This window comes from Mesorhizobium sp. M0663, assembly GCF_040320585.1.
GTDB lineage: Bacteria > Pseudomonadota > Alphaproteobacteria > Rhizobiales > Rhizobiaceae > Mesorhizobium.
Genome location: NZ_JAMYPX010000005.1, coordinates 162644 through 220314, shown reverse-complemented (window position 1 = coordinate 220314; position 57671 = coordinate 162644). Strand labels below are relative to the sequence as shown.

The following is a 57671-nucleotide window of genomic DNA, read 5'->3' as shown; positions in this document are numbered from 1 at the left end:
GCGGCTTGCCATCATGGACCAGGACGGCGCCAACGTCCGCTATCTCTCGAACGGCAAATCGATCGTGCTGACGCCGCGCTTCTCGCCGAACCGGCAGGAAATCACCTACATGTCCTATGAAAGCGGTCAGCCGCGGGTGTACCTGCTGCAGATCGAGACGGGGCAGCGCGAGCTGGTCGGCAATTTCCCCGGCATGACGTTTGCGCCGCGCTTTTCGCCCGACGGCCAGAAGGTGATCATGAGCCTGCTGCGCGATGACGGCAATTCCAACATCTTCGCCATGGATCTGAGAAGCCGCTCGACGACCAGGCTCACCAACTCGACCGCCATCGATACCTCACCGTCCTACTCGCCTGACGGCAGCAAGGTGGTGTTCACCTCGGATCGCGGCGGCCGCGCGCAGATCTATGTGATGGGCGCCGACGGCTCGGGCCAGACCCGCATCTCGTTCGGCGACGGCGTCTATTCGACGCCGGTGTGGTCGCCGCGCGGCGATCTCATCGCCTTCACCAAGCAGACCGGCGGCGAATTCCAGATCGGCGTCATGCGCACCGACGGTTCGGGTGAGCGCATCCTGTCCACCGGCTTTCAGCAGGAAGGGCCGACCTGGGCGCCCAACGGCCGGGTGCTAATGTTCTTCCGCGATTCCAATGGCGGACCAAAACTTGTTTCGGTCGATCTCACCGGCCGCAACGAACAGTCGATCCCGACGGCGAACTTCGCCTCGGATCCGGCCTGGTCGCCGCTGCTGGAGTGATGGAAGAAGAACTGAGGAATTGAAGAACTGACGAACTGACGAGTTGAAGAACTGAAGAGTTGAAGAACTGAAGAATGGAGAAGGCAGGGGTCTACATCGAGCACGCGAGGGATTTAGAAGTCTATAAGCGTGCCTATGCGGTTTCCCTTGGGGTACACAGAGCCACGCTTGCTTTTCCGAAAATGGAGCAATACGCGCTCGCCGATCAACTACGTCGTTCCAGCAAGGCGATCTGCGCCAATTTGGCCGAAGGCTTTGCCAAACAGACTCACTCCAAGCCCGAATTCGCACGCTTCATTTCGATGGCCATAGGATCATGCAGTGAGGTGGAGACCTGGATTTCGTATGCGTTCGACCTCGAGTACATCACACAGGCGCAACGCGACGATTGGTTGCAATCCTATGCCCGCATCTACGGAATGCTGGTCAATCTCAGAGAGAAGCTGAGGTGATCTCTTTCCTCAATTCCTCAGTTCTTCAGTTCCTCAATTCCCTCTTTTTCATGTTTTGGCCGCATTTCCGCCTACGGTCCGCGCTCATTGTCGCCCCTCGGCAGAACGGTTGCGGACGGCAGCCGAAACCAAATTTTAACCGTGTTTCTTGAGCGCCGGTTAACCCAAACGTGGTTACTGGACGATCAATGAAATCACTCGAATTGCGAAGGAGAGGCGGCATGGGCCGTATCGCAGCACTTACCACAAACCCGGTCATGATCGCGCTGGTCGCTATGCTCGCGATCACCGGTTGCGCCTCGAAGAAGACGCCGAACAGCGCCGCCGATCTCGGCCTCAACGGCGCCGGCGCGGCAACGCCCGGGTCGGCCCAGGACTTTACCGTCAACATCGGCGACCGCATCTTCTTCGATACCGATTCGTCCTCGATCCGCGCCGATGCGCAGACGACGCTGTCGCGCCAGGCGCAGTGGCTGAACCAGTACAAGCAGTATGCCATCGTCATCGAAGGCCATGCCGACGAGCGCGGCACGCGCGAATACAATCTGGCGCTCGGCGCCCGCCGTGCTGCCGCCACACGCGACTTCCTGGTCGCCAAGGGTGTTTCGGCGCAGCGCCTGAAGACCATTTCCTACGGCAAGGAGCGTCCGGTCGCGGTTTGCGACGACATCTCCTGCTGGTCGCAGAACCGCCGCGCCGTAACCACACTGGGCGGCGCCGGTTCTTGATCGGCATAAATGCAACACTTGGTGCGAAAGGCGGCCAAAAGGCCGCCTTTTTCATATCTGCTCGCTCCAAACAAAATTTGGCCGAAGTCTCACGTCCTGTTAAGAGCCGAGAGCGTCTGGCTAGTCCCCGGTTGACTGGTCTACTTCGAATGAGAGGCGCGCAACAATGGTTTCACGGCGAGAGGCACATGCATTTCAGATCGGTCTTGAGCGGCACGCTTGCGCTGCTGCTCGTATCAAGTATCGCGGCACTTGCTGACGGGGCAAACGGCACCGGGCAGTCATCGGAAAGCGGTTTTTCCTTCCACCTGCCGACGATCAAACTGCCCGGCATTTTCGGCGAAAAGAAAAAGCCGGATCAGGTTCAATTCGCGCAACAGGATGGCACCGGCACTCCGGCGCTGGAGGAACAGCTCCGGCAGATGAATGGCAAGATCGAGGAACTCAATTTCCAGGTCCTGCAGATGCAGGAGCAGATCCGCAAGCAGCAGGAAGACAACGAATTCCGCTTCCAGCAGTTGGAAGGCGGTCCGCAAGGCGCGCAGCAGCCGGCCGAGCAGAAGAAGTCCGAGGCGGCGCCTAGCAGCGACAGCCCCAGCGGCGACAGTAACGTGGCGGAGGCGCCGGGGACGCCGGCTCCGGCCGATGCGGGCAAGGCGGCAGACGGCGACAAGAGCGTCGAGGACGTCATCGTCGAATCGCCCAGCGGCGATCCCGGCAAGCTGATCCCCGGCGCGCCGCCCAAGACGTTCGGCACCATCACCGTCGACAAAAACGGCAATGTCGTCGAAGCCGACGGCAATGCGCAGGCGAATGCGCCGGAGCAGAATACGGCCCCAGCCAACGGCGCCAGCGCAGCCGGCAACAAGGCCGGTAAATCCGACGATACGGTGGTCGCGGCACTCCCGTCGACCAACGATCCGGAGGAGCTTTACCGCAACTCTTACCAGTTCATCCTGTCGGGCGACTACAGCACCGCCGAACAGGGTTTCCGCGACCATATCGCCCGTTTTCCCAGAGACGCCAAGGCGGCGGACGCGCATTACTGGCTCGGTGAATCGCTGCTCGGCCAGCAGAAATACCGCGATGCGGCCGAGACTTTCCTCGCTGCCAGCAAGGACTATCCCAAGGCCAAGAAAGCGCCGGACATGCTGCTGAAGCTCGGCGTTTCACTGGTCGGGCTGAAGCAGCGCGACGTGGCCTGTGCCACCTTCAGCGAGATCGGCAAGCGCTACCCCGATATTTCCGGCGCGCTCAAGGAGCGAGTCAAGCAGGAAAGGGCGCTCGCGGCGTGCTAGTATTTCTGTTGCATGTCGTTGCCCCAAAACCGGGTCCACTTTTGGACGACATGCATGACGCTCGACACCGAGCCTGACCTTTCGGATTTTTCGCAGATCGACTTTTCCAACGGCGCTGTTGCAGCCGTGTCCGGCGGCAGCGACTCGACCGCCCTCCTCCTCCTCCTCAAAGCCCATCTCGACCGTAACGCCACGGCAACGAAATTGCTGGCGGTGACGATCGATCACCAATTGCGGCCGCAAGCGGCAGCGGAAGCGCAAGCCGTGGCCAGGCTGTGCGCGGCGCGCGGCATTGCCCATCGCATCCTCGCCTGGTCGGGGCACAAACCATCGACCGGCCTGCCCGCCGCCGCGCGCGAGGCGCGCTACCGGCTGCTCGCCGAGGCCGCCGAAGCGGCAGGCATCGGCCTGATCCTGACCGGGCACACCGCCGACGACCAGGCCGAGACCGTGCTGATGCGGCAAGCGCGCGACGAGTGGGCGCGTGACGAGTGGGCACGTGACCAGCAGGCAAGTGATGGAGGGGCAAGTGATGAAGGGCAAAGCGACGACGGGCCGCGCGACGAAGGGCGGGGCCTTGCCGGCATGGCGCCGGCAACCCTCTACGAGTGGCGGCACTGGATCGTGCGGCCGCTGCTCGGCATAAGGCGTGCTGAGCTGCGCGAATTCCTGCGGCGTGAACAGGTTGCCTGGATCGAAGATCCGACCAATGCCGACACCGCTTTCGAGCGGCCGCGCGTCCGCGCAGCACTTGCCGAAGGCGATGGTACGCCTCGCGTGGCTGAAGCGATAGCGCTGGCCAGAAAGGCGGCGGCCGAGCGTGAGCAGTTAGGACATCGCGCGGCCATGCTGATCCGCAGCTTGGCCTCCAGGCCGGCCGCCGGCCTCGTCCGCCTCGATCGGGATTTTGCGACAGCCGCCGACAGCCGGGCGGCCATTTATGCGCTGCGCATCCTGCTGGCGGCGACCGGCGGCACCGCCTTCCTTCCCGACCAGGCCCGCAGCGAAGCCCTTTTCGGCCGGTTCCGCACTGGGCCGCTTTGTGCCACATTGTCGCGGACCGTGATCGATGCCCGGCGTACCGGCATCTTTCTGCACCGCGAATTGCGGGATCTGCCGCCCGCTGTTGCGCTTTCCGGCAATGCGCTTTGGGACTGCCGCAGACGGATCACATTGGGCGACAGTTCAGGTGCATTGTTGATCGCGCCGCTGTTGGTAGCACCGCTCGGGGCGGCTCTTGCCGCAAAGCGGGCAATTGAAGGGCGTGGCACGCCGGCAAGCCTTGTACGTGCCGCCTTGGCCGCCGAGCCGGCGCTATGGCAGGATGGCGAATGCCTTGGTTTGCTCGGGGAAGGCCCGGGTTTGCCCGGGGAAGGCCCGATGCCGGCGGCTGTCGCCGCATATCCGGCAGTCGCGCCCTTCGCCCGTTTCCTGCCGTCCTTCGATCTGGCGCCGGCCGATGCCGTCGCCGCCTTGCTTGGCGCGGCGCCGGTTCCAGCCTCGCCATTCGGTGGCCACAGTGCCGGCCTACCACGGGCGAATGCTTAACCGAGACCTGCTGTTATGCTTGGCAAGGGGGAACGCTCTCCCTATGTTAGGGCCAAGTTTCCTCTCACGACGCGTGTCCGCCCAGCGGCGCCAACGGGACAATTGATGAATCCGAATTATCGCAACCTCGCGCTCTGGGCGATCATAGCGGTCCTGCTCATCGCTCTCTTCAATCTTTTCCAGACGCCGCAGACGCGTGGAGCCTCGAGCGATGTTCCCTATTCGCAGTTCCTGCAGGAAGTCGCGGCGGGACGGATCAAGTCGGTGACCATTGCCGGCGCCCGTATCTCCGGCAATTATACGGACAGTTCCAACGGCTTCCAGACCTATTCGCCTGGGGACCCGTCGCTGGTTTCGCGGCTGCAGGACAAGAACGTCACCATCAATGCGCGTCCTGAGTCCGACGGCTCCAATTCGCTGTTCGGCACCCTGATCTCCTGGCTGCCGATGATCCTCATCCTCGGCGTCTGGATATTCTTCATGCGCCAGATGCAGTCCGGGTCCGGCCGCGCCATGGGCTTCGGCAAGTCGAAGGCCAAGCTTTTGACCGAAGCACATGGCCGCGTCACCTTCCAGGATGTCGCCGGCGTCGACGAAGCCAAGGAAGATCTGGAAGAGATCGTCGAGTTCCTTCGCGACCCGCAGAAATTCCAGCGGCTCGGCGGCAAGATCCCGCGCGGCGTGCTGCTCGTCGGTCCTCCCGGAACCGGCAAGACGCTGCTCGCCCGCTCGGTCGCGGGTGAAGCCAACGTGCCGTTCTTCACCATTTCGGGCTCGGACTTCGTCGAGATGTTCGTCGGCGTCGGCGCAAGCCGCGTCCGCGACATGTTCGACCAGGCCAAGAAGAACGCGCCTTGCATCATCTTCATCGACGAAATCGACGCGGTCGGCCGCCATCGCGGCGCCGGCCTCGGCGGCGGCAATGATGAACGCGAGCAGACGCTGAACCAGCTGCTGGTCGAGATGGATGGCTTCGAATCCAACGAAAGCATCATCCTGATCGCCGCCACCAATCGGCCAGACGTGCTCGATCCGGCGCTGCTGAGGCCGGGCCGCTTCGACCGCCAGGTGGTGGTGCCGAACCCCGACATCGTCGGCCGCGAGAAGATCCTGAAAGTGCATGTGCGCAACGTGCCGCTGGCGCCCAATGTCGACCTCAAGGTGATCGCGCGCGGCACGCCGGGCTTTTCCGGCGCCGATCTGATGAACCTGGTCAACGAATCCGCCCTGATGGCGGCGCGGCGCAACAAGCGCCTCGTCACCATGGCCGAATTCGAGGACGCCAAGGACAAGATCATGATGGGCGCCGAGCGCCGCTCGTCGGCGATGACGCAGGCGGAGAAGGAGCTGACCGCCTATCACGAGGCCGGCCATGCCATCCTGGCGCTCAACGTGCCGTCGGCCGATCCGCTGCACAAGGCGACCATCATCCCGCGCGGCCGGGCACTCGGCATGGTCATGCAGCTGCCGGAAGGCGACCGCTATTCGATGAGCTACAAATACATGATCTCGCGCCTCGCCATCATGATGGGCGGCCGTGTCGCCGAGGAGTTCAAGTTCGGCAAGGAGAACATCACCTCCGGCGCCTCCTCCGATATCGAGCAGGCGACCAAGCTGGCGCGTGCCATGGTGACGCGCTGGGGCTTCTCCGACAAGCTCGGCCATGTCGCCTATGGCGACAACCAGGAGGAGGTGTTCCTCGGCCATTCGGTGGCGCGCACGCAGAACATCTCGGAAGAGACGGCGCAGATCATCGACGCCGAAGTGCGCCGGCTGATCGACGAGGCCTATTCGACGGCAAGGTCCATCCTGACCAAGAAAAAGAAGGAATGGATCGCGCTGGCGCAGGGCCTGCTCGAATACGAGACGCTGTCCGGCGAGGAGATCAAGCAGCTGATCGCCGGCAATAAGCCCGCGCGCGACCTTGGCGACGACACGCCGCCGAGCCGCGGCTCGGCCGTGCCGAAGTCCGGCCGCCGCAAGAAGGGCCCCGAGCCCGAAGGCGGCATGGAACCCCAGCCATCAAGCTAGGCTCCGGCCCAGGAGAGATCGACTTCGAAACGCCGCGGCTCTAACGCGGCGTTTTCTCTTGGGGAATGCGACCCTTCCTGCATCGCTGGAAATTGGCGAAAGTGACGATGACGGCCAATCTCCCCCACGAGGGGCAGATTGGCAGCGGCGCCGCTTGCGCGCGGATGGCGCTCCTCGCACGTGTTCGGCAGCAAAAAAAGCCCGCGAACCTTGCGGCTCGCGGGCTCATGTCGTCGGATGGTGGCGCCGGTCAGCTCTTCAGCTTGGCGTTGCAGAGGCTGTAGAAGCCGCCGCCTTTCTGGATCCACCTGAGGCCGCCCAGCGTGTTGGCGTCCTTGTTGGCGTAGTAGAGGTCGAGGCAGGTGTGCATGCGGCCCTTGGCCGGGGTCTCGGTTGCATACTTCTTGGAGATCGCCGTCGGGAATTTCACGCCCTGGGGGGCGGTGATGGTCGGCGGTTGCGGATCGCCGGTGTACTTGGCATCGGGAGCCGGCAGGGTGTCGTCGTCGGCTGCGCCGGCGCCGCATTGGCTCTTGCGGAAGTCGTTCCACTTCATGCCATTCAGCGTGTTGCCGGCCTTGGCAGCCTGATATTTGGCGCTGCAATCCGCCATGCTGAGGCCTTTGCCGGTATCGGTCGCGGCGGCTGTCGTCGCCTTGGCAGGTGCCGCGGCAGGCTGTGCGGCTGCAGTTGCGCCGGCGGCGCATTCACTCTTGCGGAAGTCGTTCCATTTCATGCCGTTGAGCGTGCCGGCAGCCTTGGCGGCCTGGTATTTGGTGCTGCATTCCTTGGCCGTCAGCCCAGGCGCCGCGTCATCGCTGCTGGCCGCCGGTGCTTTGGTCGTGGCGGCGGGTTGTGCGGCTGCCGTCGCGCCGGCGGCGCACTGGGTCTTGCGGAAGTCGTTCCACTTCATGCCGTTGAGCGTGCCGGCAGCCTTGGCGGCCTGGTATTTGGTGCTGCACTCCTTCGCCGTCAGGCCCGGCGCCGCATCGTCGGCGGCGGCTGCCTTGGTCGTGTCGGCGGCCTTGGCAGTGGCTTTGGCTGGCGCGGGTTCGGTTGTAGCGGCGGTGGCATCGGTGCCGCATTGGGCCTTGCGGAACTGGTTCCAGTTCTGCCCGCCAAGCGTTCCCGCATCCTTGGCCGCGTTATACTTGGTGCTGCACTCGGCCATGGTCAGCGCATTGGCAGGCGCCGCCAGGAATAAGGTCGCGACGGCAAGACCCGTCAAAGTGGCAAGTCGGTGGATGAGCATGCTTGTTCTCCCTACGGCGGTTCATGATATGTCCCAGTGCAGCAATAGCGCTCAACGGCTGGTTGCGCCAGATGCTAAGTAGCGTAGAGACAAATTTAGAAGTGCATTCTTTTCTTTAAGGTGATGAATTCGTTGCCGGGACTGTCTCCCGGCCAAGTTCGTCCGGGTGCATTGCACGGAGAGCGCGCATATGGCTGGTTCCCAGCGAGGACACTGCGTCGCATGACAGCCAGTCAAATCGGCGCGTGCGGCGGACCTGAGCCTACCGCTGTCTGGAGCAGCACGATGCGGATTCGGGTTCAAGGCCACACTGCCACAGACCAAAGGATACAGATGAGGTTTGAGTTGACGTTTCTGATGCTGCTGCCGCAACAAGGGCTCGGAACTTGAAAATCAACACACTAGCGTGACGCAAAACACACAAAACAATAATTTTCTAAGGATTGGTCGTCCATAATCATACAATGTGATGACGGGGCTTGGGCCATTTTATGGCATGAGATGCTCGGAAAGAACCATCGGGAAGCTGGCGAACATGGCAGGACATTATTTCGGTACGGACGGCATTCGTGGGCGCGCCAACAAGTTTCCAATGACGGCGGAGGTCGCCATGCGGGTCGGCATGGCCGCCGGCCTCTCCTTCCAGCGCGGCAGCCACCGCCACCGCGTCGTGCTCGGCAAGGATACCAGGCTTTCCGGCTACATGATCGAGAACGCGATGGTATCCGGCCTGTGCGCCGCCGGCATGGATGTCTTCCTGCTCGGCCCGATTCCGACGCCGGCTGTTGCCATGCTGGTGCGCTCGCTGCGCGCCGATATCGGCGTGATGATCTCTGCCTCGCACAACCCCTATTACGACAACGGCATCAAGCTGTTCGGCCCCGATGGCTATAAGCTGTCCGATGAGATCGAGGAGCGTATCGAGGGGATGCTCGACAAGGATATCGAACTGGCGCTCGCCGATTCCGATGGGCTCGGCCGCGCCAAACGCGTCGACGGCGTGCATGACCGCTATATCGAATTCGCCAAGCGCACGCTGCCGCGCTCGATGTCGCTGTCGGGCCTGCGCATCGTCGTCGATTGCGCCAATGGCGCCGCCTACAAGGTGGCGCCCGACGCGCTGTGGGAACTCGGCGCCGAGGTCGTTGCCATCAATGTCGAGCCCAACGGCTTCAACATCAACAAGGAATGCGGCTCGACTCATCCGGCCGGCCTGCAAAAGAAGGTGCACGAGGTGCGCGCCGATATCGGCATTGCGCTCGACGGCGATGCCGACCGCGTCGTCATCGTCGATGAAAACGGCGCGATCGTCGATGGCGACCAGATCATGGCACTGATCGCCGAGTCCTGGCACCAGAGCGGACGGCTGGCCGGCGGCGGCGTCGTCTCGACGGTGATGTCCAATCTCGGCCTCGAACGCTTCCTCGGCGACATGAACCTGCAGTTGCATCGCACCAAGGTCGGTGACCGCTATGTCGTCGAGCACATGCGTGCCCATGGGCTCAATGTCGGCGGCGAACAGTCGGGCCACATCGTGCTGTCCGATTTCTCGACTACCGGCGACGGGCTCGTCTCGGCGCTCCAGGTGCTCGCCTGCATCAAGCGGCATAACCGGCCGGTCAGCGAACTGTCGAAGAAATTCGAGCCGGTGCCGCAGCTTTTGAAGAATGTGCATATTTCCGGCGGCAAGCCGCTGGAGGAGGCGCCGGTCAAGGCGGCGATCGAAGATGCGCGCAATCGCCTCGGCAAGGCCGGGCGCCTGGTCATCCGGCCATCCGGCACGGAGCCGCTCATCCGCGTCATGGCGGAGGGCGACGACCCGCAGCTTGTCGAGTCCGTGGTCAACGACATCGTCGAGGTCATTTCGGAAACGCGCAGCGCCGCCTGATCTCCCTCCAATATCGGCTCAAAAGCCCGCCTTGCCGGCGGGCTTTTTTATTGGGTCGCGGCCAGCTCCGCCTGCAGCAACGGCCGCCAGATTGCTCCACTTTTAGAGATTCGTGGTTAATCAATACGGTTAAACGCCTTTTAACCTTTCCGATTCATTATCCACAACTGAAGTCAATCACATTTCGGGCGCGTTCGCCGTTCGAGGGTTCTCAGGGGTGATAAGCATGTTCAACACAGCAAGAATGGCTCTCCTGGCCGCGCTGTTTGCCGGCGCCGGGCCGGCATTCGCCGCCGATTTCGTCGAGCCGCCCGTCGTCGAGGAGGCGCCGCCACCGGTTGCCTACGAGCAGCCGGCCGACTTTGGCGGCTGGTATATCCGTGGCGACATCGACTATCACTGGTCGAAGTTTCGTGGTGGCGACTACATCACCTACGGTGTGGCGCCCCAGAGTCCCGGCAAGTTCGATACAGGCAAGCTGGATGGCGCCTTCTCGGCCGGCGGCGGTGTTGGTTACCAGATCGACGAGCATTTCCGCACCGATCTCACCTTGGACTGGATGAGCAAGTCCAAATTCCGCGGCTCGACCAACGGCTTCTGCGGCGTATTACAAACCCCTTGCACATCCGTCGACACCTCGTCCTATTCGGCGCTGCTGCTCTTGGCCAACGCCTATGTCGACATCGGCACCTGGCATGGCGTCACGCCTTATGTCGGTGCCGGCATCGGCGGCGCCTGGGTTAAGTGGGATACACTCCACAACGTCGACGATGACGGCGAGTTCGAGCATCACGGCGGCAAAGGCTGGCGTTTTGCCTATGCTGCCATGGCGGGCGCCTCCTACTGCCTGACCGACCGCGTCAAACTCGACGTCGGCTACCGCTTCAGCCACATCAATGGCGGCAAGATGTTCGACTACGCTTCGGATAGCAATGTCGGCCCGGGCTATGACCGCGGCATCAACGTGCACGAAGTGCGCGGCGGCCTGCGCTACCAGTTCGGCAGGTCGGACTGCGCGCCGCCGGAGCCTTACGTCCCGGAACCCGAGCCGGTCTACACGAAGTAGTCGCTTCGAAATCGAGGAATTCGTCGACCGCCCGGCTGATGCCGGGCGGTTTCGTTTGGCTGCCTAAAGATGCTGCGTTGCCCTGTAACACCGTCCAGCTCGAGGAGCGAAAACGGATCAAATCAATTGCTAACGCCTTGTTATCCTTAACCCGCACTTAACCACTATGGTTAACAATGCTGTCTGAAACGGCGCGCGATCGCGAATGCGCCAAGTTCGGGAGCCGAGGACCATGACATTCAAATCGCCTGTAGCACTGGCGCTTGCAGCAGTCGTCCTGGTGCCGCTGACGCCGGCGCTTGGCGCCGATTACGAACCGCCGGTCTATGTCGACCAGGCGCCCGACTATGTACCGGTCGAGGTTGGCTCGGGATGGTATCTGCGCGGCGATGTCTCCTATCTGGTGCAGAAGAGCTTCAAGGATAAGGATTTCGCCTTCACGCCTGCGAGCTTCGACGAAAAGGAAGATCCCATCTTCGCCAGCATCGGCTTCGGCTACCATTTCAATGACTATCTGCGCGCCGATCTCAATGTCGGCTATCTTCCCGGCAACAAGATCGACGTCGGCTATAACGACGGAACGACCGTGGCATCGGCGACCCTGAAGAACTATGCCTTCTCAGGCATACTCAACGGCTATGTCGACCTTGGCACCTATGTCGGAATCACACCTTATCTCGGCGCCGGTGTCGGTGTCGTGCAGAGCAAGCGTCGCCTGTCGGCGAGCTACTTCACCGACAACGCCGACCCCACCGACGATTTCGTCCGGCATGACAACAAGACCCAGTACTCCTTCGCCTACACGCTGAATGCCGGGCTTGCGTACCAAGTGTCCAAGAACGTCTCAGTCGATCTGGGCTATCAGTATTTTTCCGCGCCAGACGCCGAATATGTGACTGCCGAGAGTCTGACTTCTTTTCCGATCCGCAAAGGGATCAACAATCATCAAGTCAAAGTCGGACTACGCTACGATCTCTGGTAGGCTCGATCGAAGCCGAGGCGTTGACAATGGCGGGTCGCAGGCCCGCCGTTTGCGTTTGGCCCCCGGCAATATCCTGACAGCGACAAAAACTTTCCCCTTGACGCCGAAAGCCTGAACGCATATCGCCATCCGTGGGCCACCCCTCCCCAACGAGGGGCCACTATCTGGAAGGATAGACCACGATGACCACGCATACGAAGCCCGGATTCCGTCCGGCAAATCCCAATTTTTCCTCAGGTCCCTGTGCAAAACGCCCCGGCTGGTCGGTCGAGGCGCTCAAAAATGCCGCGCTCGGGCGCTCGCACCGCGCCAAGATCGGCAAGACCAAGCTCGAACAAGCGATCGAACTGAGCCGGGAAATCCTCCAGGTTCCGGCGGATTACCGCATCGGCATCGTGCCGGCCTCGGATACCGGCGCGGTCGAAATGGCGCTGTGGTCGCTGCTCGGCGAACGCGGCGTCGACATGGTCGCTTGGGAGAGCTTCGGCTCCGGCTGGGTCACCGATGTGGTCAAGCAGCTGAGGCTCGCCGATGTTCGCAGGTTAGAGGCGGACTACGGCGCACTGCCGGACCTGACCAAAATCGACTTCGACCGCGACGTGGTCTTCACCTGGAATGGCACGACGTCGGGTGTGCGCGTGCCCAACGGCGATTTCATCCCGGCCACCCGCAAGGGCCTGACCATCTGCGACGCTACTTCGGCGGCCTTTGCGCAACAGCTCGATTTCAGGAAACTCGACGTTGTCACCTTCTCCTGGCAGAAGGTGCTGGGCGGTGAGGGCGCGCACGGAATGCTGATCCTCAGCCCGCGCGCCGTGGAACGCCTGGAAAGCTACAAACCGGCCTGGCCACTGCCGAAGATCTTCCGTCTCACCTCGGGCGGCAAGCTGATCGAAGGCATCTTCAAGGGCGAGACGATCAACACGCCGTCGATGCTGTGCGTCGAGGACTATCTCGACGCGCTGCGTTGGGCGAAGTCGATCGGCGGCCTCGACGCGCTGGTCACCAGAGCGGATGCCAATGCCGCCGTTCTCGATCGCTTTGTCGGAAAATCTTCCTGGCTCGGCCATCTTGCCGTAGACCCGGCGACGCGTTCGAACACATCGGTCTGCCTTTCCTTCACCGACCGGCAAGTCGCTGCACTCGACGCCGATGGACAGGCTGCGTTCGCCAAGGCGATTGTCTCGGTGCTCGACAAGGAAGGCGTCGCCTACGACATCGGCGCCTACCGCGATGCACCGCCCGGCCTGCGCATCTGGTGCGGCGCGACAGTCGAGACCTCCGATCTCGAAGCGCTGCTGCCCTGGCTCGACTGGGCCTTTGCCGCGCAAAAGGCGTCGCTCAAAGCGGCGGCCTGACTCCCTCCCCCTCGAGGGGAGGGTGGCCCGAAGGGCCGGGTGGGGTCGCCTCCACCCGCTCAACGATCCGCCATCCAGAAAGAAAAAGATTTGGCCGCATCCGGCCGCAACGACCCCACCCCGGCGCTCCGCGCCGACCCTCCCCTCAAGGGGGAGGGACGCCAATCGCAAAGGACCAAGCCAATGCCCCGCGTTCTCGTCTCAGACAAACTTTCCACCACCGCCGTGCAGATCTTCAGGGATCGCGGCATCGAGGTCGACTATTTGCCGGATCTCGGCAAGGACAAGGAAAAACTGCTAGAAGTGATCGGCCAGTACGATGGGCTGGCCATCCGCTCGGCGACCAAGGTCACGGAGAAGCTGATCAATGCTGCGACCAGGCTGAAGGTCGTGGGCCGCGCCGGCATCGGCGTCGACAATGTCGACATACCGGCGGCGAGCCGCAAGGGCATCATCGTGATGAACACGCCCTTCGGCAATTCGATCACCACCGCCGAGCATGCCGTTGCCATGATCTTCGCGCTGGCCCGCCAGATACCGGAGGCCAACGCCTCGACGCATGCCGGCAAATGGGAAAAGAACCGCTTCATGGGTGTCGAGATCACCGGCAAGACGCTGGGCATCATCGGCTGCGGCAATATCGGTTCGATCGTCGCTACGCGCGGCGTCGGCCTGAAGATGCATGTCATCGCCTTCGATCCATTCCTGTCGGACAGCCGCGCCGAGGAGCTCGGCGTCGAAAAGGTCGAGCTCGACGAGCTGTTCGCCCGCGCCGACTTCATCACGCTGCACACGCCGCTTACCGACAAGACGCGCAACATCATCGACGCCGCGGCGATCGCCAAGATGAAGACCGGCGTGCGTATCATCAACTGCGCCCGTGGCGGGCTGATCGTCGAGGCCGACCTGATCGCGGCGCTGAAGAGCGGCAAGGTGGCCGGCGCCGGCATCGACGTGTTCGAGGTCGAACCGGCGGACAACAACGCACTGTTCGGCATGGAGAATGTCGTGGCGACGCCGCATCTCGGCGCGTCGACCACCGAAGCGCAGGAGAATGTCGCCCTGCATGTCGCCGAGCAGATGTCCGACTATTTGATCAAGGGCGCCGTTTCCAACGCCATCAACATGCCGTCGATCACCGCCGAAGAGGCGCCGCGGCTGAAACCTTTCGTCAAGCTTGCCGAAGTGCTCGGCGCCTTTGTCGGACAGGTCACCGAGGATCCGATCAAGGAGGTCGAGATACTGTTCGACGGCTCGACCGCGACTATGAACACGCGCGCGCTGATCAGTGCCACCCTTGCCGGGCTGATCCGGCCGCAGGTCTCCGACGTCAACATGGTGTCGGCGCCGATCATGGTGAAGGAGCGCGGCATCATCGTCGCCGAGGTCAAGCGTGACAAGTCGGGCGTGTTCGACGGCTATATCAAGCTGACGGTCAAGACCGAGCACAGGACGCGCTCGATCGCCGGCACCTGTTTCTCGGACGGCAAGCCGCGCTTCATCCAGATCAAGGGCATCAATCTCGACGCCGAGGTCGGCCAGCACATGCTCTACACGACCAATGCCGACGCGCCCGGCATCATCGGCCTGCTCGGCACGGTGTGCGGCGAGAACGGCGTCAACATCGCCAACTTCCAGCTCGGCCGCAACCGGCCGGGCGGCGATGCCATCGCATTGCTCTATCTCGATGCGCCGTTCCCGGAAAACGTGTTGGCGCAGGTGCGCTCGCACAAGTCGATCGACTCCGCCAAGCGGCTGCATTTCGATGTGGGGATAGCCTGAAATTCGGTCGCCCCGTGAGCAGCAGCACGCGGGGCGGTGGAACGTCGCGGCAAGCGACTTCATTCAGCAGCGGATGCCGCCATCTTCCGTCCGCTGTATTCGGCGAGGCTGATGCCACCGAGCACCAGCGCGAGAGCCAGCGCCTGATAGAGCTGGAATGTCTCACCGACAATCAGCACCGATAGCAGCGTACCGAAGATCGGCACCAGATTGATGAACAGGCCGGCCCGGTTGGCGCCGATCAGCTCGTTGCCCCTGATATAGAAGATCTGCGAGATCACCGAAGCACCGATGGCGGTATAGAACGCGACCGCCCAGCCGCGGGCATCGGGGACGATGACCTTGCCGGCGGCAATCTCCCACAGGAAGAAAGGCAGCGATGTGACGAGTGCGGCAACCGACAGCGCCAGCATCAGGCTCTGCCAGCGGATGACCGGCTTCAGCCGCAACCCCACCGAATAGAAGGAGTAGCAAAGCACGGCGACCAGCATGATCGCGTCGCCAAAGTTGAGATCCAGCTTGAGAAGCTGGCGCAGGTCGCCATGGCTCGCCGTCACCGCGACGCCAATGATGGTCAGCACGACGCCAGCTATCTGCACCCGGTTCACCCGCAGGCGAAACAGCACGAAATTGGCGATGATGATCACGATCGGTATCGCCGCCTGCTCGATCGAGACGTTGATCGCCGTCGTGTAGTTGAGCGCCGTGTAGAAGATCGCATTGAAAAAGGCGAAGCCGCAAGCGCCGAGCCCGCCAAGCAGCAACCAGTGCCTGCGCACCACCGGCCAGTCTTGGCGTAGCGTTCCCCAGCCGATCGGCAGCAGGATCAGAACCGCCAGCAGCCAACGCAGGAAGACCAGCGTCATCGGCGAGATATGACCGACCGCCAGCTTTCCCGCCACGGAGTTGCCGCCCCACAGCAAGGTGGTGCACAGCAGGAACAGATAGGCGGCTCGATGCATCGTGAACTCCCGGCCAGGCAGAGGGAATTTGACGGTCGGTGTGGGCCTATTGCGACCGCCAGCCCAAGTAAATGATGTCAAAGGCGAAAATTGTTGTGCCTCGGAGCGTTTTGGGCGGCAAAGAGTGGTCGCGCTCGCCGGGTCTTGACGCTATAGAGCGACGTGCGTGCAATTGGACGCTACAAAGTACGCGTCGGAAGGCTTTAATCTCGCGTCGTGCTTTTCCGAAAATCGATTCCGATTTTGGGGGCCGATGCGATAGAGGCCTATCGTTTCGAATTGTTTCAAGCTGCTCGTGCGGCGTCTCAAGGGAAAAGAAATATGGCCAATGTGGTGGTCGTCGGCTCGCAATGGGGCGATGAGGGCAAAGGCAAGATCGTAGACTGGCTGTCGGAGCGCGCCGATGTTGTCGTGCGCTTCCAGGGCGGCCACAATGCCGGCCACACGCTGGTCGTCGACGGCAAGGTCTACAAGCTGTCGCTGCTGCCGTCCGGCGTGGTGCGGCAAGGCAAGCTTTCCATCATCGGCAATGGCGTCGTCTTCGATCCGCACGCTTTCGTCGCGGAGGTTGCGAAATTGAAGGCGCAGGGCGTCGAGGTGACGCCAGACCGCCTGAAAATAGCCGAAAACACCGCGCTTATCCTGTCCTTGCACCGGGAGCTGGACGGATTTCGCGAGGACGCCGCTTCCAATTCCGGAACGAAGATCGGCACGACCCGTCGCGGCATCGGTCCCGCCTATGAAGACAAGGTGGGCCGGCGCGCGGTCAGGGTGATGGATTTGGCGGATTTGGAAACGCTGCCCTTGAAGGTCGACAGGCTGCTGACGCACCACAATGCGCTGCGGCGCGGGCTCGGCCATGCCGAGGTCACGCATGAGGCGATCATGAGCGAGCTGATCTCGGTGGCCGACGAGATCCTGCCCTATATGGACCGCGTCTGGAAAATCCTCGACGACAAGCGCCGCGCCGGCGAGCGCATCCTGTTCGAGGGCGCGCAAGGCACGTTGCTCGACATCGACCACGGCACCTATCCGTTCGTCACCTCGTCCAATACGGTTGCCGGTCAGGCCGCCGCCGGGTCGGGTGTCGGGCCGGGCGCCATCGGCTATGTGCTCGGCATCACCAAGGCCTATACGACGCGCGTCGGCGAAGGCCCGTTTCCAACCGAACAGAAGAACGAGATCGGCGAGTTCCTGGGCACGCGCGGCCATGAATTCGGCGTCGTCACCGGCCGCAAGCGGCGCTGCGGCTGGTTCGATGCCGTGCTGGTCCGCCAGGCCGTTGCCGTCAACGGCATCAAGGGCATTGCGCTGACCAAGCTCGATGTGCTCGATGGGCTGGACGAGATCAAGGTCTGTACCGGCTACCGATTCGACGGCGAGGCGATCGATTACCTGCCGGCCAGCCAGGGTGCGCAGGCCCGCGTCGAACCGGTCTACGAGACGCTGGAGGGGTGGAAAGGCACCACTGCCGGCGCGCGCAGCTGGAACGACCTGCCGGCCCAGGCGGTGAAGTACGTCCGCTACATCGAAGAGCTGATCGGCGCGCCGGTCGCACTCCTTTCCACCAGCCCTGAACGGGACGACACGGTACTTGTGACCGATCCGTTTCAAGACTAGTTTCTCAGCCTTCCGGGCATTGCGGCTGATTTGCGGGGGCCGGCCCAGAAACAAATGCAGGTCGACTGACGTATGGTAGATTTTGTTCCTATTCTGAAAAAGGCGCTCGATAAACTCGGTGAGCCGTCGGCGGAAGTGCGCGCCAGGGTCTATGACAGGGCCCGTTCGTCAATCGCGAAACAACTCGAAGAGAAGGCCACGATGACGCCTTCCGATGTCGACCGGCAGATGCGTGCACTGGAAGACGCCATCGCCAAAGTCGAGCGGGACTATGCCAAGCCTGCGCCGCCACCCGACCCGCTGGCGGAACTGGAGGACATCTTCTCCTCCATCGACCGCAACAAGAACCAGTCCAGCCATATCCGACAGCCAGCAAAGACGGAGCCGGCATGGCAGCCGGCCAAGACCGAGCCGGCAAAGACCGGGCCGGCCTGGCAGCCCGCGCCCGCCAAGGCGGCGCCGAACTGGCAAAAGCCGCAGCCCGTCGCTCTTTCTCAGGAGCGCGCTGGTCCGCCGCCGTCCGATATGGATCTTCCGACGGCTGACGGCCAAGACGGCGTTTTTCGGGGCGACGACTTTTCCAACGGCGGCGGCCCCGCGGAGGACAGGTTCCAGCGGCTCCATCCTGCCGAGCGCAGGCGTAGCTATGGCGGTGTGATCGCCGCCGCCATTGCCTTGCTCGTCATTGCCGGTGGTGGCTATGGCATCTGGCTGAACAAGGATGCGTTCGGCAGCATGCTCGGCCTCGACTCGACCAAAGCCGTCGCCACCGAACCGCTGGTAAAACCAGCCCCGCCCAAGCCGGAGGCCGATGCGGCCGTACCGGCCGCCGCGCCTCCGACGGAGGCCGGCGAGGGCGCGAAGTTCACGCAGCGCCTGACGCCCGAGGGCCACGAAGTCGATCCCGGCCCCGCGGCCGGGCAGGCGGGCATCGGCGAAGGCGAATCCGTCGCTGCACTGACCACGCCGCCATCGGCCGCACAAGCGCCGACCACCCCGGCACCCGCCGCGCCGGCACCGGCCGCACCCGCCGACACGCAAGCCACGGCCAATGCTCCAGCAGTCGATGGGTCCGCTGCACCAACTCCCGCAACGCCGCCCGCCAACGGGGCAGCAGCGCCTGCAGCGGCCGCCCCGCCGCCCGCACCGGCAGCGGCACCAACGGCAGTTCCGCCGCAAGCCACGTTGGCCGTCGGCCAGAAGGCGATCTTCTACGAGGAGCGCACCAGCACCGCTCAAGGCTCGGCCGAGCCCGGCAACATCGTCTGGTCGCTGGTGCAGGAATCGCCCGGCGGCGACCTGCCACCCGAGCCGGCGATCCGCGCCGAGGCGACCATTCCAGGCAAGGATATCCAGTTGCGCATGACGATCCGTCGCAACACCGACCAGACGCTGCCGGCCAGCCATATTATCGAGATGATCTTCCTGACGCCTGACGGCTTCGAGGGCGGCGGCGTGGACAACATCCTGCGTGTCGCCATGAAGGGCTCCGAGCAGGATGCCGGAAGCCCGCTGATCGGCATCCCGGCCAAGATCGCCGACGGTTTCTTCCTGGTTGCGCTCAACGATACCAAGGCGGATGAAGACGCCAATCTGACCTTGCTCAGAGGCCAGGACTGGATCGACGTGCCGGTCGTCTACAAGACCGGGCGGCGGGCGCTGCTCACCATGGAAAAGGGCATTCCAGGCGAGAAGGTGTTCGACGAGGCGCTAAAGGCCTGGCAGACAAAGACGGCGGGGTGAGGCCGGCTCACCAGCCCAACGCCTCTCTGGCTCAGAAGCCTTGGAACAGCATGTCGAGCGCGCTCACGATGTCGTCGTGATGGCGAGAAAGATTTCCTTCGGCAACGGGCAATTCAGAGGTCATCAAGGCTGACAGGAATTGAGTGACCATGACATGGTCCTTACCGTTGATGGTGAAGATAGGGTTTAGCCGGCGGCCCGGCACTGGGGCCTTATTGGCTGGCATCAGCGGGACGATGACTTTCGTGTCGAGCCGTCCCAGAAGGTCGGATTGGACATCGAGAAGGTAACCGTCGCCTTCGGCACTCTGGTAGAAATCATAACGTGCCATCAAAACAGCCGGTGCTTGGCCAGAGGCAAGCCGTTGCGCCTGACATAGTCATTCGAACTGTCGATCGCTTCCTTGTTTTCCTCCTGCCACCGGCGGTTTTTTTCGGCCGAAATCGCCTTGGCGATGCCCTCTTCCGCAGCGCGGGATATATTGATGCCCAACGCCTTGGCATCCTCGATCAATCGGGAGTCGATCGATGTATTAACCGACTTTCTTTGGGTTTTTGGATTCGATTGCAGCATACAGCCGCTCCCATTTATGCGCATAATGTAGGCGCATATGAGCGTGCATGCAACCTCTCATCCCTCCATCTCTTCCCTTAGCATCTCGAGTTCCAGCCATTCCTCCTCGAGCGCTGCCAGTGTGACGCGCTCCTTGTCGAGCGCGGCAATCGTCTTCTGGAACGAGGCCGGGTCGCGCTCGTAATAGGCCGGATCGGCGATGTTGTTCTCCAGCCGCGAGATCGAGGCCGACACCGCCTCGATCTTCTTGGGTAAGGTTTCCAGCGCGAATTTCTGCTTGAACGACAGTTTCTTGGCCGGGCCCTTCGGTGCGGCCGCTTCGTTCCTGCTTGCCGCCGTCGCTTCACCGGCTTCTGCTTTTGGCCGCGCCCTGCGGTCGTCCAGCCTGGTGCCGCCGCGCTGCGCCAGCATGTCGGAATAGCCGCCGGCATATTCGATCCAGCGGCCGTCGCTATCCGGCGCGATGATGCTGGTCACGGTGCGGTCGAGGAAATCGCGATCGTGGCTGACCAGGATCACCGTGCCGGCAAAACCGGCGACCAGTTCCTGCAGCAGCTCCAGCGTCTCCATGTCGAGGTCGTTGGTCGGCTCGTCGAGCACAAGCAAGTTTGCCGGCCGCGCCAAAACGCGTGCGAGAATCAGCCGTGCCCGCTCGCCGCCCGAAAGCTCGCGCACCGGCGTGCGCGCCTGTTCCGGCTTGAACAGGAAGTCTTTCATGTAAGAGACGACGTGGCGCTGCTCGCCATTGATGACGAGGTTCTCGCCGCGCCCGTCGGTCAGATACTGCGCCAATGTCTCCTGCGGGTCGACGGCTTCGCGCTTCTGGTCGAGCGTGGCGATCTCCAGATTTGTGCCGAGCCGCACCGTGCCCGCGTCCGGCTTCAATTCGCCGGTCAGCATCTTCAACAGCGTCGTCTTGCCGGCGCCGTTCGGCCCGACCAGACCGACGCGATCGCCGCGCTGGATGCGGGTCGAGAATCCCTTGACCACGGTCAGATCGCCAAAGCTCTTCTCGATGTTCTTGGCTTCGATCACCAGTTTGCCGGATTCGGCGGCGTCGCTGGCTGTCATCGTCGCCGCACCCTCGGCGCCGCGGTGGCCGCGAAAGCGCTGGCGCATGATCTGCAACTCACCGAGCCGGCGCATGTTGCGCTTGCGCCTTGCCGTCACGCCATAGCGCAGCCAGTGCTCCTCACGCACGATCTGGCGGCCGAGCTTGTGCTGCTCGCGCTCTTCCTCCTCCAGCACCGTGTCGCGCCATTCCTCGAAATAGGCAAAGCCCTTGTCGAGACGGCGAGTCTGGCCGCGGTCGAGCCAGATTGTGGCGCGCGACACGCGTTCGAGAAAACGGCGGTCATGCGAGATGACGACCAGTGCCGAGGAGGTGCGGGCAAGCTCCTCCTCCAGCCATTCGATGACCGAAAGGTCAAGATGATTGGTCGGCTCATCGAGGAGGAGAATGTCGGGCTCCGGCGCCATGACGCGGGCGAGGGCGGCGCGCCGCGCCTCGCCGCCGGAGAGATCGTTCGGCCGTTCCTCGCCGGTCAGGCCGAGATGCTCCATCAGATAGGTGGCGCGGTAGGGATCGTCGGCCGGCCCGAGCCCCGCCTCGACATAGGCGCGGACAGTCGCAAAGCCGTCCATGTCGGGCATTTGCGGCAAGTAGCGCACGGTCGCCGAAGGCTGGCGGAAGACTTCGCCGTCCTGCGGTTCGATCAGCCCGGCGGCGATCTTGAGGAGCGTCGACTTGCCAGAGCCGTTGCGGCCGACCAGGGCGATCTTGTCGCCAGCAGAGGCCGTCAGGGCGGCACCGTCGAGCAGCGGCGTGCCGCCAAAGGTCAGCTTTATCCCGTCGAGATTGAGAATTGGCGGCGCCATGTCGGCTTTCTGGGCTCAGCTTTCCGGAAGAGGATAGGGATGTGCGAGCAGCAGCGCGCGGCCGCTGGCCAGCGCGATTTCCAACCGGCCCCTGACCTCGTTGGAAATGGTCAGCGAGGAGCCGAACGCAACCTCGACACGGTCGAGCGGCCATTTGGCACCGGTGACGCTCAGGCCGGCGAGATCGGAGAAGCCGAGCACCGAAAACAGCGTGCCGTCGGCATAGTCGAAGCCAGTCTTTCCCGGCAGCAAGGGAATGCCTTCCTGTGCGCCGCTGGTCAAAAGCACTTCCGTCCCGCCTTCCGCCAGCCGGACGCTTAGCGCCAGATGCAGGAAGATGTGGTCGGTGCGTTTGCCGCCGAAGGCGCCTGCGAGCACAAGGCTTGTCGCACCGCGTTCGAGCGCGGCGGCGATAGCGAGTTCACCGTCGGTCTTGTCCTTTTCAGCGGGAAACACCTGCCGTGGCACGGCGGCCAGATCTTCCGGCAAATCGGCAGGCACCGAATCGAAATCGCCGACCCAGAGTTCCGGCCTCAGGCCCAGCATACGGGCATGGCCGATGCCGGAGTCGGCAGCGATGACACGCGAGCCTTCGACCTGGCGGTCGAGCAGCGGCGTGCGGATGAGATCGCCGCCAAGCAGGATGGTGAATGTGCTCATATCTCGTGGCCCTTACCAGCCCTGCCCCGGAAACGGAAGATGAAACGGCAGACGAAACGGAAGGCTGGGCTTTGGATGCCCGGCAAACTTCCGCTTGCGCAGCACTTCGGCCGGGCCTATGTGTCGCAACGCTCTAACGGGGTGCCGGACGCGATTTTCGCGGACCGGCTGAGAGGCAAGACTGCCAACCCGCTGAACCTGATCCGGTTTGTACCGGCGGAGGGATTAGACGTTTCGGACAGCCCGACGCCTCAATTCCTTTCAACGCGAACGAAGGAGGCGCCGATGCGCAGTTTTTTCCACTCTCTTGTCTCAATTGTCCTGCTTGCGGCATCCGCGCTCGCCTTGCCAGGGCAGGCATCGGCACAGGATAGACTGATGGTCTATACCTATGAAAGCTTCACCGCCGATTGGGGTCCGGGACCGGCGGTGAAGAAGGCCTTCGAGGCCGAATGCAGTTGCGTCGTCGAATTCGTCTCGGTCGCCGACGGCGTGGCGCTGCTCAACCGTGTGAAGCTGGAAGGCGCCGCGACCAAGGCCGATATCGTACTTGGCCTCGATACCAATTTGACGGCGGATGCCAAGGCAACCGGCCTGTTTTCGCCGCATGGCGCAATATCGGGCGTCAGTGTGCCGGGCGGCTGGAGCGACGATATTTTCGTGCCGTTCGACTATGGCTATTTCGCCGTCGTCTACGATACCGAAAAACTGAAGAGCCCGCCGAAGAGCCTCAGGGAATTGGTCGAGGGCGATGCCGGAGAGAAGATCGTCATCCAGGATCCGCGCACCTCGACGCCGGGCCTTGGCCTGCTGCTGTGGGTCAAGTCGGTCTATGGCGACAAGGCGCCGGAAGCCTGGGCCAAACTCAAGGCGAAGGTGCTGACGGTAACGCCGGGCTGGAGCGAGGCCTACGGCCTGTTCACCAAGGGCGAGGCGCCGATGGTGCTGTCCTACACCACCTCGCCGGCCTACCACATGGTCGCCGAAAACACCGAGCGCTACCAGGCGGCGTCCTTCGAGGAGGGCGAATATCTGCAGATCGAGGTTGCGGGGATCACCACCAAGGGTGCGAAGAACCCGCTGGCAGAAAAGTTCATTGCCTTCATGACCGGACCGAAATTCCAGGATGTCATTCCCGAAACCAACTGGATGTTCCCGGCCGGCAAAACCGACAAGCCGCTCAACCCGGCGTTCGACAAGCTGGTCAAGCCGACCAAGACCTTGCTGTTCAGCCCGGAAGACGTCGCGGCCAACCGCAAGGCCTGGGTCGATGAGTGGCTTGCGGCGATGAGCAAGTAGGGCTCAAGCCTCGTCGGATGTTTACGCCAAGCCACCCCCCTCTGGCCTGCCGGCCATCTCCCCCTCAAGGGGGGAGATCGGCAGCTTTGTCGCCTCTCCTCGTCCTGCCACTTGTGAGATTGGCGAAGGCGGCTGAGTGCGCAATCTCCCCCCTTGAGGGGGAGATGGCCGGCAGGCCAGAGAGGGGTGGGCTCGGCCATTGTCAGGTATTTCCTTCGATCAACGCCTGTCTCGGGTAGCGCGACATGCGTACGCGTCATCCGGCCGATCCCCGCGTCACCGCCGGCATCGTCGCGCTCGCTGCCATCGCGCTGCTTATCGGCGGAGCATTCGCCGGGCTCCTCGTCGAAGCTACGCGCGACCTGTCCGGCGCCGCTTCCGCCTTCGATTCCTATCTCCTGCGTGTTGCCCGCTTCACGCTCTGGCAGGCTCTGTTGTCGACCCTGCTCTCCGTCGCACCGGCGCTGTTCGTCGCGCGCGCCCTGTCGCGGCATCCGCGTTTTTTCGGGCGAGGCTTCATCCTCCAGCTTTTCGCCGTGCCGCTGGCGCTGCCGGCCATTGTTGCCGCACTCGGTGTCTTGGCACTCTATGGCCGCGCCGGGTATTTCGCCGGCACGCTCGGCGCGATTGGCGGGCAGAGCTGGCCCGGCATCTATGGCCTGTCGGGCATTCTCGTCGCCCACGTCTTCTTCAACCTGCCGCTGGCGACGCGGCTGTTCCTGGAAGCGCTGCAGACCGTGCCGGCCGACCAATGGCGGCTGGCGAGCCAGCTTGGCATGGGGGCTGCGCCGGCCTTCCGGCTGATCGAATGGCCGCCGCTGCGTGCGGCCTTGCCGGGCGTTGCCGGGCTCGTTTTCATGCTGTGCATCACCTCCTTCACCATCGTGCTTACGCTCGGCGGCGGACCCAGAGCGACGACGCTGGAGGTTGCCATCTACCAGGCGCTGCGTTTCGACTTCGACCCGGCGCGGGCTGTGACGCTGACCCTGCTGCAGATTGCCCTGACCTTCGTCGTCGTGCTGGCCTTGACGCGGCTCGGCGCCAATATGGTCGGGGATGCCAATCTGCCGGTGGCGCCGCGCCGGTATTTTTCAGCCGGTGCGGCCGAGACCGTGCTGAACCCATTGGCGATCGGGCTCGCACTGCTGTTTGTCGCCGGGCCGATGGCGGCCACGTTGGCAGCCGGGCTTGGCGCCGATCTCGGCCGCCTGGCCGGCGAGAGCGCGGTGCGGCAAGCGACGGCGACCAGTGCCGTACTCTCCCTCCTATCGGCGCTGCTCTCTGTGGCGTTGTCGCTGTCGCTGGTCGTGGCGCGCCGGGCGCTGGCGCTCACCCGGCGGCAGGGCCGGCGGACACTGCTCGAACATCTGGCCGACACCGGTGCGGGGTTCGTCCTGGTGGTGCCGCCCATCGTCATCGGCGCCGGCTGGTTCCTGCTCTTGCGCACCGTCGGCGATGTCTTTGCGATCGCCCCTGTCATGGTCGTTACGGTCAATGCGGTGATGGCGATGCCGTTCGCCATCCGCGCCATTCGCCCTGCCTATGACGCGGCGAGCGAACGCCACGAACGGCTCTGCGCACAGCTTGGTATCTTGGGCTGGAACCGGTTGCGGCTGGTCGACTGGCCGTCGCTGCGGCGGCCGCTCGCCACCGGCTTCGCGTTCGCCATGGCGCTGTCGCTCGGCGATCTCGGCGTCATTGCGCTATTCGGCAGCGATTCCGTGCAGACCTTGCCCTATCTGCTGCTGGCGCGCATGGGCAGTTACCGCACCGAGGATGCGGCCGGCCTGGCGCTGCTGCTCGGCCTTGTCTGCCTGGCGCTGGTGTTGGCCGCGGACTGGCTGGGAAGGGGCGAGAAATCATGATGCCGACCAGCCCGGAACGGTCCATTTCGGTGGAAAAAGGCGCGGCCGTACGACTCGATAATGTCTCGTTCAGCTATGGTGAAACGCCGCTTATATTCGATGTCGATTTCCCGGCGTCGGAAATCACCGCCATTATGGGGCCGAGCGGTTCGGGAAAGTCGACGCTGCTCAATCTGGTGGCCGGCTTCGAGACGCCGCGGTCGGGCCGCGTGCTGATCGGCGGCGCCGACGTCAGCACTGCGCCGCCATCAGCGCGGCCGGTATCGATGGTGTTCCAGGAAAACAACCTGTTTGCCCATCTTTCCCTCGAGCAGAATGTCGGGCTCGGCCGCTCGCCTTCGCTCAGGCTGAGCGAGGCTGACCGCGCCGCAATCGCCGCAGCGCTGAAGCGCGTCGGCCTTGCCGGCAAGGAAAGCCGGCTGCCGCGCGAACTCTCGGGCGGCGAGCGGCAGCGCGTCGCGCTCGCCCGCGTCCTGGTGCGCGACCGGCCGGTGCTGTTGCTCGACGAGCCGTTCGCTTCGCTCGGACCGGCACTGCGCGACGACATGCTCGACCTGGTGGCCGACGTCCATTCGGAGCAGCGCATGACGGTGCTATTCGTCACGCACCAGCCGGACGATGCGCGCCGTATCGGCCAAAACATGGTTTTCCTGGATGGTGGCACGGTTGCCGCGACGGGCACCGCGGCCGATTTTTTCGTCGGGGCTGGACCGGAGGCATTCCGACGCTATATCGGCTCGGGTCCCTTTGCGGCTGGATCACGAGATGTTGCCCGGAAGCGGACATAATTTATGGTCAAACCGGCGGAAGGCGAAGCGGCGCTTGCTTGCCATGGTCGAGGTAGTGTGGCTAGGTCCGCCAGGAGCTGGTCCGGCCTAGACCGTGATTTGCCCTTGCTGCCTCGTATCTGTCGGACGCACGAAGGACGCCGTAGCACTTGATTTTGCGCGTGATGCTTTCCGGAAATCGCGCCCGATTTTCGCGGTCACGTGCCAGGACTTGAAAGGACGCCGATCTGCCGACCGGCATCGACAATCGGAGGGTGAAACCGCTGGCGCGCTTTCTGGCGCTGGCCGGTCTTGCCGTGGCGCTGGCAAGCTGCCAGATGTTCACGCCTCCCGACGTGCAGGAATCGGGCTTCCAGCCCTCCGACAAGCCGATCACGGTCGACAATGTCGCCGCCAACGGCAAGCTCGCTCAACTGGCGAAGGCGCAGCACCCGCGCATCCTCGCCACCTATGGCGGCGAGTATTCCGACCCCAAGCTCGAGCGCATGGTGGCCAAGATCGTCGGCAGACTGACCGTGGTGTCGGCCAACCCAACCCAGACCTACCGCATCACCATCCTCAACTCGCCCAACGTCAATGCCTTCGCGCTGCCGGGCGGCTATCTCTACATCACCCGCGGGCTGCTGGCGCTGGCCAACGATTCCGCCGAGCTTGCCGCCGTCATCGCGCATGAGATGGGCCACGTTACGGCCAACCACGGCCTGCAGCGCCAGCAGCTGGAAGCCGAGGAGGGGTTGGCGACCAAGGTCGTTTCGGATGTGCTCGGCGACAACCCGACGGCCAAGGCGGCGCTGATCCGCGGCAAGCTGAGGCTGGCCCAGTTCTCGCGCAATCAGGAGCTGGAGGCCGACGCCATCGGCATCAAGTCGATCGGCGAAGCCGGTTTCGATCCCTACGCCGCCGGCCGCTTCCTGCAGTCGATGTCGGCCTATACCGATTTCCGCTCGATCAGCGGCGCCACCGACGCCAGCCTCGACTTCCTGGCGACGCACCCCAACACGCCGCAGCGTATCGACCTCGCGCAGCGCCACGCCCGCCAGTTCGGCGCGCCCGGTGTCGGGTCGCGCGACCGCGATTCATTTCTTGCCGGCGTAGACGGGCTACTTTACGGCGACACGCCGGAGGAAGGCTATGTGCGCGGCGAAACCTTCCTGCACCCTGGCCTCGGCGTGTCGTTCTCGGTGCCCAACGGCTTCGTCATCGACAATTCGGCGGCGGCGGTGACGGCGACCGGCCCGGGCGACATGGCGATCCGCTTCGACGGCGTTTCGATCGACAAGAACCGCTCGCTGACCGACTACATCCGCAGCGGCTGGGTTGCCGGCCTCGACGACAGCAGCGTGCGCCAGGAGACGATCAACGGCAACGAAGCGGCAACCGCGCATGCCGGCGCCGACGGCTGGCAATTCGACATTGCGGTGATCCGCGCCGGCGGCCAGGTCTACCGCTTGCTGACCGCGGCACCGTCGGCCAGCACCTCGCTGAGCACGGTGGCGCGCTCGGTCAGCGGCTCGTTCCGCATCCTGAGTGCTGCCGAGAAGGCGGCGTTGAAGCCACTGCGTATCCGCATCGTCACGGTGCAGCCCGGCCAGACAATGGGCTCCCTGGCCGCACAGATGGTCGGCGTCGACCGCAAGCTGGATTTGTTCAGGGTGCTCAACGCGCTGTCGCCGGGTGCCGCGGTTTCGGCCGGCGACAAGGTCAAGATCGTCACCGACAAATAGCAGCCGACGCAATTCAGGCTGCGAGAAATTCCGGGTTCTGCTTTACCAGCGCCGCCTTGAGCTTTTCCATGGCGCGCGCCTCGATCTGGCGGACACGTTCCTTGGAGATGCCGAGCGTCTCGCCGAGCGCTTCGAGCGTCGCGCCCTCGTCGCTCAGCCGGCGCTCCTCGATAATCCTGAGCTCGCGCGCATTGAGAGCGCCGAGTGCCGTCTTCAGCCACACCGAGCGGCGTTCGACGTCGATCGTATCGCCGACGACCTCATCGGGCAGCGGGTCATCCGAAACCAGGAACTCCATCCGCTCGGTTGCGCCCGCATCGTCGGCTAGCGGCGTGTTGAGCGAGCTGTCCGGCGCCGAAAGGCGGGAATCCATCATCGCCACATCGGCCTCCGATACCCCGAGAGCCGCCGACACTTCGCGGTAGAGCGTGGCATTCGACATCTGCTCGGCGCCGTTTGCCAGGCGGGCGCGCAGACGCCGCAGGTTGAAGAACAGCGCCTTTTGCGCCGAGCTCGTGCCGCCGCGCACGATCGACCAGTTGCGCAGGATATAGTCCTGCATCGAGGCGCGAATCCACCAAGTCGCGTAGGTCGAGAACCGCACCTCGCGCTCGGGCTCGAAACGGGCCGCTGCCTCCAGCAGCCCGACATGGCCTTCCTGGATCAGGTCGCCCAGCGGAAGGCCGTAGTGGCGAAACCGCGACGCCATGGAAATGACCAACCGCATATGCGCGACGGTGATGCGGTGCAGCGCGTGCTGGTCATTGTTTTCCTTCCAGCGCAGCGCCAGGAGATGCTCTTCGTCACGTTCCAGATAAGGGGCTTTCATCGCCGCGCGAACCATGGTCCGTCCTGCACTGTCTTCCATCATGCCGCGCTCCTGCTCCAGGCGTTGCGGTGCGATCGAATCGTGAGTTGGCGCCGATGGTTGAAATGGCGGCGCCGCGCCCTACAACAGCGAAGAACGTGCCATGCGGGGGAATGTTCCCCCGGACTGTCATGTCGATTGCGCTGTTCCAGGCGATTCGCCACCGGCCTTGGCTCAGCCGGATGGCGCCCGGAGATGCTGGTTGAGAATTGGATTTCAAGGGCGCGAGATTTTTGAAATTTAGTTTCTTATTCTGGCATCGCGCATCTGTCATTTTCCGGCACTCGCAATGACGCCGGACATCGGCCAAGGACGGGATCACAGAAAAATGAAATGGCTCAAATCGCTCATCATCGCCGGAACGCTGCAGGTTCTGGCCATCGCCGCCGGTCACGCCGGCGCCAATCTCGACCAGATCAAGCAGTCCGGCGTCTTCAAGGTCGGCACGGAAGGAACCTATGCGCCCTTCACCTATCATGATGCTTCCGGCGCGCTGGTCGGCTTCGACGTCGAGATCGCGCGGGCTATCGCCGAGCGCCTCGGCGTCAAAGCCCAGTTCCTCGAAGGCAAATGGGACGGGCTGATCGCCGGTCTCGATGCCAACCGCTACGATGCCGTCATCAACGAGGTCGGCATCACCGAGGCGCGCAAGGCCAAATATGATTTCTCCGATCCTTACATCGCCTCCAAGGCGGTGCTGATCGTGCGCGGCGACAACACCGACATCAAGGGTTTCGCCGATCTCAAGGGCAAGAAGGCGGCGCAGTCGTTGACCTCGAATTTCGGCAAGCTGGCTGAAACCAACGGCGCCGAGCTCGTCGGCACCGACGGCTTCGACCAGTCGATCCAGCTGCTTCTCACCGGCCGCGCCGACGCCACCATCAACGACAGCCTGTCCTTCCTCGACTTCAAGAAGCACAAGCCCGACGCCAATGTGAAGATTGCCGCGCAGGAAGAAAACGCCGACTATTCCGGCGTCATCGTACGCAAGGGCGATCCGGAACTGGTGGCCGCCATCAATAAGGCGCTGGCCGACATCAAGGCCGACGGCACCTACCAGAAAATCGCCGACACCTATTTCGGCCAGGACGTTTCAAAGTAACCGGCTTTTCTCGTGTGGGCCGAATGCCGGCCCGCGTCGTTCATATCGCGGCGAGCTGTCTTTGACGGCCCGCCGCTTTCGCGTGATATGAGCGACGGCAATCTGGCAAGGAGGAGCCTTCGTGCCGCACTGGCTGCAATTGATGCTGGAATCCCTGCCTACGCTGCTGTGGGCTGCACTGATCTTCACCGTGCCGTTGACGCTGCTGTCGTTTGCATTCGGTCTTGTCCTAGGCCTGGTCGTGGCGCTTGTCCGGCTGTTCGGTCCCAAACCGCTGGTCGCCGTGGTCCGCTTCTACGTCTGGATCTTCCGCGGCACGCCGCTTCTCGTGCAACTGTTCCTTATCTTCTACGGCCTGCCATCGGTCGGCATCCTGCTCGACGCCTTTCCGGCAGCACTGATCGGCTTCACCTTGAACATCGGCGCCTATTCGTCGGAAATCATCCGCGCCGTCATCGGTTCGGTACCGAAGGGCCAGTGGGAAGCGGCCTATTCGATCGGCATGACCTGGGCCCAGGCAATGCGGCGCACCATTCTTCCACAGGCGGGGCGCGTCGCGGTGCCGCCGCTGTCCAACACCTTCATCTCGCTGGTCAAGGACACTTCGCTCGCCGCCGCCATCACCGTGCCGGAGATGTTCCAGGCAGCGCAGCGCATCGTCGCCACCACCTATGAGCCGCTGATCCTCTATGTCGAGGCAGCGGCCCTCTATCTGGTCATGAGCTCCGTGCTGTCGGCCTTGCAGGCGCGGCTGGAAACGCGGCTCAACCGTTATGGCGGCTTCCTGGAGGCGCGCGCATGATCGGCCTCACCAACATCGAAAAGCGTTTCGGCGACAATTTGGTGCTGAAGGGCGTCACCGTCACCATCGAGGAAGGCAGCGTTACGGCGCTTGTCGGGCCGTCGGGCGGAGGGAAGAGCACGCTTTTGCGCTGCATCAACCTGCTCGAGCTGCCGACTTCAGGCACGGTACGGATCGGCGACGATGCACTCGAATTCCACCCCGGCGGCAGGGTCTCGACCAGGGATATCCAGCGGCTGCGGCTGCAGACCGGCATGGTGTTCCAGAATTTCCAGTTGTTTCCGCATCGCACTGCGATCGAGAACATCATGGAGGGGCTGGTGACGGTGCTGAAATGGCCCAAGGAGAGGGCGCGCGAACGGGCGCTGGCCCTGCTCGAAAAAGTCGGCATGGCGCACAAGGCCGATGCCTGGCCGGCGACCCTGTCAGGTGGCCAGCAGCAGCGCGTGGCGATTGCCCGGGCGCTGGCGCCTTCGCCGAAGGTCCTGCTCTGCGACGAGCCGACCTCGGCACTCGATCCGGAACTGGCGCAGGAGGTGGTCGACGTGCTCGGCAAGCTCGCCAGCGAGGGCACGACCATGGTGATGGCGACGCATGACCTGCGGCTCGCCTCCAAGATCGCGCGGGAAGTGGTGTTCCTCGATGCCGGCAACATCGTCGAACAAGGCCCGGCCGCGGTGCTGTTCAGCAACCCGGAACGCCAGCGGACCAAGCGGTTCATTGCCACGCTGAAGCACGAGGCGGAAAGGGAGGGCGGCGAAGGTTAGATATGCCCGTCGCCGGTCAGCTAAGATAAAAAAACCCGGCGCGAGGCCGGGTTTTTCTGAATTCGAAGACGAGAAAAGCTCAAGCAGCTTCTTCCTGCTCGGCTTCCTCGTTGTCGGCCTTAGCGCCGCGCTTCGGGCCCTTGTTGAGGTTCACCTCGATGAGGCGCACCGCTTCGGTCTCCGACATGCGGTTGACGGCCGCGATCTCGCGGGCCATGCGGTCAAGCGCCGCCTCGTAGAGCTGGCGCTCGGAATAGGACTGCTCCGGCTGGTTATCGGCGCGGTAAAGGTCGCGCACCACTTCCGAGATCGAGATCAGATCGCCGGAGTTGATCTTGGCATCATATTCCTGGGCGCGGCGTGACCACATGGTGCGCTTGACGCGGGCGCGGCCCTGCACGACCTTCAGCGCGCGCTCGACATAATCCTCTTCCGACAGCTTGCGCATGCCGATCGAGGTCGCCTTGGCGACCGGCACCTTGAGGCGCATCTTGTCCTTCTGGAAGTCGATGACGAACAACTCCAGCTTGTGGCCCGCGACTTCCTGCTCATCGATCGAGACGATCTGGCCGACACCATGCGCCGGATAGACGATGTACTCGCCGGTCTTGAAACCGTGGCGCGCTGCGGTGGACTTCTTCTGCGGGGTGATCGTTGCCATTACGCCCTGAACTCCTTGTTGTGGTACCGGCATCGTGCCGGCCCGAACTCGTGCGACCGGGGTGACCGGTCCTTAGCCACACAACGATGAACTCACCGGAAAGGCCAGGACCGGCAAATCGCAACATTGCGACCGCCTGCCCCAGATCGCTCTGGTCCGGATTGAGAAATTCACCTTTCAGTGATTTGGGGCGTTTGCGCCATAAATCGACGTTGTGTCACCGGCATGTTTGGTTGATATAACACAAAAAGTCGGAAGAATCAAGGTTTTGCTGCACGCGCGAAGGCCACGCGCCGTCGCCGCCTGTCAAGGCAGTTAATGTATCACGTCTGTTACGCGGCGTCAGGCCGCCGCAGCCGGCAGGCTCGTCAGTCGCCTTCGCCGGGCTCGGCGGAGAAATATTTCTCGAACTTGCCAGTTTCGCCATCGAAATTTTTAGCGTCGGCCGGCGGCTCCTTCTTGGCGGTGATGTTGGGCCATTTCTCGGCATATTCGGTGTTGATCTGCAGCCATTTGTCGAGACCCGACTCGGTGTCGGGCTTGATCGCGTCGGCCGGGCATTCCGGTTCGCAGACACCGCAATCGATGCACTCGTCCGGGTGGATGACGAGCATGTTCTCACCTTCGTAGAAGCAGTCGACCGGACAGACCTCGATGCAGTCCATGTATTTGCATTTTATGCAATTGTCGGTCACGACATAGGTCATTGGTCGGCTCCGGGACGTCCCATTTTATTGGGCTTTTTTGGTGAGGTAACGCCTTTGTCCGCTGGTGGCAAGGGCGGCCCCTGCCAGCGGTGCCGCGGTTTCCGGAATGGAATTCCGGAAGGCCGGCAAAGCGGGCGTTCGACCTTGCTCAATCGTCGCCGAGCAGGTGGTCGGTCTGGCGGCGTTCCTTCTTCGTCGGGCGACCGCTGCCGGCCTCGCGCAACGGCGGCACCGCATCCGGAAGCGCCTCGTCCTTGGGCGCGGGGGGCGGCGACATGTCCTCGTAGAGCAGGCGGGCCTCTTCGGCCGGGCCACGCCGTACGCCGGTGCCAAGGACTTTCCAGACGGAGATCCGCCGCTCCAGCGTGATGGTCAAAACGTCGCCCGGCCGGACCGTATCGGAGGCCTGCGCTGCTTTGTCGCGATTGATGCGGACGCGTCCGGCGACGACCAGCTTGGCTGCCAGCGTGCGCGATTTTACCGCGCGCGAGAAGAACAGCCACTTGTCGATGCGCTGGCGGGCATCAGTGACCATTGGACGAGCAGCCTACTTCTTCAGCTGGTCGCGCAACGCGGCGAGCTTGGCGAAGGGCGAGTCCGGATCGAAGCGGACCGGGCGTTCCTCACGCGGCTTTGGCTGGAAGGCGGGCTTTGCGCCTTGGGCGCCGCCTTTGCCGTCCTGTCGGCCAGCCTTCCAGTCGGGCCGGTTTTCGCGCCGGTCCGGGCGTTCACCTTGCGGCTTGCCGGCGCGCTGTTCTGCCGCCTCGCCTTGCGGCCTGGGCTTGAACTTGCTGCGATCGAAGCGCGGCTTGCCGGCGCCGTCGCGCTGGTCGTGGCGCCCCTGACGGGCGGGCCGGTCGCCCGGCGTCGGTTGCCCGCCGGCATCTGCCGGCGCATCGCTGCGGCTGTCCGGCGCAGCTTGACCATTGCGCGCGCGATTGTCCCGATGATTGTCCCGGGGGCGGTTGTCATGCTGGCGATGACGCGGGCGCTGGTCGAAACGACCCTGCCGCCATAACAGGACAGGTTTTGGCTCCTCCGCTTCTGGAGCAGCTTCGCCGGAGACGGCTTCCGCCGTCGCTGCAGGTTCGGCCGGCGATGCTTCCGTAGTGTCGGAAACCGGCGGTTCTGCCGATGCCGCAGCCTCAGTTTCCGCCCCAAGTTCCGCCGTTGGCTCGGCCGCTGGTTCCGCAGGCGCTTCAGCAGTCGCCTCCGCGGCGGGCCGGGTCTCTTGCGTGACTTCTGCCGCAGCTTCAGGGGCTGGAGCTTCCGCGACAGGCTCTGCCGTCGCTTCGGTCACAGCTTCGGCCGCCGCCTCCGCAACAGGAGCCGCATCCGACACAGGTTCCGAAGCCTCCGCCGGCGGCTCTGGCGCGGCAGATGCTTCCGCCATCCTCGCCTGCTCGACTCGCGCAGCCTCTTCCGCCGCCTGCTTTGCAGCGGCAGCTTCACGCGCGGCATTGTCCTGTGCTTCGAGCCGCGCCTTGACCTCGGCCGCCGGTTTGGCATCGGCGCGATAGCCGAGTCCCTTCAGGATTTCTTCCATGTCGTCGGCGGTGGCGCCGAGAATCGACATCATCGGCGGCGTCACCATGAAGGACTGGCCGTCATAGGCGCCGTCGGGGCGAGGGCCGAGGCCCGGCTTCCAGTTGGTCGCCGGCCGGATCAGGTCGGCCAGCCGTTCGAGAATATCGACGCGTACAGCACGCCGGCCAAGATTGCGGTAGCCGGCAAGCTTGTAGAAGGTCTTGTCGAAGGTCGGATCGATGACCACCGAGGTGCGGCCGGAGGCCAGTGCGTGAACGACATCGCCGAAGCCGGGCTTGTCCTTGCCGTCGTTCCTCAGCGCCCACAGCAGCGTTATCAGCCCGGCCGGCGCCGGCTTGATCAGCGCCGGGACGAAGACATGGTAGGCGCCGAAGCGCACGCCGAGACGGCGAAGCGCCGCGCGGCCTTCCTGGTCGAGGGATTTCATCTCGTCGGCGATGTCGCGACGGTTGATGAGGCCGAAATGCTCGACGAGCTGGAAAGCAATGCCGCGGCCGATACCGGTGATCTGCTCCGCATTCTTGAGATCGACCAGCGGCTTCAGCAGGGATTCGATCTGGAAATTGACGAAGCGCTCGGCGCGCGCCGCAACCTTGTCGCGTGCCGGGCCGGTGAGTTGCTCGTCGGCGAGCAGAACGAGACGCGGCTTCAAAGCGTCTTCGCCGGCAACCAACGTGCCGATCGGGGCGCCGATCCAGCGCAGCGTGCCATCCGAACCCAGCGCAATGTCGCCATTGGCAGAGGCGCCGAAACGCTCGGCCCGCGCTTCGAACTCGGCGGCAAGCGCCTTCTGCGCCGCCGCCCGCACCGCCTTGGCATCCTCGCCGCCGGCGCTCTGGTCGGCGGTGAAGCGGAAACCCTGCAACTCGCCGACGTGATGGCCTTCGACGAGGACGGTTCCGGTTGGGCTGATTTCGGCTTCAGGCATCGTGTTTTCTCTAAGGCGCCGCATGAGGACGGAAGTCCTGCGGTCTACAAAACGTTTCGTCAACCGCTCATGCAGCGCATCCGACAATCTGTCTTCGATTTCGCGCGTCTTTTCCTGCCAGTGTGCCCGATCGGCCAGCCAGCCGGGCCGGTTGGAGACGAAGGTCCATGTGCGGATCTGGGCAATCCTGTGCGACAGCGTGTCGATGTCGCCTTCAGTGGTGTCGGCACGGCGCACCTGCTCGGCCATGTAGTTCTCGTCGACATGGCCGTGCCTGGCAAGGTCCATGTAGATGGAGGCGATCAAGTCGGCGTGCTGGGCCGGCGCGATCTTCCTGTAGTCGGGCAGCGCGCAGGCTTCCCACAGCAGCGCCACGCGTCTGGCATCGGTGGTGAGTGCCCGGACGTCCTCGTCGCGCGACAGATGCTCGAGCGCCTGCGCGTCTACTGCCGGCAGCGCGCGCGTCAGGCCTTCGACCGGGGCGTTGGTCTCAATCGAGCGCTTCAGCGCATCGAGGCTGGCGAAATCGAAATGCGCGGTACGCCACTGCAGCACTTTCACCGGATCGAAATCATGCGCCTCGATCTTGTTGACCAGTTCATCATCCAGCGGATCGACCTGGCCGGTGACGCCGAAGGTGCCGTCGCGCAGATGCCGGCCGGCGCGGCCGGCAATCTGGCCGAGCTCGGCCGCCGTCAGGTTGCGGTACTGGTAACCGTCGAATTTGCGATTCTGGGCGAAGGCAACGTGGTCGAGGTCGAGGTTGAGGCCCATGCCGATGGCGTCGGTGGCGACGAGGTAGTCGACGTCGCCCGACTGGAACAGCGCCACCTGGGCGTTGCGGGTGCGCGGGCTGAGTGCGCCGAGCACGACGGCGGCACCGCCCTGCTGGCGGCGGATCAGCTCGGCGATGGCATAGACCTCGTCGGCCGAGAAGGCGACGATCGCGGTGCGCCGCGGCAGGCGGGTCAGCTTCTTCGAGCCGACATAGGCAAGATGCGACAGGCGTGGTCGCGTCACTACCGACACGCCCCGCAGCAGGCGCTGCAGAATGCCGTGCATGGTGGCGGCGCCGAGCAGCAGCGTCTCCTGGCGGCCGCGCAGATGCAGGATGCGATCGGTGAAGATGTGTCCGCGTTCGAGATCGCCGGCGAGCTGGACCTCGTCGATGGCAACGAAGGCGGCGTCGGTCTCGCGCGGCATCGCTTCCACGGTGCAGACCGAGTATTTCGCGCCCGCCGGCTGGATCTTTTCCTCGCCGGTGATGAGCGCCACCTTATGGGCGCCGACCTTCTCGCAGACGCGCGTATAGACCTCGCGGGCAAGCAGCCTGAGCGGCAGGCCGATGACGCCGCTTTCGTGCGCCACCATGCGCTCGATCGCGAGATGGGTCTTGCCGGTATTGGTCGGGCCGAGCACGGCCGTCACGTCTCGACCCGACAGGATCAGCGGTTCAGTGTGTTTCGGATAGATGTTCATCGGCCTGGAAATAAGGCTCTCTGCCTCGCATTGTCGGGAGCGCGCCCATATTGGCCGCGTATGACAGGCGACACATAGGGATTTCGGGCGCGAAGCGAAAGCGGAATATGCCGAGGGCAGGCCGATTGGTTGGTTCGAAGCCAGAAAATCTGTTCCCGATTAACAGTTGGAACGAGTCTGGAACGAATCAGCGACGAATCACTGACTCGCGCTGATTCAGGGTTTGTTCACGGCTACATCTGGGTTTTCTGTCGGCGTACCTCACCACATGCTGAATCACGGAAACTGGCCCGATTTATGCAAGTGGCATCCAAGCGAGCACTGCGGTTAACCTTTGCCGGTGAATGGTCGTGGCTGGCCAATCTGCTTCGCACAACATTATGAAATTATTGATGTTTCCTAACGCGCTTCAATCATTTCGAGGGTGTTTTCAGCTCTCGCCGTTAACGTTCCGCTCAAAGCCGGAACGAATCGGCGACGAATCAGAGATAGCCGAAGTTTCTTGGTTTGTTCACCGCTGCATGTTGTGTTGTGAACAGCTTTTCCACCGAGAATCCACAGGCTGCCGGGCGGTTTTTGCATAGGCTGCGCAGCGGCCGTTAACCTTTGCGTGCCGGATTGGGGCAGCGTGCCGCATCGAGATCTTGCAACGGGAAGACCGCTATAGAAACGAGCCGTTTTGCAGGCCCGTTCGTCCAAGCGCGTATCTGTCTCAACGTAAAGATAAACGATCAGGCGATGTACTGGCCGCCATTGGCTGATATGGTCGAGCCGGTGATGAAACCGGCATCGTCGGAAGCGAGGAAGACGACGCAGCGCGCGATCTCCTCCGGCTCGCCGAGACGGCCGACCGGGATGTGCGGGATGACGCGCTCGTTGAGGACCTTCTCGTCCATTGCCTTGACCATCTCGGTGGCGATGTAGCCGGGGCAAATGACGTTGACGGTGATGCCGGCGCGCGCGCCTTCCTGGGCCAGTGCCTTGGTGAAGCCGATATCGCCGGCCTTCGAGGCCGAATAATTGACCTGGCCGACCTGGCCTTTCTGGCCGTTGATCGAGGAGATGGTGATGATGCGACCGAACTTGCGGTCGCGCATGCCGCCCCACAATGGATGCGTCATGTTGAAGACGCCGGAAAGGTTGGTGTCGAGTACCTCTTTCCATTGCTCGCGCGTCATCTTGTGGAACATCGCGTCGCGAGTGATGCCGGCATTGTTGACCAGCACCGAGACGGGACCGAGATCGGCTTCGATCTGTTTGATGCCGGCGGCGCAGGCCTCGTAGTCGGCGACGGACCATTTATAGACCGGGATGCCGGTCGCGGCCTTGAACTTTGCCGCTGCTTCTTCATTGCCGGCGTAGTTTGCGGCGACCGAATAGCCGGCGCTTTTCAAGGCGACCGATATCGCCGCGCCGATGCCGCGCGACCCGCCTGTGACGATTGCAACCTTTGTCATGCGTTTCCCTCCCAGAGTGAATGGTGAATGGGGAATGGGGAATGGTTATTGCGTAAGCCCTCCGATCTTCCATTCACCATTCACCATTCACCATTCACAATTTGCCATTCATCCCATTGCTTCCACGCACATGGCAACACCCATGCCGCCGCCGATGCACAGCGTGGCAAGGCCTTTCTTGGCACTTCTGCGGCGCATCTCGTAGGCCAGCGTGTTGAAGATGCGGGCGCCCGAGGCGCCGACCGGATGGCCGATGGCGATGGCGCCGCCATTGACGTTGACGATGGCCGGATCCCAGCCCATGTCCTTGTTGACGGCGCAGGCCTGCGCGGCAAAGGCCTCGTTGGCTTCGACCAGATCGAGGTCGCCGACCGACCAGCCGGCCTTGGCCAGCGCCTTGCGCGAGGAGGGGATCGGTCCCGTCCCCATGATCTGCGGGTCGACACCGGCGGTCGCCCAGGAAACGATACGCACCAGCGGTGTGATGCCGCGCCTTGCGGCTTCCGCTTCGGTCATCAGCACCACGGCGGCGGCACCGTCGTTGATGCCGGAAGTATTGGCAGCAGTCACCGTGCCTTCCTTGTCGAAGGCGGGCTTGAGCTTGGTCATGGCATCGATTGTCGCGCCGTGGCGGATGTATTCATCCTGGTCGACTACGGTGTCGCCCTTCCTGCCCTTGACTGTAAAGGCAACGATCTCGTCCTTGAATTTCCCGGCTTTCTGCGCGGCCTCGGCCTTGTTCTGGGAAGCCAGTGCGAACTGGTCCTGGTCGTCGCGGGTGATCTGGAACTGGCGGGCGACGTTCTCAGCGGTGTTGCCCATATGATAGCCATAGAAGGCATCGGTCAGGCCGTCCTTGATCATGGTGTCGATCAGCTTGAAATCGCCCATCTTGACGCCACCGCGCAGATGTTGCGCATGCGGAGCCATTGACATCGATTCCTGGCCGCCGGCAACGATGATTTTTGCATCGCCCTGGGCGATCTGCTGCATGCCGAGCGCGATGGCGCGCAAGCCGGAGCCGCAGAGCTGGTTCAGGCCCCAGGAGGTCGCCTCCTGCGGCACGCCGGCGGCCATAGCCGCCTGCCGCGCCGGGTTCTGTCCTTGAGCCGCGGTCAGGATCTGGCCGAGGATGACCTCGTCCACCTCCTTGCCGTCGACGCCGGCACGGACCAGCGCTTCCCTGACGGCGACGGCACCCAATTCATGGGCTGGGGTGTTGGCGAAAGCGCCGTTGAAGGAGCCGACGGGCGTGCGTGCTGCACTGGCGACAACGATGGCGTTGGAAGCGGACATGTTCTTCTCCAGGCTTTCGGGGAACGATTTCGGGTGCCGTCGGGGACTTTTCTTGCCCTTTCCACAACCCGAGTCAAACCCGAAATGGGCATGGCGTCCCACTGCCGCAAGCATGCCGCCCGTCGCTGCAACGGCGGCCCATCCGTGCTGCGCAGCATAAAATGTTCCCGCACTGCACAAACTGCTTGGATTCATGACGCTTTTGCGCATATCCTTTAAAAAGGCGCAATCGTTACCGGCGGCTTACTTAAGCTGCCCGGTGTCCGGGGAGGATGCAGATGGCCGCAAAAGACGAACCTATTGTTATCAAGAAATATGCCAATCGCCGTCTCTACAATACGGGCACCAGCACCTATGTGACGCTCGAGGATCTCGCTGAAATGGTCAAAAGAGGCGAGGACTTTACTGTCCAGGACGCCAAGACCGGTGACGACATCACGCATCCGGTACTGACCCAGATCATCTTCGAGCTGGAGAACAAGGACGGGCAGAACATGCTGCCGATCCCGTTCCTGCGTCAGCTCATCGCCTATTATGGCGACCAGATGCAGATGATCGTGCCGAGCTTTCTCGAGCAGTCGATGCTGGCCTTCTCGAAGGAGCAGGAGCGCTTTCGCGAGCAGATGAAAGATGCCCTCGGCAAGTCGCCGATGGACATGATGAAGATCGCTACGCCGATCAAGGTGCTGGAGGAGCAGACGCGGCGCAACATGGAAATGTTCCAGAACGCCATGCGGCTGTTCACGCCGTTCCCGTCCGCGGGCTCGGCGCCGGCAGCAGCGCCGGCCGAACCGGCCAGGAAGGAAACGCCGGAAAAACCCGACGACCTTCAGGAGCTGAAGGAGCAGATCGCCGCGATGCAGCGCAAGCTCGACACCATGTCGTGATTGCCGGGGCGAGGCGCCGCGTCGAACCTTCGCTCAGGCGCCGCTGAGACTTCGCAAACAGCGCGGCTAGAGCTGCTCCGGCAGCGGCCCCTGGTAGCGGGCGCGTGGCCGGATCAGGCCGTTGCTTGTCACCTGCTCCACGGCATGCGCGGCCCAGCCGACGCTGCGGCCGAGCGCGAACAGGCGGAACGGCGCATCGGACGGCAAACGGAGACCGCGCGTCAGCGCGGCCAAAGCGAAATCGACGTTCGGGCGCATGCCCGTTGCCGCAAAGGCCGCATCGCAAAGCCGTAACAGCCCATCATCGACATCTATCGCGGCCAGCAACGGTTCCGCACGCGGATCGCCGTCGGGATAAAGCGGATGGCCAAATCCGGGCAGCGGCCTGTCGTGACCGAGCCAGCGTCCGACAGCCGCATCCGGCCCCAATCTCTGCGCATCTTCCGCCAGCATCATGACCGCCTCCGCGGCGCCGCCATGACGCGGACCGGAGAGCGTGGCGAGGCCGGCAAGCAGGCAGGCCGAAACAGGTGCACCGGTGGACGCGGCGACCCGCGCGGCGAAGGTCGATGCGTTCAATTCGTGATCGGCCAACAGTACCAGTGAGCGACGGATCAAGTCTGCGCCGGCCGCATCGAGCGACCATCCCCGCGCCAGCCTTTCGTGCACGGCACCAGTTCCGGGATTCGCGCCGAGCGCCTGGGCCAAAGCGGCGATGGCGCCGGCCGCATCGTGGTTGAGCGAAGCCGATCTTCGGCCGAGCGAAGGCCGGCCGTTGGCCGCCAACGCGGCCAATTCCGCGAAGGCAGCCGGCCGGCCAGTTGCGCCGTTGTCATGGCGGCTCGCCGAGACGAACGACACTGGTGCGCCAGATGCCCAAAGCAGGTTTGCCGTCTGCTCCAGCGTGGCAGCCTCGCAGAGAGCAACCGCATCCTGGCCGCGATAGACAAGGCGGCCATGCAAAACGGTCGAGATCGTGGTGGCGATCGCCGGCTCACCCCAGGCAATTGCACTTTCGGCGATTGCCTGGGGATTTCGGCCACGAGCCCGGCGGCTCGCCAGCGCCGCGATATCGTCGGCGCGATACTGGCTGCGGCGTGGATCCGCCCGGTCCGGCCGCACGCCGATGCGTCCGCGGCTGACATAGGCATAGAGGGTCTGGGCTCGCACCTTGAGACGCTCCAGGGCTTCGTCCCGCGTCAGCCACTCCGTCATGTCAGCCTTGTCATGTTGATTCCGTTGATCAAGATTGATGGTCGAGTCACCAACCCTTATCTTCCACCCGGAAAGGGTCAAGGAGAAAACCAATGGCGAATGGGCTCGATGATGTGGTGGCGGCGGAAACGGTGCTCTCCGATGTTGACGGTCTTGGTGGCCGCCTGACCATCCGGGGCCATTCGTTGCCCGAACTGGCAGGCCGCTGGAAATACGCCGAGGTGGTTCATCTGCTGTTCGACGGCTTTTTCGACGATCTTCCCGACGGCAGCGAGCTGGCGAACGCGATCGGTCGGGCGCGCAGCGAAGTGTTCGAGCAGATCAAACCCTTGCTGCCGTTTCTCGCATCCGTCGATATCTACAGCGCGATGCGCGCCGGTATTGCCCTGCTGCCGGATGGCGGCAAATTGTCGGACGCGCTGCGGCTGGTTGCGGCACCTGCCGTGCTGACGCCGGCCTTGCTGCGCTTGCAGCGCGGCGAAAGCCCGATTGCGCCCGATAGCAAGGCCGATCATGCAGCCGACATGCTGCGGATGCTGACCGGCATTGTGGCCTCGCCTAAATTGGCGAAGGCGCTCGATGCCTATCTCGTGACGGTTTGCGACCACGGCCTCAACGCATCGACCTTCGCCGCGCGCGTGGTCGCTTCGACGCAGGCCGGGCTTACTTCGGCGGTGCTGGCCGGGCTCGGAGCGCTCAAGGGGCCGCTGCATGGCGGCGCGCCAGGTCCGGTGATCGAGATGCTGGATGCGATCGAGGCGCATGGCGACGCCGCCGGCTGGCTGCGTGGCGAGATCGCGCGTGGCCGCCGCATCATGGGCTTCGGGCATCGCATCTACCGTGTGCGCGATCCGCGTGCCGACGTGCTGAAAGCGGTGGTGCGGCAGCTCGGCGCCAAGGGCGAAGCCGGCCACCGGCTGGCGTTTGCCGAAAGCGTGGAGCAAGCGGCGCTCGAAGTGCTTCTCATCGCCAAGCCGTCGCGCTCGCTCCAGACCAATGTCGAGTTCTTCACAGCGCTCCTGCTGGAAGCGGCGGGCTTTCCGAAAGAGGCGTTCACCAATGTCTTTGCTGCCGGGCGCGTCGCCGGCTGGATTGCCCATGCGCGCGAGCAGCAAACGAGCGGACGGCTGATCCGGCCGCAGTCGCGCTATATCGGGACGGTGCCGGACCTCGTCGCCTGACGAGCTTTCAGCGCATGCTTTGCGAAACGAGGCGACGACCTCTCTTAGGGGACGAGAGAGGTCTACATGACAAAAATTTCATGTCATTGCTCCACACATCCGCTGTTCTTGGGTGACAGAGAGCCTATATGCTGCAGTGCAGCATGGTTCCACGGGAGCCCGCCTCGAAAGGAATAAAGCCGCCTTGACCGCCAGAAAAACCGCCATCGTCACCGGTTCCACCTCGGGCATCGGCCTGGCCATTGCCCACGCGCTCGCGGCCGAAGGCTGCAACGTCGTCGTCAATTCCTTTTCCGACACCGCCGACGACCGCGCCATCGCAGACGCGATCGCGAAGCACCACAAGGTGAAGACCGCCTATGTCAAAGCCGACATGTCGAAGCCGGCCGAGTGCCGGGCTTTGGTGGCGAAGGCAGCCGAGGCATTCGGCTCGGTCGACATCCTGATCAACAATGCCGGCATCCAGCATGTCGCGCCGGTGGAAAGCTTCCCGATCGAGAAGTGGGATGCGATCATCGCCATTAACCTGTCATCGGCCTTCCACACCATCGCAGCCGCCATCCCGTTGATGAAACAGGCCGGTGGCGGCCGGATCGTCAACGTCGCCTCGGCCCACGGCCTTGTCGCCTCGCCGTTCAAGTCGGCCTATGTCTCGGCCAAGCATGGCATTATGGGCTTGACCAAGACTGTCGCCCTGGAACTGGCGCGCGACAAGATCACCTGCAATGCCATTTGTCCGGGCTATGTGTTGACGCCGCTGGTCGAGGCGCAGATCCCCGACCAGATGAAGGCCAACAAGATGGACCGCGAGACGGTGGTCCGTGAGGTAATGCTCGAAAAGCAACCGACCAAGGAGTTCGTCACCGTCGAGCAGGTTGCGGCGGCCGCGGTGTTCCTATGCTCGGATGCGGCGGCGCAGATCAACGGCGCGCACATCTCTGTCGATGGCGGCTGGACCGCTCAGTGAGGCTTCCAGCGGTCAAGGGCCACGCCATGCCGAAAAATGGCAAGGCGGAAGAGCCAAAGAAGATCAATGTCGCGCTGCAAGGCGGCGGTTCGCACGGGGCGTTTTCCTGGGGCGTGCTCGATCGGCTGCTCGAGGACGGGCGCCTCGACATAACGGCGGTTTCGGGCACCAGCGCCGGCGCCATGAATGCCGTGGCGCTGGCCGACGGCTTTGTCCGCGGCGGTGTCGAGGGCGCGCGGCGGAAGCTCGACGATTTCTGGCGTGCGGTGGCGGCAAAGGGCCGCTTCAGCCCGGTACAGCGCATGCCTTGGGACGTCGCCTGGGGCAATTGGTCGATCGAGAACACGCCCGGCTATTTCCTGTTCGATACGATGTCTCGGGTATTTTCGCCCTATGTCGCCAATCCGCTCGCCATCAATCCGCTGCGCGACGTGGTCGAACGTGAAATCGATTTCGACAATGTGCGCGCCTGCAAGTCGATGGAACTGTTCATTTCCGCTACCAATGTCGAGACCGGCCAGTTGCGGGTCTTCTCGGACGGCGAGATCGACCTCGACACGGTGATGGCGTCGGCCTGCTTGCCGCAATTGTTCCGTGCCGTCGAGATCAAGGGCGTGCCCTATTGGGATGGCGGTTATGGCGGCAACCCGGCACTGTTCCCGTTCTTCAAGACGGCGGCCACCGAGGACGTGCTTTTGGTGCAGATCAATCCGGTGGTCCGCGAGGGAACGCCGAAGAGCGCCAATGAGATCCAGAACCGCATCGACGAGATCACCTTCAATGCCGGGCTGTTGCGCGAATTCCGCTCGATCGCCTTCGTCAAGGAACTGATCGCCGCCGGCCGATTGCCGCACGGCGAATATCGCGACATCCGCATGCACCGCATCGATGCCGACGAAGCGTTCAAGGATCTGTCGGCATCGTCCAAGGTCAATGCCGAATGGGCGTTCCTTGCCTATCTGCGCGACCTCGGCCGCACCGCAGCCAGTGATTGGCTGGAAGAAAATTATGACGCCGTCGGCAAGCGGCCGACGATCGATCTGTCCGGCGAACTCGACGACGGCTTGAAGCCGGTGACCGGGCCGGCGCCGGGCCGGCGGGTCAAGGAATTTCTTGCGGCGCGCAAGCAGCCCGAGGCCGCCCGCCGTCCGGCCTAGCTGCTTCGCAAGCAGATGGCATTCGCAATCCGTCAATCATCCTGACACTTGCTGCCATACCGCTGTTTTGGCGATCAACAGCCGATGCTGCAGCCGCATCTTTGCGGACAAAGCAACAACCCATCAACTTTTCTGACTATATTGCGCTGCAACTTTGAGGTAGAAGCGCGCTTCGCCGATCACGGCAATTTGAATACGGCCTCGCGCGCACCCATATCGGCGACGCGCCCCAAGTAGAAGATGCGGCCTGGCCGAACCCCGCGCACTGGAAAAATGACGATGCCGAAATTCAGGTTTCACAAGCTTGCAGCCATTGTTGTGCTCATCGGGTTCGCCGGCTGGATGGCGACAGGCGAGTTCTCGTCCGTCGGCAGCGCGTCCGCCGACAACAAGCCCAAGGCAGGAGAGGTCGAGCAGCCCAAGGCAGCCGACGCAGGCAAGCCCCAAGCTGGCGAACAGGGGGCTGCCAAACCGGGGACTGCCGAGGCGGAACAGCCCAAGGCGCCGTTGCGCACGGTCGCGGTCATAACCCCGCCGCGGCGCACCTATGCACGCGCTATCCGCATTTCCGGACTGACCGAAGCCGACAAGCGCGCCGTCCTGGCGACACGCGTCGCCGGCGTCATCGACAAGCTGCCGGTCAAGCAGGGCCAGCACGTCAAGACCGGCGACCTGATCCTGATGCTTGCCGCCGAGGAAAAAATCTCGGCGGTCGACAATGCCAAGCAGCTTGTCGTGCAACGTGAGGCAGAGCTGGCAGCTGCCCTGCGGCTGATGAAAACCGGCAATCTGCCCAAGTTGCAGCTCGATACAACCCGCTCCAACCTGACGCTGGCCAAGTCGCAACTGGACGCAGCGCAAGCCGAGCTCGACCGCAACGAGGTGAAGGCGCCCTTCGACGGCGTCATCGACCGGGTGCCGGTGGAGCTTGGCAGTTCCGTGATGCAGGGCGGCGAGGTGGCGACCATTCTCAAGCTCGATCCGGTGATCGCACGCGGCGAAGTCAGCGAACGCGATCTCGGCTATCTGAAGATCGGTGACGAAGCCAATGTGCGCCTGGTCAGTGGCCAGACCGTCAAGGGTACGGTGCGCTACATCAGCCGGGATGCATCTTCGGCAACCCGTACCTTTCGGGTTGAAGTCGCTATCCCCAATGCCGATGGGTCCGTACCGGCCGGCATGACGGCAGAAATCGCGCTCAGCGCCCAGCCGACCGACGCCGTGATGCTGCCGCGCTCGGTGGTGACGCTCGGCGACAAGGGCGACCTCGGCATCCGCGCCGTCGACAAGGATGACAAGGTCGTGTTCTTCCCGATCGATCTGGTCGACGACACGCCAACCGGCCTGGTGCTCGGCGGCATTGCGGCCGACGCCCGCATCATCGTCGCCGGCCAGGAGCTGGTGAAGGAAGGCGAGGTGGTCAAGCCGGTCGCAGCCGACCAGGCGACCATCCAAAAGCTGTTGGGCGAAGCGACGGCCGGGACGCAGTAATCATGGACATCGTCAAACTTGCTATCAGCAATGCCCGGCTGACCATTGCGGTCCTGGTCTTTCTCATCCTTGCCGGTGCGGTCGCCTACCAGTCGACGCCGAAGGAAGCGGAACCGGACGTTCCGATTCCGATGATGTATGTCAGCCTGATCTACCAGGGCATCTCGCCGGAAGACTCCGAGCGCCTCCTGCTGCGGCCGATGGAAGCCAAGCTGAAGAGCCTGAAAGGCCTCAAGGAGATGCGCTCGGCCGCCTTCCAGGGCGGCGGTTATGTGCTGGTCGAATTCCAGCCACAGACGGATCTCGCCACCGCGCTGCAGGACACACGCAGCAAGGTGCAGGACGGCAAGGCCGACCTGCCGCAAGCGGCTGAGGAGCCCGTGGTCTCCGAGGTCAATATCTCCGAGTTCCCCGTCCTGGTCGTGACGCTGTCGGGCGAGGTGCCCGAGCGCGTGCTGACGGCGGCGGCGCGCGAGCTGCGCGACCGCATCGAGGAAGTGCCTGGCGTGCTCGAGGGCTCGCTGCAGGGTGCGCGCGACGACCTCGTCGAAGTGGTCATCGATCCGATGAAGCTGTCTTCCTACGGGCTGCAGCTCGACCAGTTGATCGGTGCGGTCGGCGCTTCCAACAGTCTTGTCGCCGCCGGCAACATCGAAGGATCCGAGGGCAAATACGCGGTCAAGGTGCCCTCGCTTATCGAGACACCGGAGGATGTGGCGGCGCTTCCGGTCGTCGCCGGCCCCAATGCGGTGGTGCAGGCCAAGGACATTGCCACCATCCGCTCCACATTCAAGGACGCCGAGACGGTCACCCGCCTCGACGGCAAGCCGGCGATCGCCATCGAGGTGAAGAAGCGCATCGGCTCCAACCTGATCGATACGATTGGCAAGGTCAGGGAGGTGTCCGACGCCTTCATCAAGACGATGCCGGAGGGCATGCACGTCACCTACACGCAAGACAAGTCCGTCTTCGTGAACCAGTTGCTCGGCGACCTGCAGAACCACGTGATGATCGCCGTCATCCTGGTGTTCATCGTCATTCTCTACGCGCTGTCTGGCCGTGCCTCGCTGCTGATCGGATTGGCCATCCCCTCGTCCTTCCTGATCGGCATCCTGTTGCTGGCAATGATGGGCTACACGATCAACATGATCGTGCTGTTCAGCCTCATCCTGGCGGTCGGCATGCTGGTCGACGACGCCATCATCGTCACCGAATTCGCCGAGCGACGCATGAGCGAGGGCATGCCGAAGGAGCAAGCGTTCGCGCTTGCCGCCAAGCGCATGGCCGGCCCGGTCATCGCGGCGACGATGACGCGCATTGCCGCCTTCTCGCCGCTGTTGTTCTGGCCGGGCATTATCGGCGACTTCATGAAATACATGCCGATCACGCTGATCGTGACGCTCTCGGCCTCGATGCTCTATGCGCTGGTCTTCGCGCCGACGCTGGGCGCGATATTTGCCAAGGCGCCGGCCCATCACCCCGACGACAATCGCGACGGCTGGTACATGGCCGTGGTCAAGCAGGCGGTGCATTATCCCATCACCGTGCTTGTCCTCACTGTGGCGCTGTTGTTCGGCGTCGGCTACGCCTATTCGAAATTCGGCGCCGGCGTCGAATTCTTCCCGAATGTCGAGCCTGACTACGGCCTGCTCTATGTCCACGCCCGCGGCAATCTTTCGCTTGCCGAAATGGACGCGGCCACCAAGACCGCGGAAAATCGGCTGCTCGGTTGGCCGGGCGTGAAGTCTGTCTATACCCGTGTCGGCAAGACGCAGGGCGGCGGCCAGGATGTTCCGGAAGACGTGGTTGGCGTGATCCAGTACGAATTCGTCGACTGGCGCGAGCGTAAATCGGCGAACTCAATCCTGGACGAACTGCGCGGCGTGATGGCTGGCATTCCCGGTGTCGACGTCGAGGTTCGCGTGCCGGAAGCCGGCCCGCCTACAGGCAAGCCGATCCAGATCAGGCTTTCGGCCGTCGATCCGAAGGGCCTTGACGACAAGGCCCGCGCGGTCGCCGCGCGCATTGCCAAGGTGCCCGGCGTCATCGATATTTCCGACGGTCTGGCGCCGCCCGGCGTCGACTGGGCGCTCGAGGTCGATCGCGCCAAGGCGGCGCAGTACGGCATCAGCCCAACCGCGGTCGGGACGGTCGTGCAACTGGTGACCAACGGGCTGAAGCTCAGCGAATACCGGCCCGCCGGCGCCGACGATGCAGTCGACATCAGGCTGCGCCTGCCCGAGGATCGGCGCACGCTGTCAACGCTCGACGAACTGCGGGTGCAGACCGCGCAAGGCTCGGTGCCGATCTCGAACTTCGTCGTGCGCAAGCCGGAGCCGACGGTCGGTATCCTCAACCGCATCGACGGCGCGCGAACTGTGGTCGTCCAGGCCAACGTCGCTGCCGGCGCCCAGGTGGCAGCCGTCCAGCAGGAGGTCACCAAAGCTGTCGCCGACATGAACCTCGGCAGCGGCATTCGCTGGAAGCTTGCCGGCTCGAATGAGGACAGCGCGGAGGCCGGCGCCTTCCTCAGCAAAGCCTTCGGTGCGGCGATCTTCCTGATTTTCATCGTGCTTCTGGCGCAGTTCAACAAGTTCACCAGCGTCTGGCTGGTGCTGTCCTGCGTGGTCATGGCGACGATCGGCGTGTTCCTCGGGCTGCTGCTGACGGGAGAGGCATTCGGCATCGTCATGTCGGGCATCGGTGTCATCGCGCTGGCCGGGGTGGTGGTGAACAACAACATCGTGCTGATCGACACCTATGACCGGTTGCGCGAAGAGGGCTGGGACAAATACGAAGCCGTGCTGCAGACCTGCCGCGAGCGTGCCCGCCCGGTGGTGCTGACGGCGGTATCGGCGATCCTCGGTGTGCTGCCGATCGCCTTCGGCCTCGGCCTCGAAATCTTCCATCACGAGACGACGATCAACGCGCCGTCGACGCAATGGTGGATTTCGCTGTCTTCGGCGATCGTCTTCGGGCTGTCCTTCGCCACCGTGCTGACGCTGGTGGTGACGCCGTCGATGCTGATGGTGTTCACTCGCGCCAAGGTCAAACCCGGTGCGCGTCGTGGCTGGTTCAGTCGCCTGTTGGGGCGTCGAAAGGCCGAAATCCCGTCGAAAGGCCTGGACGCCGATCTGGGCGCCGAACCGGCGATCGCCTTCCCGAAGGCCGCCGAATAGAGTCCGGATCGCCGTCCTGATCAAGCAAAGGCCGCCCGGGAACAATGGGCGGCCTTCTGCATTGTTCCGTCATTGCAACCTCAAAGCGAGGATTTTCTGATGACGATCAGCACCATTCTCATCATTATCCTTATTCTTATTCTGATCGGCGCGGTTCCGGCGTGGCCGCATTCCCGGTCCTGGGGTTACGGACCATCCGGCATCGTCGGCGTCATTCTGATCGTTGTCCTGGTGCTGCTGTTGATGGGCCGGATCTGACCGCAATCATTGGTCGTGACAAGCGGCGGATGACCATCTGGCCATCCGCCTTTTTTTGGTTTGTTGTTAGGCAACTTTTTGCGTCGTCTTGAGCGTGGCGATGCCGATATCCTCGAGCGCTTCCGACACTGCATTTTCCAGCGGCGTGTGCGGGATCGTACCGATAACGCTTTCCAGCCTGCCTGAAACCAGCCGGTGCGGCTCGAAGCGGAGATAGGACATCGAAACGATCTCGCGCCACATCGCCACGAACGGGCCGCCGGCACGCAGCACCCACCACGGCATCGACGTCAGTTTCAGCGTGCGTCCGAGCGCCTTCTCCGCGGCCGCCTTGATGTCCAGATCGGTCACCGCATGGCCAGGAAAGTTCAGCGCCTCGTAGGAGCCGAGCTTGTCGAGATTGTCAGCCAGCCCGACGAAGGCCTTGGCCAGGTCGGGCAGATAGGCCCATTCATGCACGAGATCGACCGGCCCTGGGGCGGTATAGACACCCTTGGTTATCTTGGCGGCAACAACCAGATCGAACCACGATCCGCTGCCGCTGCCGCCGAAGAAATCACCAGCGCGCAGCAGGATCGTGCGCACCCGACCCGCATCGGCCTCGCGGCGAAACAGATCTTCCATGGCGACGCGGATGCGGCCCTTTTCCGTTGTCGGGCGAAACGGCGTGTCTTCGGCGATCACCGCCGGCATCGGCGAGCCGTAATTGTAGACGGTGCCCGGGAAGAGATGCAGCGCGCCGTTCGCCCGGCAGGCAGCCATCACATTCTCGGCCATCGGCAGGCATTTGCTCCAGTCGGTGTAGAGCGGGTTGAGGCCGTTGAAAATGATATCGACGCCTTCGGTCGCGCGGATCAGCGCAGCACGGTCGAGCGCGTCGCCGGCGATCGCCGTAGCGCCTTTGAGCTCGGCCGGCACCTTGCCGCTGCGGGTGACAGCGCGGACATCGTAGCCGGCATCGAGGAAGGCCATGGCGACCGTGCGGCCGAGGCGGCCATTGGCGCCGAGAATTGCGATCGTGGTCATTGTTCGTCTCCGTGTTGCGTTACGACCCCAATATTGTATCTTCGCAAACGAATGAAAATTGACTATGATTGGCGATATGATATTCAATTTTGAATGGATATTGACTGGAACCTGATCAAGAGTTTCGTCACCGTGGCGGAGACCGGCAGCCTGTCGGCCGCCGCGCGAAAACTTGCCGCGAGCCAGCCGACGCTCGGCCGCCACATCACCGAGCTGGAACAGGCGCTCGGTGTCACGCTCTTCCGGCGCGGGCGGCGTGGCTACGCGCTCACGGAAGCGGGCAGCACGCTCTTTGAACGGGGCCGCGCGGTGAGCGAGCAGGCGAGCGCCTTTTCGCTGCTGGCGCTGGGATCGGTCGAGGCGATCGAGGGTACGGTGCGCATTGCCGCCAGCGAAGTGGTGGCGGCCTATGTGCTGCCGGAAATCACAGCGAGGCTTGGGTTCGAGGAGCCGGGCATCGAGGTCGAGATCGTCGCCTCGAACCAGGTCGAGAATCTGCTGCGTCGCGACGCCGATATCGCCATTCGCATGGTCAAGCCGGCGCAGAATGAGCTGGTCGCGCGCAAGGTGACCGACATTCCGCTCCGCGCCTGCGCGGCAAAATCCTATCTGGACCGGCGTGGCCGTCCGCGCGAGGCCCGCGATCTTGCCGGCCATGATCTGGTCGGCTTCGACCGCAGCGATGAGATCATTCGCGGCTTTGCCCAGTTCGGCGTCCCGCTCGCCCGCAATGCCTTCCGCTTCAGGACCGATAATCAGATCGTGCTGTGGGAAGCGGTGCGGGCGGGAAACGGCATCGGCTTTGGCCAGGAGCCGCTCGCCGACCGTGATCCGCTGGTCGAGACAGTGCTGCCGGGTCTCCCGCTGCCGACGCTGCCGGTGTGGCTGGCCATGCACCGCGACGTGCGTACCAGCGTGCGCATCCGCCGCGTCGCGGATTTCCTCTACGAAGAGTTCAAGCGCTATTCAGCCGGTGCAGGCTCGGCAGCGAATTCGGCGCGGTGAGCGAGGCCGGCCATCAACAGCACGACGACCAGCAGCCCGGAGAGTGCGACGAAGATCGGGCCGAAGCTCGAGTGCTCGGCGACGAAGCCGATCGCCGACGGCGCCACCAGAATGCCTGAGTAACCCATTGTTGTGACGACGCTCATGCCTGTGCCGGACGCCATGCCCTCCTGGTTGCCGCCGGCCGAAAAAATGATCGGCACCATGTTGGCAATGCCGAGGCCGCAAAAGGCGAAGGCGGCAATGGCCAGCCAAGGCGAGGGAGCCAGCCCGGCCACCAGCATGCCGGCAGCAGCGGCAAGGGCCGAGGCGCGCAATGTCGTAACGGCACCGAAACGGTTGCGGACGCCATCGCCGAGAAAGCGCATGATGGCCATGACTCCGGAAAAGGCGGCATAGGCCAGGCCTGCGATGGCAAGATCGGCGCCGAGCTCCTGCCTGAGATACAGCGCCGCCCAGTCGAGTACCGCACCTTCGGAGATCATCGTCAGCAGCGCCATCAGCCCAACCAGATAGACCAGCGGGTTTGCTGGCAGCGCGAATTTGTGATGCTCGGCGACTGGGTGCTTGTCCTCGGCGATCAGGTAGCGGATCGCGACGGCGATGACGGCAAAGGCAAGAGCCGTCACCACTGTCGCATGGGCGAGGTGACCGTAGTTCTGGATGGCGAAACCGCCCAAAGCGCCGCCAGCGAAACCGCCAAGACTCCAGAAGCCGTGCGAGGACGACATGATGGCACGGGACAGCCGCCGTTCGACTGCCACTGCGTTGGCATTCATGGCGACGTCCATGCCGCCGATCGAACCGCCGAAGATGAACATGGCGACGGCCGCAAGGGGCACGTTGGGGGCCAGAGCCACAACCAAAAGGCCGAAGCTGCCGGCAAGTCCGAACCAGCGCAGCACCGTGCGCGAGCCATGCTTCGAGATCAGATGGCCGCACCAGGTCATGGCAGTGACGGCGCCGGCACCGAACAACAGAATCAGCAAGCCGAGCGTGAACTTCGAAATGTCGAGTCGCGTCAGGAACACCGGGATCTGCGGCGCCCAACTGCCGGTCAGGAAGCCGTTGGAGAGGAAGATGCCGGCCACTGCCCAGCGTCCACGAATCGCGATCTGCGTGATTTTCTGCGCGTCCATCGGGTAGAATCCGGTCCGGAAATGGCGTTGCGCGGCAAATTAGATCGATTCAATTCACAGTCAAGCGCTCTTCGCCGAAAGTGCTTGGACCAGACGCTACGTCCTCTCGCGTCGGCCAACCACCTCGGCGGTCCACTCCGAAATCCCTACGACTCGGGATAAGGCGCGCCATCTTTGTGCACAAACCGGCCGTCAGCGTTGGTGCTCATCATGTCGATGTCGGAGCAGGTGGCGACGTCGTCGGGCCAGCGCGAACCGACTTCGAGATAGATCGCCATCGCGCCCGATTTATTGATCATGTGATGGCCGTTGCCTGATCCTTTCGGAAAGGCCGCGCAATCACCGGCGCGCAGCACCGTCTCGCCGGCATCTTCGACGAGCGTCAGCTCGCCTTCAAGCACGTAGACGAATTCGTCTTCGTGCGAATGCCAGTGGCGCTGGCTCGACCAGTTGCCCGGCGGCAGGCGCATGAGATTGATGCCGAAGTCGGTGAGCCCGCCTGCGTTGCCTAGCCGCTGCCGCACGCGTTCGGCACAGGGTGCATCGAACGGCGGTGGATAGGATGAGCCCTTGCGTACGGGCACCTCGGCAACGTCGATCTTAGGCACGGCGTCCTCCCCTAGTGATCCCTAGGGCGTCTTGCCTCGAACTCGGCCTTCTTGGCGTCGGAGGCTTCGATCTGGTTCAGTGCCTGCCACTCGGCATAGGGCATGCCGTAGATGATCTCGCGCGACTGTTCCTTGCTGAGTTCGACACCTTCGGCTTGCGCCGCATCGCGGTACCAGTTGGACAGGCAGTTGCGGCAGAAGCCGGCGAGGTTCATCAGGTCGATGTTCTGTACGTCGGAACGCTCGTGCAGATGCGCGACCAGCCGGCGGAAGGCAGCGGCTTCGAAATCGCGCTTTTGTTCTTCGCTGAGTTCGGTCATGTCATGTTGGCCTCCCTTGGGCCTCATCATACCGGCCCGGTGCGCGAGCCGAATATTTTCACCGCATGTATATCGGCACGTCGATCTATCGCGTCAACGATCGGCGCCAGCCGTTCGGCCCAGGCGAGGGCACCCTTGCGGTCGGCGATCAGGTCCTGGCGGACCTCGAGCAGCGCATGGGCAAAGCCGTTGACGATGGCATGCCTGAACATGGTATCGCCGCGCAGTGCGCCGTCATAGGGTTCGTTGTCGCCGACGATGAGGCTCTTGTCCTCGGCGAGCATGTCGATCAGCGGCCGCGCAACGCGGTCGTCCAGGTCCCACAATATGCCGGCGTGCCACGGCCGCACGAATCCCTGCATGGTCGGTGTGAAGGAATGCACCGAAAAGATGAAGGGTGCCCGCGCGGATGCTCGCGCCACAGAGGCGATCATGGCGCCGACGGCATCATGATAGGGGCGGTAAAAGCGGTCCAGCCGCCTTTCGCGCTCCTCCGGGGCCATGGGATAATTTCCCGGGATGACGGTGCCGTCATAGAGCTGGCGAATCAGCGTTGGATCGTCTTCGCCGCGATTGGGGTCGATCAGCAGTCGCGAAAAATTGGCAAGCACCGCCGGAACGCCGAGCAGACTTGCGAGTTCGCGGGTTACAGTCTCGACGCCGATGTCGTAGGCGATGTGGCGGTCGAACTCCGCCGCCGGCAGGCCGAGACTGCCATACTCCTCCGGCAGGTCGCGGCGGGCGTGATCGGCCAGAAGCACCATGCCGCGCTTGCGATCGCCTTCGACGATATCGAAAGGCGCGAAAACTGTGGATCGGGTCATTGGCGGGAAAGGTCTGTTCGCTGGCTTTCGGGGAGGTGGTATCGTCATTCCACGAAGAGAACGCTTGCGCAATGCCGTTGTTTGGCCACGGTTTCTGCCAAAAAACTGAGCAGGGGCGACCGCAAGCGCGCCAGAGCCTTCTAAATCGATTGGAATTGGACAGATCGGCGCGTTGACATGCGTACGGACTTTTCCGAAAAGGGGCGTTGAGAGATGCAAATGTGGTTCTTGAGGGGTTTCAGGATGGGTTTCGCCGGCAGGCTGCGTGTGCGCCACGCCTTGGCCATGCCGCTCCTGGTACCGGCCATGGGTCTTTTCGCGGTGATTTCGGCCTCGCCGGCACGGGCCGATTTCCGGGTCTGCAACGCCACGCAGAACCTGGTCGGTGTCGGCATCGGCTATCGCGCCAAAGCCGGCTGGATCACCGAAGGCTGGTGGCACATCGAAGGATCGAGCTGCAAGACGCTGATCGAGGGACCGTTGTCATCAAGGTTTTACTATCTTTATGCAGAAGACGCCGAGCGCGGCGGACGCTGGGATGGTCCGATCAACATGTGCGTGGCCGAAAAAGAGTTCAAGATCGCCGGCGTTACCGATTGCGTCGCCCGGGGCTTTCAGCGCGCCGGATTCCAGGAATATGACACGGGCGAGCAGGCAAGCTGGATGGTCCAGCTGACTGACGAGCCCGCAACGGATGGCGCTCCAGCCGCCCCGGGAACAAACAGTCAATGAGACGCAGCCGCAAGGTCAAGATCCTCGCCACCATCGGTCCGGCCTCCTCGTCCGAGGAGATGCTGAAGAAGCTGTTCGAAGCCGGCGCCGACGTGTTCCGCATCAATATGAGCCACACCGACCATGAATTGATGCGTACGCTTGTCGGCCGCATTCGTGCCGTCGAGGAGGCGGTCGGCCGGCCGATCGGCGTTCTCGCCGACCTGCAAGGGCCAAAGCTGCGCGTCGGCAAGTTCGCCAACGGCAAAGAGGTGCTGACCGTCGGTCAGACCTTCACGCTTGACGACAATCCCGAGCCCGGCAATTCGACGAGGGTCTACCTGCCGCATCCCGAAATCCTGCGTTCGGTCGAGGCTGGTCATCGCCTGCTGATCGACGACGGCAAGCTCGAGCTCAAGGCGGTCAGCAGCAACGGCAAGGCGATCGTCTGCACCGTCGTCGCCGGCACCACCATTTCCGACAAGAAGGGCGTCAGCCTGCCCGACACCGACCTGCCGGTCGGCGCGCTGACGGAAAAGGACCGCCGGGATCTCGACGCGGTTCTGGCGACCGGCGTCGACTGGGTGGCGCTGTCCTTCGTGCAGCGGCCCGAGGACCTGGCCGAAGCGCGCAAGATCGCACGCGGCCGGGCGCTGATCATGGCCAAGATCGAAAAGCCGCAGGCCGTCGCCCGGCTGGCCGAGATCATCGAGCTTTCGGATGCGCTGATGGTCGCCCGCGGCGATCTCGGCGTCGAGATGCCTCTCGAAGCCGTGCCTGGCATTCAGAAGCAGATCACCCGCGCCGCGCGCCGTGCCGGCAAGCCGGTGGTGGTCGCCACGCAGATGCTGGAATCGATGATCACCGCGCCGGTGCCGACGCGGGCCGAGGTGTCGGACGTGTCGATCGCCGTGTTTGAAGGCGCCGACGCGATCATGCTTTCGGCGGAGTCCGCCGCCGGCGCCTATCCGGTCGAGGCGGTGGCGATGATGAACCGGATCGCCACCAAGGTCGAAACCGACCCGACCTATGCCGGAATTATCAACGCGCAGCGCTCGGAACCGGAAGCCACCGGAGCCGACGCGATCTCGCTCGCCGCCCGCGAAATAGCCGAGACGCTGAAGCTGTCGGCGATCATCACCTATACCGCGTCCGGCACGACCGGCTTGCGCGCCGCGCGCGAGCGGCCGCAAGTGCCGATCGTGGCGCTGTCGCCGATCCTCAACACGGCGCGGCGGCTGTCGCTGTTGTGGGGCACGCATTGCGTCGTTTCCCCCGACGCCAGCGACCTCGACGACATGGTCGACCGCGCCTGCCGCATCGCCTTCGATGAAGGTTTCGGCAAGCCGGGCGACCGCGTCATCATCACGGCCGGCGTGCCGCTGAGGACGCCGGGCTCGACCAACATGTTGCGCATCGCCTATGTCGGATCGGAAGTCGGCCGCTAATGTCGGCCGCGGCTGCCGGATAGGCCGGCTGCATGGCGCGTCGTAAACGCGGCGCCAGCCGGGCGCATCGACGGCAGTCGGGTTAGGATAGACGCCGAACTCCGCCAGCTTGCATCAGCCTGTGACCGGTTCAGGAGTAGGGGAGTAGGGCGCATGTGTGCCACAGTGCAATCTGCACCTCTCACATACTACCTTACTCCCCTATTCCCCTATTCCCCTACTCCCTTACTGGTCTCAAATGCCTTCGCCGGCAAGCTCCTCGGAAAGTGCGGCGACCTGGTCCTGGGCGCTGCGCATCATTGGGTAGATGCCGAGCACGCGCTGCCAGGCCTCAAGTGCCGACTGCTTGTGGCCGGTTTCGGCCATGATCTGAGCCAGGCCCGAAA

General features: G+C 63.4%; 50 protein-coding genes and 1 riboswitch (2 of these 51 running past the window's edge). Of the genes, 30 read left to right on the top strand and 20 right to left on the bottom strand.

All coding sequences use genetic code 11. The features are described from left to right. The 6 genes from tolB to ftsH all read left to right on the top strand — a co-directional run. A protein-coding gene (gene tolB / locus NKI54_RS13275; protein ID WP_245274748.1) for a Tol-Pal system beta propeller repeat protein TolB crosses the window boundary here: on the top strand, positions 1-757 show its 3' portion. Its footprint begins 515 nt before the window's first position; the window shows 757 of its 1272 coding nt (coding positions 516-1272); its start codon lies off the left edge, out of view; its stop codon occupies positions 755-757. Between the two features lie 74 nt (positions 758-831). Beyond that, the gene (locus NKI54_RS13270) at positions 832-1209 is read left to right on the top strand and encodes a four helix bundle protein (protein ID WP_023677993.1); all 378 of its coding nucleotides are present in this window, start codon (positions 832-834) and stop codon (positions 1207-1209) included. Positions 1210-1430: 221 nt separating this feature from the next. Beyond that, positions 1431-1937: a peptidoglycan-associated lipoprotein Pal gene (pal, locus tag NKI54_RS13265; protein WP_023677992.1), complete on the top strand. Its 507-nt coding sequence runs from the start codon at positions 1431-1433 to the stop codon at positions 1935-1937. Positions 1938-2125: 188 nt separating this feature from the next. Then, the gene (gene ybgF, locus NKI54_RS13260; RefSeq protein ID WP_352634201.1) at positions 2126-3235 is read left to right on the top strand and encodes a tol-pal system protein YbgF; all 1110 of its coding nucleotides are present in this window, start codon (positions 2126-2128) and stop codon (positions 3233-3235) included. A 54-nt stretch (positions 3236-3289) separates the two neighbouring features. Beyond that, positions 3290-4783, top strand: coding sequence for a tRNA lysidine(34) synthetase TilS (tilS, locus tag NKI54_RS13255; protein ID WP_352691674.1), 1494 nt, complete (start codon positions 3290-3292; stop codon positions 4781-4783). Between the two features lie 105 nt (positions 4784-4888). Then, complete coding sequence (gene ftsH / locus NKI54_RS13250) at positions 4889-6814, top strand: ATP-dependent zinc metalloprotease FtsH (RefSeq protein ID WP_023677989.1); 1926 nt, start codon at positions 4889-4891, stop codon at positions 6812-6814. A 250-nt stretch (positions 6815-7064) separates the two neighbouring features. Here the strand turns inward: ftsH and NKI54_RS13245 are convergent, their stop codons facing one another. Continuing rightward, entirely contained in the window at positions 7065-7727 is a 663-nt protein-coding gene (locus NKI54_RS13245) for a hypothetical protein (RefSeq protein WP_502894515.1), read from the bottom strand. Between the two features lie 874 nt (positions 7728-8601). Here NKI54_RS13245 and glmM point away from each other — a divergent pair. From glmM to serA, 5 genes are all read left to right on the top strand, one after another. After that, positions 8602-9954: a phosphoglucosamine mutase gene (gene glmM, locus NKI54_RS13240; RefSeq protein WP_031213285.1), complete on the top strand. Its 1353-nt coding sequence runs from the start codon at positions 8602-8604 to the stop codon at positions 9952-9954. 226 nt (positions 9955-10180) lie between these two features. Beyond that, complete coding sequence (locus NKI54_RS13235) at positions 10181-11020, top strand: outer membrane protein (RefSeq protein WP_352454888.1); 840 nt, start codon at positions 10181-10183, stop codon at positions 11018-11020. Between the two features lie 232 nt (positions 11021-11252). Next, positions 11253-12002: an outer membrane protein gene (locus NKI54_RS13230; protein WP_352691672.1), complete on the top strand. Its 750-nt coding sequence runs from the start codon at positions 11253-11255 to the stop codon at positions 12000-12002. Positions 12003-12184: 182 nt separating this feature from the next. Further along, positions 12185-13360 carry a phosphoserine transaminase gene (locus NKI54_RS13225; RefSeq protein ID WP_352691668.1) on the top strand — a complete coding sequence of 392 codons (1176 nt, stop codon included), beginning with the start codon at positions 12185-12187 and terminating at the stop codon, positions 13358-13360. A gap of 183 nt (positions 13361-13543) precedes the next feature. Continuing rightward, positions 13544-15142 carry a phosphoglycerate dehydrogenase gene (gene serA / locus NKI54_RS13220; protein ID WP_352450817.1) on the top strand — a complete coding sequence of 533 codons (1599 nt, stop codon included), beginning with the start codon at positions 13544-13546 and terminating at the stop codon, positions 15140-15142. A 59-nt stretch (positions 15143-15201) separates the two neighbouring features. On the opposite strand, the gene NKI54_RS13215 is transcribed toward serA, so the two are convergent. Beyond that, positions 15202-16104, bottom strand: coding sequence for a DMT family transporter (locus NKI54_RS13215; RefSeq protein WP_352621094.1), 903 nt, complete (start codon positions 16102-16104; stop codon positions 15202-15204). A gap of 321 nt (positions 16105-16425) precedes the next feature. Between NKI54_RS13215 and NKI54_RS13210 the strand changes: the two genes are divergently transcribed. Then, the gene (locus NKI54_RS13210; RefSeq protein WP_352691666.1) at positions 16426-17724 is read left to right on the top strand and encodes an adenylosuccinate synthase; all 1299 of its coding nucleotides are present in this window, start codon (positions 16426-16428) and stop codon (positions 17722-17724) included. 72 nt (positions 17725-17796) lie between these two features. After that, on the top strand, positions 17797-19467 hold the full coding sequence (locus NKI54_RS13205; RefSeq protein WP_352691665.1) for a hypothetical protein: 1671 nt from the start codon (positions 17797-17799) through the stop codon (positions 19465-19467). 31 nt (positions 19468-19498) lie between these two features. Here NKI54_RS13205 and NKI54_RS13200 read toward each other — a convergent pair whose 3' ends face one another. Genes NKI54_RS13200 through NKI54_RS13185 form a run of 4 tightly spaced genes read right to left on the bottom strand, consistent with a single transcriptional unit; the run spans position 19499 to position 22578 of the window. Then, positions 19499-19798, bottom strand: a complete 300-nt coding sequence (locus NKI54_RS13200; RefSeq protein ID WP_023680566.1) for a CcdB family protein — start codon at positions 19796-19798, stop codon at positions 19499-19501. Further along, positions 19798-20040 (bottom strand): type II toxin-antitoxin system CcdA family antitoxin, encoded by a 243-nt coding sequence (locus NKI54_RS13195; protein ID WP_031213215.1) that lies wholly within the window; start codon positions 20038-20040, stop codon positions 19798-19800. The genes NKI54_RS13200 and NKI54_RS13195 overlap by 1 nt, the downstream gene beginning before the upstream one ends. Before the next feature lie 57 nt (positions 20041-20097). After that, a complete protein-coding gene (locus tag NKI54_RS13190) occupies positions 20098-21918 on the bottom strand; it encodes an ABC-F family ATP-binding cassette domain-containing protein (RefSeq protein WP_352691663.1) in 1821 nt (606 codons plus the stop codon). A gap of 15 nt (positions 21919-21933) precedes the next feature. After that, positions 21934-22578: a thiamine diphosphokinase gene (locus NKI54_RS13185; protein ID WP_352691661.1), complete on the bottom strand. Its 645-nt coding sequence runs from the start codon at positions 22576-22578 to the stop codon at positions 21934-21936. A 127-nt stretch (positions 22579-22705) separates the two neighbouring features. Next, positions 22706-22820, top strand: a riboswitch (TPP riboswitch). Positions 22821-22863: 43 nt separating this feature from the next. Here NKI54_RS13185 and thiB point away from each other — a divergent pair. From thiB to NKI54_RS13165, 4 genes are all read left to right on the top strand, one after another. After that, positions 22864-23877 (top strand): thiamine ABC transporter substrate binding subunit, encoded by a 1014-nt coding sequence (gene thiB / locus NKI54_RS13180; RefSeq protein WP_352691659.1) that lies wholly within the window; start codon positions 22864-22866, stop codon positions 23875-23877. A gap of 245 nt (positions 23878-24122) precedes the next feature. After that, positions 24123-25742, top strand: a complete 1620-nt coding sequence (thiP, locus tag NKI54_RS13175) for a thiamine/thiamine pyrophosphate ABC transporter permease (RefSeq protein ID WP_352691657.1) — start codon at positions 24123-24125, stop codon at positions 25740-25742. Further along, positions 25739-26530 (top strand): thiamine ABC transporter ATP-binding protein, encoded by a 792-nt coding sequence (gene thiQ, locus NKI54_RS13170; RefSeq protein ID WP_352569612.1) that lies wholly within the window; start codon positions 25739-25741, stop codon positions 26528-26530. Before thiP ends, thiQ begins: the two co-directional genes overlap by 4 nt. A gap of 254 nt (positions 26531-26784) precedes the next feature. Further along, positions 26785-28254, top strand: a complete 1470-nt coding sequence (locus NKI54_RS13165) for a M48 family metalloprotease (RefSeq protein WP_023680559.1) — start codon at positions 26785-26787, stop codon at positions 28252-28254. Positions 28255-28267: 13 nt separating this feature from the next. Here the strand turns inward: NKI54_RS13165 and NKI54_RS13160 are convergent, their stop codons facing one another. Beyond that, positions 28268-29125 (bottom strand): RNA polymerase factor sigma-32, encoded by an 858-nt coding sequence (locus NKI54_RS13160; RefSeq protein WP_023680558.1) that lies wholly within the window; start codon positions 29123-29125, stop codon positions 28268-28270. 325 nt (positions 29126-29450) lie between these two features. Here NKI54_RS13160 and NKI54_RS13155 point away from each other — a divergent pair, with 325 nt between their 5' ends. The 3 genes from NKI54_RS13155 (at position 29451) to NKI54_RS13145 (ending at position 31793) form a co-directional block, all read left to right on the top strand. Further along, complete coding sequence (locus NKI54_RS13155) at positions 29451-30224, top strand: amino acid ABC transporter substrate-binding protein (RefSeq protein WP_023721021.1); 774 nt, start codon at positions 29451-29453, stop codon at positions 30222-30224. A gap of 121 nt (positions 30225-30345) precedes the next feature. Further along, positions 30346-31026: an ABC transporter permease subunit gene (locus tag NKI54_RS13150; RefSeq protein WP_023721020.1), complete on the top strand. Its 681-nt coding sequence runs from the start codon at positions 30346-30348 to the stop codon at positions 31024-31026. Then, complete coding sequence (locus tag NKI54_RS13145; RefSeq protein WP_352452513.1) at positions 31023-31793, top strand: amino acid ABC transporter ATP-binding protein; 771 nt, start codon at positions 31023-31025, stop codon at positions 31791-31793. Before NKI54_RS13150 ends, NKI54_RS13145 begins: the two co-directional genes overlap by 4 nt. A gap of 79 nt (positions 31794-31872) precedes the next feature. Here the strand turns inward: NKI54_RS13145 and NKI54_RS13140 are convergent, their stop codons facing one another. The 6 genes from NKI54_RS13140 to NKI54_RS13115 all read right to left on the bottom strand — a co-directional run bounded on the left by NKI54_RS13140 (position 31873) and on the right by NKI54_RS13115 (position 39869). Beyond that, positions 31873-32454 (bottom strand): CarD family transcriptional regulator, encoded by a 582-nt coding sequence (locus NKI54_RS13140; protein ID WP_006327799.1) that lies wholly within the window; start codon positions 32452-32454, stop codon positions 31873-31875. Positions 32455-32822: 368 nt separating this feature from the next. Continuing rightward, on the bottom strand, positions 32823-33161 hold the full coding sequence (gene fdxA / locus NKI54_RS13135; RefSeq protein ID WP_352619743.1) for a ferredoxin FdxA: 339 nt from the start codon (positions 33159-33161) through the stop codon (positions 32823-32825). A 148-nt stretch (positions 33162-33309) separates the two neighbouring features. Then, positions 33310-33696 carry an RNA-binding S4 domain-containing protein gene (locus NKI54_RS13130; protein WP_352634187.1) on the bottom strand — a complete coding sequence of 129 codons (387 nt, stop codon included), beginning with the start codon at positions 33694-33696 and terminating at the stop codon, positions 33310-33312. Between the two features lie 12 nt (positions 33697-33708). Further along, positions 33709-37116 (bottom strand): helicase-related protein, encoded by a 3408-nt coding sequence (locus tag NKI54_RS13125; RefSeq protein WP_352634185.1) that lies wholly within the window; start codon positions 37114-37116, stop codon positions 33709-33711. 731 nt (positions 37117-37847) lie between these two features. After that, positions 37848-38573: an acetoacetyl-CoA reductase gene (gene phbB / locus NKI54_RS13120; protein ID WP_023678447.1), complete on the bottom strand. Its 726-nt coding sequence runs from the start codon at positions 38571-38573 to the stop codon at positions 37848-37850. Positions 38574-38681: 108 nt separating this feature from the next. Further along, positions 38682-39869 carry an acetyl-CoA C-acetyltransferase gene (locus NKI54_RS13115; RefSeq protein WP_352691654.1) on the bottom strand — a complete coding sequence of 396 codons (1188 nt, stop codon included), beginning with the start codon at positions 39867-39869 and terminating at the stop codon, positions 38682-38684. A 278-nt stretch (positions 39870-40147) separates the two neighbouring features. On the opposite strand from NKI54_RS13115, the gene phaR reads away from it, so the two are divergent. Then, entirely contained in the window at positions 40148-40756 is a 609-nt protein-coding gene (gene phaR / locus NKI54_RS13110; RefSeq protein ID WP_352454871.1) for a polyhydroxyalkanoate synthesis repressor PhaR, read from the top strand. Between the two features lie 66 nt (positions 40757-40822). Here the strand turns inward: phaR and NKI54_RS13105 are convergent, their stop codons facing one another. Beyond that, positions 40823-41971, bottom strand: a complete 1149-nt coding sequence (locus NKI54_RS13105; RefSeq protein WP_352634179.1) for a citrate/2-methylcitrate synthase — start codon at positions 41969-41971, stop codon at positions 40823-40825. Positions 41972-42063: 92 nt separating this feature from the next. Between NKI54_RS13105 and NKI54_RS13100 the strand changes: the two genes are divergently transcribed. From NKI54_RS13100 to NKI54_RS13075, 6 genes are all read left to right on the top strand, one after another. Further along, positions 42064-43152: a citrate synthase/methylcitrate synthase gene (locus NKI54_RS13100; RefSeq protein ID WP_352634177.1), complete on the top strand. Its 1089-nt coding sequence runs from the start codon at positions 42064-42066 to the stop codon at positions 43150-43152. A 184-nt stretch (positions 43153-43336) separates the two neighbouring features. Further along, the gene (locus NKI54_RS13095; RefSeq protein WP_023678452.1) at positions 43337-44119 is read left to right on the top strand and encodes a 3-hydroxybutyrate dehydrogenase; all 783 of its coding nucleotides are present in this window, start codon (positions 43337-43339) and stop codon (positions 44117-44119) included. 26 nt (positions 44120-44145) lie between these two features. Next, a complete protein-coding gene (locus NKI54_RS13090) occupies positions 44146-45276 on the top strand; it encodes a patatin-like phospholipase family protein (protein ID WP_023678453.1) in 1131 nt (376 codons plus the stop codon). A 279-nt stretch (positions 45277-45555) separates the two neighbouring features. Beyond that, positions 45556-46767: an efflux RND transporter periplasmic adaptor subunit gene (locus tag NKI54_RS13085; RefSeq protein WP_023678454.1), complete on the top strand. Its 1212-nt coding sequence runs from the start codon at positions 45556-45558 to the stop codon at positions 46765-46767. Positions 46768-46769: 2 nt separating this feature from the next. After that, positions 46770-49946, top strand: a complete 3177-nt coding sequence (locus NKI54_RS13080; protein WP_023678455.1) for an efflux RND transporter permease subunit — start codon at positions 46770-46772, stop codon at positions 49944-49946. Positions 49947-50045: 99 nt separating this feature from the next. After that, positions 50046-50204, top strand: coding sequence for a DUF3309 family protein (locus NKI54_RS13075; RefSeq protein WP_023678456.1), 159 nt, complete (start codon positions 50046-50048; stop codon positions 50202-50204). A 66-nt stretch (positions 50205-50270) separates the two neighbouring features. On the opposite strand, the gene NKI54_RS13070 is transcribed toward NKI54_RS13075, so the two are convergent. Next, on the bottom strand, positions 50271-51230 hold the full coding sequence (locus NKI54_RS13070) for an NAD-dependent epimerase/dehydratase family protein (protein ID WP_352634174.1): 960 nt from the start codon (positions 51228-51230) through the stop codon (positions 50271-50273). A 93-nt stretch (positions 51231-51323) separates the two neighbouring features. Between NKI54_RS13070 and NKI54_RS13065 the strand changes: the two genes are divergently transcribed. Further along, positions 51324-52235: a LysR family transcriptional regulator gene (locus tag NKI54_RS13065; protein WP_352572004.1), complete on the top strand. Its 912-nt coding sequence runs from the start codon at positions 51324-51326 to the stop codon at positions 52233-52235. Here NKI54_RS13065 and NKI54_RS13060 read toward each other — a convergent pair. From NKI54_RS13060 to NKI54_RS13045, 4 genes are all read right to left on the bottom strand, one after another. Further along, the gene (locus NKI54_RS13060; protein WP_352572003.1) at positions 52193-53374 is read right to left on the bottom strand and encodes an MFS transporter; all 1182 of its coding nucleotides are present in this window, start codon (positions 53372-53374) and stop codon (positions 52193-52195) included. The two genes, NKI54_RS13065 and NKI54_RS13060, sit on opposite strands and share 43 nt — an antisense overlap. Positions 53375-53520: 146 nt before the next feature. Then, on the bottom strand, positions 53521-53982 hold the full coding sequence (locus NKI54_RS13055) for a cupin domain-containing protein (RefSeq protein ID WP_352572002.1): 462 nt from the start codon (positions 53980-53982) through the stop codon (positions 53521-53523). Between the two features lie 11 nt (positions 53983-53993). After that, complete coding sequence (locus NKI54_RS13050; RefSeq protein WP_352572001.1) at positions 53994-54302, bottom strand: DUF1244 domain-containing protein; 309 nt, start codon at positions 54300-54302, stop codon at positions 53994-53996. Positions 54303-54328: 26 nt separating this feature from the next. After that, the gene (locus tag NKI54_RS13045; RefSeq protein WP_352572000.1) at positions 54329-55126 is read right to left on the bottom strand and encodes an N-formylglutamate amidohydrolase; all 798 of its coding nucleotides are present in this window, start codon (positions 55124-55126) and stop codon (positions 54329-54331) included. Between the two features lie 285 nt (positions 55127-55411). Here NKI54_RS13045 and NKI54_RS13040 point away from each other — a divergent pair, with 285 nt between their 5' ends. After that, positions 55412-55858 carry a DUF1036 domain-containing protein gene (locus NKI54_RS13040; RefSeq protein ID WP_502894514.1) on the top strand — a complete coding sequence of 149 codons (447 nt, stop codon included), beginning with the start codon at positions 55412-55414 and terminating at the stop codon, positions 55856-55858. Then, positions 55855-57285: a pyruvate kinase gene (gene pyk / locus NKI54_RS13035; protein WP_352454861.1), complete on the top strand. Its 1431-nt coding sequence runs from the start codon at positions 55855-55857 to the stop codon at positions 57283-57285. The genes NKI54_RS13040 and pyk overlap by 4 nt, the downstream gene beginning before the upstream one ends. 234 nt (positions 57286-57519) lie before the next feature. Here pyk and NKI54_RS13030 read toward each other — a convergent pair whose 3' ends face one another. Beyond that, positions 57520-57671 carry the end of a tetratricopeptide repeat protein gene (locus NKI54_RS13030; RefSeq protein WP_352454860.1) on the bottom strand. Its footprint extends 448 nt past the window's final position, so 152 of the gene's 600 nt are visible here — the last part of the coding sequence; its start codon lies off the right edge, out of view — the gene reads right to left on this strand; the stop codon is at positions 57520-57522.

Excerpts from the sequence above, each read along its gene's own strand:
- NKI54_RS13200 (WP_023680566.1), bottom strand. The coding sequence starts at position 19,798 with ATGGCACGTTATGATTTCTACCAGAGTGCCGAAGGCGACGGTTACCTT.
- NKI54_RS13105 (WP_352634179.1), bottom strand. The coding sequence starts at position 41,971 with ATGACGGAGTGGCTGACGCGGGACGAAGCCCTGGAGCGTCTCAAGGTG.
- thiQ (WP_352569612.1), top strand. The coding sequence starts at position 25,739 with ATGATGCCGACCAGCCCGGAACGGTCCATTTCGGTGGAAAAAGGCGCG.
- NKI54_RS13210 (WP_352691666.1), top strand. The coding sequence starts at position 16,426 with ATGGCCAATGTGGTGGTCGTCGGCTCGCAATGGGGCGATGAGGGCAAA.
- NKI54_RS13075 (WP_023678456.1), top strand. The coding sequence starts at position 50,046 with ATGACGATCAGCACCATTCTCATCATTATCCTTATTCTTATTCTGATC.
- NKI54_RS13040 (WP_502894514.1), top strand. The coding sequence starts at position 55,412 with ATGCCGCTCCTGGTACCGGCCATGGGTCTTTTCGCGGTGATTTCGGCC.
- pal (WP_023677992.1), top strand. The coding sequence starts at position 1,431 with ATGGGCCGTATCGCAGCACTTACCACAAACCCGGTCATGATCGCGCTG.
- NKI54_RS13155 (WP_023721021.1), top strand. The coding sequence starts at position 29,451 with ATGAAATGGCTCAAATCGCTCATCATCGCCGGAACGCTGCAGGTTCTG.
- NKI54_RS13185 (WP_352691661.1), bottom strand. The coding sequence starts at position 22,578 with ATGAGCACATTCACCATCCTGCTTGGCGGCGATCTCATCCGCACGCCG.
- NKI54_RS13100 (WP_352634177.1), top strand. The coding sequence starts at position 42,064 with ATGGCGAATGGGCTCGATGATGTGGTGGCGGCGGAAACGGTGCTCTCC.
- NKI54_RS13130 (WP_352634187.1), bottom strand. The coding sequence starts at position 33,696 with ATGGTCACTGATGCCCGCCAGCGCATCGACAAGTGGCTGTTCTTCTCG.
- ftsH (WP_023677989.1), top strand. The coding sequence starts at position 4,889 with ATGAATCCGAATTATCGCAACCTCGCGCTCTGGGCGATCATAGCGGTC.
- phaR (WP_352454871.1), top strand. The coding sequence starts at position 40,148 with ATGGCCGCAAAAGACGAACCTATTGTTATCAAGAAATATGCCAATCGC.
- NKI54_RS13080 (WP_023678455.1), top strand. The coding sequence starts at position 46,770 with ATGGACATCGTCAAACTTGCTATCAGCAATGCCCGGCTGACCATTGCG.
- NKI54_RS13045 (WP_352572000.1), bottom strand. The coding sequence starts at position 55,126 with ATGACCCGATCCACAGTTTTCGCGCCTTTCGATATCGTCGAAGGCGAT.
- NKI54_RS13160 (WP_023680558.1), bottom strand. The coding sequence starts at position 29,125 with ATGATGGAAGACAGTGCAGGACGGACCATGGTTCGCGCGGCGATGAAA.
- thiP (WP_352691657.1), top strand. The coding sequence starts at position 24,123 with ATGCGTACGCGTCATCCGGCCGATCCCCGCGTCACCGCCGGCATCGTC.
- NKI54_RS13050 (WP_352572001.1), bottom strand. The coding sequence starts at position 54,302 with ATGACCGAACTCAGCGAAGAACAAAAGCGCGATTTCGAAGCCGCTGCC.
- glmM (WP_031213285.1), top strand. The coding sequence starts at position 8,602 with ATGGCAGGACATTATTTCGGTACGGACGGCATTCGTGGGCGCGCCAAC.
- NKI54_RS13245 (WP_502894515.1), bottom strand. The coding sequence starts at position 7,727 with ATGAAGTGGAACGACTTCCGCAAGACCCAGTGCGCCGCCGGCGCGACG.
- NKI54_RS13065 (WP_352572004.1), top strand. The coding sequence starts at position 51,324 with ATGGATATTGACTGGAACCTGATCAAGAGTTTCGTCACCGTGGCGGAG.
- NKI54_RS13125 (WP_352634185.1), bottom strand. The coding sequence starts at position 37,116 with ATGAACATCTATCCGAAACACACTGAACCGCTGATCCTGTCGGGTCGA.
- serA (WP_352450817.1), top strand. The coding sequence starts at position 13,544 with ATGCCCCGCGTTCTCGTCTCAGACAAACTTTCCACCACCGCCGTGCAG.
- NKI54_RS13140 (WP_006327799.1), bottom strand. The coding sequence starts at position 32,454 with ATGGCAACGATCACCCCGCAGAAGAAGTCCACCGCAGCGCGCCACGGT.
- NKI54_RS13215 (WP_352621094.1), bottom strand. The coding sequence starts at position 16,104 with ATGCATCGAGCCGCCTATCTGTTCCTGCTGTGCACCACCTTGCTGTGG.
- phbB (WP_023678447.1), bottom strand. The coding sequence starts at position 38,573 with ATGACAAAGGTTGCAATCGTCACAGGCGGGTCGCGCGGCATCGGCGCG.
- NKI54_RS13190 (WP_352691663.1), bottom strand. The coding sequence starts at position 21,918 with ATGGCGCCGCCAATTCTCAATCTCGACGGGATAAAGCTGACCTTTGGC.
- NKI54_RS13085 (WP_023678454.1), top strand. The coding sequence starts at position 45,556 with ATGCCGAAATTCAGGTTTCACAAGCTTGCAGCCATTGTTGTGCTCATC.
- NKI54_RS13270 (WP_023677993.1), top strand. The coding sequence starts at position 832 with ATGGAGAAGGCAGGGGTCTACATCGAGCACGCGAGGGATTTAGAAGTC.
- NKI54_RS13060 (WP_352572003.1), bottom strand. The coding sequence starts at position 53,374 with ATGGACGCGCAGAAAATCACGCAGATCGCGATTCGTGGACGCTGGGCA.
- NKI54_RS13145 (WP_352452513.1), top strand. The coding sequence starts at position 31,023 with ATGATCGGCCTCACCAACATCGAAAAGCGTTTCGGCGACAATTTGGTG.
- pyk (WP_352454861.1), top strand. The coding sequence starts at position 55,855 with ATGAGACGCAGCCGCAAGGTCAAGATCCTCGCCACCATCGGTCCGGCC.
- ybgF (WP_352634201.1), top strand. The coding sequence starts at position 2,126 with ATGCATTTCAGATCGGTCTTGAGCGGCACGCTTGCGCTGCTGCTCGTA.
- tilS (WP_352691674.1), top strand. The coding sequence starts at position 3,290 with ATGACGCTCGACACCGAGCCTGACCTTTCGGATTTTTCGCAGATCGAC.
- NKI54_RS13090 (WP_023678453.1), top strand. The coding sequence starts at position 44,146 with ATGCCGAAAAATGGCAAGGCGGAAGAGCCAAAGAAGATCAATGTCGCG.
- NKI54_RS13235 (WP_352454888.1), top strand. The coding sequence starts at position 10,181 with ATGTTCAACACAGCAAGAATGGCTCTCCTGGCCGCGCTGTTTGCCGGC.
- fdxA (WP_352619743.1), bottom strand. The coding sequence starts at position 33,161 with ATGACCTATGTCGTGACCGACAATTGCATAAAATGCAAATACATGGAC.
- NKI54_RS13205 (WP_352691665.1), top strand. The coding sequence starts at position 17,797 with ATGGTAGATTTTGTTCCTATTCTGAAAAAGGCGCTCGATAAACTCGGT.
- thiB (WP_352691659.1), top strand. The coding sequence starts at position 22,864 with ATGCGCAGTTTTTTCCACTCTCTTGTCTCAATTGTCCTGCTTGCGGCA.
- NKI54_RS13115 (WP_352691654.1), bottom strand. The coding sequence starts at position 39,869 with ATGTCCGCTTCCAACGCCATCGTTGTCGCCAGTGCAGCACGCACGCCC.
- NKI54_RS13195 (WP_031213215.1), bottom strand. The coding sequence starts at position 20,040 with ATGCTGCAATCGAATCCAAAAACCCAAAGAAAGTCGGTTAATACATCG.
- NKI54_RS13225 (WP_352691668.1), top strand. The coding sequence starts at position 12,185 with ATGACCACGCATACGAAGCCCGGATTCCGTCCGGCAAATCCCAATTTT.
- NKI54_RS13230 (WP_352691672.1), top strand. The coding sequence starts at position 11,253 with ATGACATTCAAATCGCCTGTAGCACTGGCGCTTGCAGCAGTCGTCCTG.
- NKI54_RS13070 (WP_352634174.1), bottom strand. The coding sequence starts at position 51,230 with ATGACCACGATCGCAATTCTCGGCGCCAATGGCCGCCTCGGCCGCACG.